The organism is Acidobacteriota bacterium (assembly GCA_020349885.1).
Taxonomy (GTDB): Bacteria; Acidobacteriota.
Genome location: CP070701.1, coordinates 115,120 through 172,790, shown reverse-complemented (window position 1 = coordinate 172,790; position 57,671 = coordinate 115,120). Strand labels below are relative to the sequence as shown.

Genomic DNA, 57,671 nt, shown 5'->3' with positions numbered 1-57,671 from the left:
GTCCGGCTTGATCCCGATGGCTACGACCGCGACGGCGATTAGAATTTCGAAGAGGAACCGCATCCGAATTGAGACGCCCCGCACGTCGTCCAGGAGACCGAGCGCCGAGATGAAAGCCGCTCCCAGAAAAATCGTCCACATCCTCCCCGAAAAGGCCCAGATGCCATGCAAATAGGAGCGGTAGAATTCCGGCACGACCGTCTGCACGAATCCGCTCTGGGCCATCATGGGTTGCACCGCGTAGTGAAACGCCACCACGGCCACGATGGCGCAGAAGATCGCCCCGCCCCCAAAAAGGGGAAGGGGCTCCGTGTGAAGCTTTCGCTCCCCCGGATGGTCCATCACCTGAAATCGTAGGGCGAATCGCCGAAACAGCGGAACGAGGAAGAGAGAAACCCCCGCGCTCACGAGGAAAAAGTAAAGGTAAATGAATCGCCACCGGATCATGGTGTTTCCCTCATGCCGCCGCCTCCAAAAGCGCCGCATAACGCTCGGCCTGTTTCTGGCGGCTATAGTGCTTCAAGACGTAGGCGCGCCCCGCTTCCCCAAGACGGCGCCCCTCGTCCGGGGCCTGCAAAAGAAGGTGGATGGAATCGGCGAGCGCGGCTCCGTTTTCTGGCTCGAACGCGTACCCGCAGGCGGCCTCCTCGACGAGGCGCCGCGCCTCTCCCTGTACACCAAGCAAAACGGGCCTCGCGGCCGCCATGCCCTCGAACAACTTCGAGGGAACGGTAATCTCAAAAAGGGGAAGTTTTCGCAGGGGCACCACCACCGCATCGGACGCGGCCAGAATCGCCTGCGCCCGCTCACGCGGCTGTTCGGGCAGGAAATGGACGTTGGCGAGGCCCCGCGCCCGGGCCTGCTCCTTGAGGGCGTCCTTGCGGGCGCCCTCTCCGACCATAACAAATTGCACATCCGAACGCTCCCGAAGCTTTTCCGCCGCGTCGAGCACCACCTCCAGGCCGTGGCTCATGCCGTGCGTTCCTACGTAGGCCACGAGGAATTTCCCGTCGAGCCCCAGCTCGGAGCGAATCGAAGAAGCTGGACAAGGAGACCGGGAATCCACGCCGTTCGGAATCACGCCCACCTTGTCCGCCGGGATTCCGCGCCCCACGAGGTTGCGCTTCAGCCCTTCCGTGACCACCACCACGCGCACGGCGCGGTGATAAAGGGCAAGCTCGACGCGTTCCAGCCACCGAATGAACCACCCTCTGCGCATGGCGCCGACCTCGACGATGACCCGCGGCCACAGGTCGCGTACTTCGAACACGAACGGACATCGCTTGAGGCGGCTGAGGCCGTAGCCCGCCAAGGCCACGAGAAGCTGCGGGGAAGTGGCCACGAGGACGTCCGGACGCGGTGCAAGCCACATGCCCAAAAGCATCGACGACAGGAAAAACGAAGCGTAGCTAACGGCGCGCCTGAGCCCCCGGTTCGGCGTGGCCAGAACGTAAGTGCGTATCACCCGAACGCCATAATGCCGCTCCCGAGCCCAGAGACGCCAACGATAGTGCGGGGGCTTGACGCCCGTCGGATGATGGGGAAACGCCGTGAGAACGGTAACGTCATGGCCCGCGTTCGCCCAGTGCCTCGAGAGCTCGCAGACCCGGGCCGACGGAGCCCCCATCTCCGGCGGAAAATACTGGCTGAGGTAGAGAATTCGCATAAGAGAGCCTGAAAAAATTAGTCGGCGAGTTCCGCGAGCACCCGCACGATCCTCTGGGCCGCGCGGCCGTCCCATTTTTCGGGGATGCGGCCCCGCTTGCCGCGCCCCTCAAGAATGGCCTCTCCCTCGCGCACAATACGCGCGTGGTTCGCCCCGACCAAGACGTTTGTTCCCTCCTTGACGGTTTCCGGACGCTCGGTGTTCTCGCGAATCGTGAGGCAGGGAATACCGAGCGCGGTCGTTTCCTCCTGGATGCCGCCCGAGTCGGTCATCGCGAAAGAGGCATGCGCCAGCAGGTAGAGAAATTCCAAATACCCGAGCGGATCGGTAAGTGTGAGATTTTCCTGGCGCTCCATCCGCTCCAGCAGGCCGAATTTTTCCGCCATATCCCGCGTGCGGGGGTGGACCGAGAAGATTATGGGAATGCGCTTGCCCAGCTCCTCGAACGCGTCCAGGATTTCCTCGAACACGCGCGGCTGGTCCACGTTGGAGGGGCGGTGCAGCGTTACGACCGCAAATTGGCCCATCGACCGCCCGTCCAAAAACGCCGGGCGGCGCGCCAGCTCCCGGTGCCGCATAAGGGTGTCGATCATCGTGTTCCCCACGAAGAAAATCTTTTCGTCCGGGATTCCTTCCCGCCGTAAATTCTCGCATGCCCCGCGCGAGGTCGCAAACAGGAAATCCGACAGAGCGTCCGTCACGAGGCGGTTGATCTCCTCGGGCATCTCGCGGTCGTGGCTGCGAAGGCCGGCCTCGACATGGGCCGTCCGGATCCCCATTTTCGCCGCCGTCATGGCGCATGCCGCCGTCGAATTCACGTCGCCGACCACCGAAACGACGTCGGGGCGCCATTGCTCGACCACCGGCTCGAACCGCTTCATGATTTCCGCTGTCTGCCGGGCATGGCTCGCCGAGCCCACCTCGAGATTGACGTCGGGCTTAGAAATGCCGAGCTCGTCGAAAAAAAGCTTTGACATGGGTTCGTCGTAGTGCTGGCCGGTGTGCACCAGGAATTGCTCCATGGGCCGCTGCGTGTGCTCCCGGTTGTAGTGCACCACCGCTTCCATCAAGGGCGCAATCTTCATGAAATTGGGACGTGCGCCCGCCACGTGAATCACCCTCATGGAACAGGCTCCTCCATCAAGATTTTCTCCCCGGTGCGGAGCGAATCCAAAACGCGAAACGTCACTTCCGTCGTATGCGCGGCCTCGTCGAACGGCACGGGCGACTCCCCACCCTTCGCGATCGCGTCCACGAAACACCGCAATTCCTCCCTGTGGCCCTTGTCCTGTACCGAAAAGCGCGTGGTGTCCGTTCTATCCTTGTAGCCCAGCGTGACGGCCCGATAATCGTCGAGGTGGGCGTAACGCCTCTCGCCGAAGACCTCAACCCGCTCCTTGGCCACGGTTTCCGGGCCGCATGCGAGATAATGAACGGTGCCCACGGAACCGTCCGAGAGCGAAAGCGTGACCGCGATGCTGTCTTCGTTCACCGCGCCGGGGTCCGCGCTCTTGAGGCTCTCGGCGTAGACGGAACGGGCGTCCGACCCCGTGAGATAGAGAATCCAATTGACGAAATGGCAAACCTCGCCCACGATGCGCCCTCCGCCTTCGACGGGGTCGTGGACCCAGTGCTCCTTGGGGATGAAGCCGGCGTTCACCCGATAGTGGATGAAGAGCGGCTCCGCGCGCCCGGAGAAGTGGTCCCGTATCTTCTGCGTCGCCGGCGCGAACCGGCGGTTGAATCCGACGCTGAGAATCGCGGAGGCGCGGGCGTACGCTTCGACCATGGCCTGTAGTTCCTCGTCGTTGAGCGCAAGCGGCTTTTCCAAGAAAACGTGCTTGCCGCGTCGAAGCGCCTCCTGCGCGAGCGGGACGTGCAGGTTGTGGCGCGTGGCAATGAGAACGGCGTTGGTTTCCTCGTCCTCCCACACGTCGTTCGCGTCGTTTCCGGCGAAAGCGAAACCGTACTGCGAGGCGACGCGCTTCGTCGGAATGCTCTCTGCGGTGACCAGACCGCGGAATTGGACGGTGCCCAGTTCGCGCAGCTTGGGAAGGAGCACCCCCTGCGCGAAATTGCCCGCGCCGAGAACGCTCATTCGCACTGGTGCGGCCGGAGCCACCCTGCGCACGGGGAACGTGACTTTGGTCTCGAGGGGTTTTTTGGCGTCGTAGGTAAGGACGAGGCCCAAGTAAGATTCTTTGGATTCTCCCGTCAGCAAGGCGTAGGCCTTCTGGGCTTCCTCGATGGGAAAGCGATGGGTGGTAATTCTCTGTAGGCGAACCGCTCCTTCCGCCACGAGGCGCAAAAAGTGCTCCATGTTGCGGCGCTCCGTCCACCGCACGTAGCCGTAAGGATAATCATTTCCTTTCTCCTCGTATTCGGGGTCGTAGCGGCCCGGCCCGTAGGAGCGGGAAAGGCGCATATCGAGCTCTTTCATATAATAGGGCTGCCGCGGCACGTTCAATCCCATGGCACCCACGACGACGACGCGCCCCCTCTCGCGCGTAATCTCTCCGGCCAGCTCAATCGGGTCGTTGCTCGTCGTGGAGGCCGTCAAGATGGCGGCGTCCACGCCCCGGCCGCCCGTAAAGCGCTTGATTTTATCCTCAACCTCGTCCGTTCTGGAAAGCGCCAAGTCGGCACCGTGCTCCTGGGCGAGCTTGACCTTTTCCTCGTCGAGGTCCACGCCCACCACGCGCACACCCGAGGCTTTCAAGATCTGCACCGCGAGCTGACCGAGCAGCCCCAGGCCGACGACCGCAACGCTTTCCCCCATCCTCACATCGGCCTGCCGGACCCCCTGCATGGCGATGGCGCCCACCGTGACGTACGCGGCGTCCTCGTACGAGACGCCGTCGGGAATCCGCACACAGAGGTTTTTGGGAATAAACACCACCTCGGCATGGTTCGCGTAGGAGGCACCGGCGCATGCCACGCGCTCCCCGACGGAGAATTCGCCGAGCCCGGGAGAGGCGGCCAGCACCTCGCCCGAGCAACTATAGCCCAGGGGTGTCGAGGCGCCCATGCGCGCCCGCACCTTTTGAAGCGTCGCGCGCCACCCTTGGGTGCGCACCATCTTCAAGACGCGCTGCACCAAATCGGGGCGCTCGCGGGCCGTCGTGATGAGGCTCTTGCTCCCAACGCTTATCGTGGCGCGCTCCGTGCCCGCGCTGATGAGCGACGCATGGTTTCGCACCAACACGCCCTCGCCCCGAATCATCGGCGCGGGAACTTCTTCCACGACCACCCCCGCCTTCGGCTGCTGGACTACTTGTTTCATAAGATGTCGGAGTTATAACAAGAGATTATCTTAACAAAAGGGGAAAAGGGCCTGCAAATGAGTCTTGAATTAACGGCCATCACGCGCGCGGCTCCATGTTGTGAATGCATCCAGCAGCCGCGCAATTTCGGTATCCACGGAAAAATCCTTTATCCGTTCCTGCCTCGCTTGTCGCAACCGCTCTCGCAGCGGTTCGTCGAAAAGCACTCGATGGATGGCCTTCGCCATGCCCTCCGCGTCCCGCGGCTCGACGTACAGGGCGGCGTCCCCAGCGACTTCCTGAAATACGGGAATGTCCGAAAGCACCATCGGGAGGTTCTGCGCCATTGCTTCGAGTATAGGATAGCCGAAGCTTTCCTGCAAAGACGGAAGCACCATCAGACCGGCATTCCGGTACCATTCTCTCACGGAAGACGGCAGACATTTTCCTGCAAAATGCACACGCCCGCTCAGGCCATGGCTACGCACAAGCCGCTGCAAGCGTCGGAAGTACCCTCGGTGAAAGACCTTTCCCACCATGACCAAATCATGGGGAAGCCGAAACCTGCGAATCAGGAACGCATAGGCCTCAAGCAGGGTATACAGATTCTTGTGCACGTAAACGCCGCCCACGTAAAGCACATAGGACGAATCCTTCCAAGACTTGTTCGGGGAATCGCAGGCGAACTGCGGGATCCCATGATGCACCACGGCCCGCTGCTTGGGAATGGGCAGTCCCAAGTCCGCAAGCGCAGCAAGAAAGGCTTTTGTTTCGCAGACCAGCCCTGCGGCTTCCCGTAGCGATCTTTCGCCCAAACGACGCAAAGCAAGAAGGCGCAGCCGCCCCCGAAGGGATATCCCGTGCGGCCTCGCATTGTAAATCGTCTCATCGCGTGCCGCCACCACACATGGCATCTGGCAGCGCAAAGAGACGACGTCCGACATACAGTAGAGCATTTCCGCGCCGCCTAGGCGCGCCTCTTCGCTCAGATAAAAATGCTCATACAGCAGACGACCGGCAAGCGTTCGGCAGACCTTCGGTTGAACAATGCTCACGTGCGGGGCGCGGTACGGCGCGGCATCCCACGTGGGAGGCAGGAAGACGGTAAAGCGGTGGTCGGTCCGCCTCGAAAACCCGTCGAGGAGGCTCGCGGCGTAGGTCGCGCTCCCCCCCTCCATCGCCGCCAGTGCGTTTACGGCCAAATGCATGGCAATTCAGGACGAAGAAGCTTTTTGCTTCTCCTGCGATTTCTCTTTGATTTTGAGCTCAATCAGGTAGAAAAAGAACGCTTTCAGCACGCTGAAGTGGAAGCCGGCGATGCCGTCGAGGAAGCCCCTGCGATAGACGTACAGGTACAGAAAATACAAGAAGCTTCGCGCGGGAAGACAGGGATAAATCTTGTAGCGAATGAAGCGCTTGCGCTCGGCCTGGGAGCCGCGCCAAAAGCGAAGCGGAATGTACCGCCCGACGTTGTGCTTAAAGTACTCTTCCGCTTCTCCCGTCGCGTACACATTGTGCTTCGCCACCCAGTCCGAGATCCCCTTATGGTTTTCATGGATCATCGGCTGGCGAAGGTAGCCTATCTTTCCCTGCACGATCATGTGCGGATTGACGCTGTGTTCCTCCCGGCGGGCCTTGTCCTTTCGTATGAGGCGGACGAACCAGGTCGGATAGCACGATGAGTATTTGATCCACTTCCCCATGAACATGACCTTCCACGTCACCCAGTAAGCGGCCTCCTCGCGCGACGGGTCGGAAACGGCGGCCGCAATCTCGTCGCGGAGCCCCGGCGTAATCTGCTCGTCCGCGTCGAGAACGTAGACCCAGTCGTTCCGAATGGGCATGGTGTCGAGAGCCCAGTTGAGCTGGCGACCGAATCCCTCGAACGGATGTTGAACGATTTTATCTTTATCCGTATGCTGGCGCGCGATTTCAAGGGTGCGGTCGGTGCTGAAGGAATCGACGATAAAAACCTCGTCGGCCCAATCGGCGACGCTCCGCAGCGCATGGGGAAGATTCTTCTCCTCGTTATAGGTCATGATGATAACGGAAACAGGAATCCGCGCCGCCATGGAAAGAAAAAGGCCTTTTCAGAACTTGTCAGCCGGGCGGAAAATCGCCGCCCGCGCCGATCCTACACATTCTTGTATAAATTTTCCCGGTACCACCGAACCGATCTCTCGATGCCTTTGTCAATCATGGTTTCAGGGCTGTATCCCAGTATCCGCCTTGCCTTGGAAATATCCGCAACGAATTTTTCCACCTCGCCGATTCGACTCGGTCCGATGGAAAGTTCGGTTCTTCCCGCCATGGCGCCTTGGATCTTCCGTGCCACCTCAACAAGGGAAAGCCCCTGGCCCGACGCGATATTAAACACGTCGTTTTGCACCTCGTCGAAATTCTCAATGCACTTGAGCACGCCGCAAACCGCGTCGTCGATGTAGGTGAAATCCAGCAGTTTCTCTTCACCGTAAACGACGATATCCGCCCCTTCGGTCGTCTTCTTGATGAAGAGCGGAATAATCCTGTCGGTGTCGTCGTACATACCGTACACGTTGGAGAACCGCACGATGACGAAGTCCAGGTCGTAGCACTGGTGATAGGCATGCACCAAGGCCTCGCCCCCCACCTTCGACGCCGTGTAAGGGCTTTCGCAATTGCGGACGTACGCTTCGTTTTCGAAGTGAACAATTTGGTTCGAATTGCCGTACACCTCCCGGCTGGAAGCGAAGAGAATCCTTTTTATGGCGTTCCTTCTGCAAAACTCCAAGGTATTGAACAGCGTCTCGAAATTATCTCTGGCCAAAACCGGATCCAAGACCAGGTTGTACACCCTGGCGTTTGCCGCCAGGTGAATAACCAAGTCGGCATCCGTAGGCAAAACCTCCATCTGTTCCCGGCTGCGCAAATCGACGTTTGTCGTCAGCGAATTGATGCGCTCGGACCATTTATTGGGCACCCAATCCACGCCCCTCACCGTATAATTTCGCTCCAGCAGCTTCTCGCATAGCCTGGTGCCTATGGTTCCGCTGCTTCCGGTCACGAGGATGTTTCGAATCATAGCCATAAAAACGCCCGACCCGAGCCGCTACGCCCTCTTATCCGCGAGGGGCTTGCAGCCCTGCAAGAGAAGATTAAAGCCAATCTGCTTCGGCACGAACCTCCGAACGAACGAAGAAAAGAAGAGGCGCCGCCCGATCCTCAAATCGTATGGAGTCACAACAGTCTCGACGTGCAATTTTTCAAGGTCCTTAAACATAGCACACACTTCCCGCACCGTGAAAGCCTTCGTGCCGGGGCTTTCCATGTGGACCGCATCGCCCTGTTTACGCTTCACCGTGGTATGCAATTTTTTCCAGGTTTCCAAGAACGATGTCGAGGTGCTCCTCCCATTGAAATTTCTCCGCCTGTGCACGCCCCGCCGCTCCCAGCTGCTTGCGGGCTTTCTCGTCGCGAAGCAGAGCCACAACCTCCCGCGCCATCGTCTCGTCGTCAAAGACCGGCACATAGCGAACGGCTTCCCCACACAGTTCCCGCGTCGTGGGAATGTCCGCTGCCACGATGGGCAGTCCATAACCCATGGCCTCGATAAGGGGAAAGCCGAAAGACTCGCAATAAGAGGAGAAAAGAACGAGGTCCGAGGCCCGGTAGAGGGACGGCACGCATCCGTAAGGCAGTGTGCGGTACCATACGACCCGGTCGCGGGTCGCGGGCGTCAGCATGGGATCCACATCAAAATCGGGGGTGAGCAGAAGCCAGCAATCGGGTTCTTCCCGAAGCACGCGCTCGAACGCCCGAAGCACGGTGGGCAAATCCTTGTGAATGTTTAAAAGCGAAGGATAGTGGAGCACCTTTCCGGAACGGCGCAGATCTTCCAGGCGGCGCAAAACGTCTTCCGGACACGCGCCGTCCGTTGCGAATCCGGGCAATTTCCACCCGTACGGCGCTGCGGCGCTGGGCTGCTTGATCCAGGGCCACTGCTTCAGCACCTCCCGCCGCAGGGCCTCGGTGGGAAAAAGAAGCATGTCCGTCGAGCGAACGGCGGCCCATGTGAGCCAGCGGCGAAACCGCATGCGCATATATTCCCGCCACGCCCGCTGCTTGCGAAGCACGCGAAAATGCAGCGGCGAGAAATAGAGCGCGTTCTGAATCCAGAGCGCCTGGGGGCACGGCGAGGCGTGCAGGGCGAAATTGATCGAAACCAAAACGTCCACGTTTTCCCGCTTCAGGATTCGGCGAAGCGCGCACTGGTCCCAGGCGAATCGACCCAGAAAGAACCAGTGGCTCGCGGGATTGGGCCGAACGTCGAAATTGGGCGGCATGTTCGCGAAACGGCGCACGTGCTCCGGCGGAACATAAATAATATACGTGTGCGGCGTTCCGTGGCGGCTCAAGGACAGCGCGAAATTGAGCACATACGTCAGCAGCCCGCTCATCTTGGCGGGGGTCGCATTGATGAGGACACGAAGGGGGCGAGTCTCAGGAGTCCTTGAGTTTTCCATTGCGTCGATAGAGACGTGGAACGCGGATTCCGATGTGGCACGTGACCTCGTACGGTATCGTGCCGCACCGCCGGGCCGTTTCTTCCACGGAGATTCTTTCCTCACCGTCCGCGCCGATCAAAGTGACGATGTCGCCCACCTGCACCGGATCGTCCGGCTCCAATCCCACGGTGAGCAAATCCATGGAAATGCGCCCCAGGACGGGACGGCGCCTGCCGTGCACGAGAACGGGCGCGCCGGCGCATCCGTTGCGAAAAAGACCGTCGCCGTAGCCCACCGGCACCGTGGCCACGCGGGTCGGCCCAGCCGTGCGGAACGTAGCCCCGTATCCCACGGGGTGTCCCTCGCAAAGCGTCTTCACCGTCTGGATGCGGCTTCGCAGCGAGAACACCTCTTCGATCGCGACGGTGCGCAAGTGAGGGTCGAGAAGATGCATGCCGAAAAGGACGCCCGCCGGCCGCACGGCGCCGTGATGGGCCTCGGGAAAGCGCTGAAGGCCCGCGCTGTTGAGGGCGTGTATCATGGGAATGTCGTGCCCCGCCTCGCGGAGCGCGTCGAGGATTTTGCGAAAACGCTCGATCTGCGTCCGGCTCCAAGAATCGTCCTCCTCTTCCGCGCAGCCAAGGTGGGTGAAACACCCTTCCATATGCACGCCCGGCAAGCCGGCCATCTCGGAGACGGCGGCGGTGGCTTCTTCCCATGGCAGGCCCAGGCGCCCCATGCCCGTATCGACCTTGACGTGAACGGGAATCCGCCGGCCGCGGGAGTCCGCCCAGCGGCTCAGGGAGCGCGCCGCCTCCAAATCACACACGGCCGCAGCAAGGTTCAAGCGAAGAATATCTTCAAATTCGCCGGTAAAGGGAGGTGACAAGACCAGAACGGGCATCGTAATCCCCGCCTTTCTAAGCCGCGCCCCCTCATCGACCGAAGCCACGCCGAATGCGTCGACCCCGAGGGCCTCCATTTCCTGGGCCACGGGAATCACGCCGTGCCCGTAGGCGTTGGCCTTAATCGGAACCAGCAACTTGACCGACGGCGCCAACAGGGTGCGGATCCGCCGGACGTTCTCGCCCAATCGGTCCAAATCGATCTCCGCCCAGGCGCGAAACACGGGCTTCAAAGCCTCCCCTCTTCCACCGCCTGGAAGGCCTTTATGAATCCTTTCGCTTCAAGCTCAATGCTGTGGTTTTGCACCATCCGCCGGGACCGCTCTCCCATCGCATGCGCATCGCCGGAAAGCACCCGCTCCATGGCCTCGGCCAAGACGGCGGCGTCTCCCGCGGGAGTCACATAACCGTTCTCACCGTCCCGCACCAGGTCAACCCAGGCTCCGACCCTATCGCTGACGACGACCGGAAGGCCGGACGCCATCGCCTCGTTCACAACCAGTCCCCACGGCTCCTCTTCCGAGGGCAGCACGAACACATCCGCCGCCGCGTACGCCCGCGGAATTTCCTCCTGCTGCATAAAGCCCGCCAGGACGACGTTCGGAATCCCCTCTTCCGACACCACCCGCTCGACCCACGCGCGCAGACTCCCCTCGCCGGCAAGCACAAGGGCCGCGTCCGAGCGATGCTTGCGGAGGCGGCTGTAGGCGCGCAGGAGACACGAAAGGCCCTTGACTTTTTCCAGGCGGCCCACGAAAAGGATCACCCGCCTGCCGCCAATCCGCCAGCGCGTTTTGACCGCCTCGCGCTCCGGCCTCCAGCGGGCGCTCTCGCGCTCAAAATAGGCGTTGTCCACGCTGTACGGCGCCCAGAACAGCCGGTCGGCGGGAAAGCTCATCTGCTCCGTCCAGTACCGGGCGTTGGAGCGCCCGATCACAAGGGCTCCCATACGCTGGCTGTCCAGGCAATGCGCCAGGCAGCGCCGGCGCCATTTTCGAAACCCGCGAAAGGGCTGGAGTGCGTTGGCGTCGTTCCGCAACAGCACGGGGATCTGACCACAGAACGCCCAGAGCAACGCCCCCATCATAGGCCATCGGTCATAGCCGTAGGAAACCACCACGTCCGGCCCAAAGCGCGACAACTCACGGAAAACGGCGCCGTGCATGTGGCGAACGCGAGTCTTCCGCCGAAGCCAAGCTCTTCGCGCCTCGGGCAGCCACGTTACGGGATAAGGAAACCGCCCGTTGTTCCATAGCACCGGCTCCTGCGCATAGAAAACCTCCAGCCGAAACTGCCCATCCCGGACCAGGCGAGAGAATATATGCTCACGATAAGGAGCGGGGGAAATTGCGACAACAGCAATCCGCACGGTCTTCTTATTAATGACGTTTGTTTAAAGAACGGAAGGGTTGAATTGAGAAGATACGAACTTGTTTGGGCAAAAGTTGATAATTACGCCGGGGGCGGACTTTCTCCCTCAACAGCTTGCGAAGGAACGAGGCCCAGCTCTTTCTCTTCCATGCTCGTCAGAACGTACAGCAGCAAGGCGGCCTGATACCAAAAGAAAATCGACCACATGCTGCCCGCGGCATAGAGCCATCCCTCAAATTGGCAATTAATAAAACCTCCCACACAGCCCGCCAGCAGGACGCACATGCGGTCTTCCTCTTCCGATAGGGTGCTCCTCTCCAAAATAATACGGCGATAGCGTTGCCCCCCATAGTAAATGAGCATAAGGGGAGGCAAGTATCCCAAAACCGCCGCCGGCAGCCCCCCTCCCTCCATAAGCATCATCAAGCTGCTGCCCGACTCTTTCATCGCGGCCCCGGAACTAAGAGAAAAAGTCCAGTATTTCCCACATCCTTCGCTCAACCCAAACCCCACACCGGTCAGGGGATATTTTTTAAAAACGTCCCACTGACGCTCCCAGGTTGACCTCCGAGAGCGGAGCGCATCGCCGGTGACAGAGCCCTTGTAGATATAGGTCTGCAAGAAGCTATGGCGCATGGCAGGGGAAAAGGTTATCTGCATCACGAACGCAAGGAACAGAAGCCCCACGAAATAAGCAAATCCAGCACGATTCCGAGCGAACCAATACAACGAAACACCGACCAAAACTCCAAGGAGACTTGCGCGGGAGTGCGTCCGGAGCAGAAAGAAGAAATTCATCCCCACAAGCACAAGCCACGAGATTCTGACAGGACGGTTCATGGAGTTGTAAAACTGATAGACCACATACGGCAAGGTGAGAGTGAGAAACGCCCCCAAGGAATTGGGATTGCCCAGAACCGTTTTACCTACCGCTCCCGCTGCTCCTATTACATGCAGAAACGACCACACCGTGACCACGACATTGGAATAGGCCAGCATCACCATGAGGGTCCCAAAATCCTTCGGATTAAACTTCAGATGATAATAAAGCATCACCGCCATAGCCAGGAATACCAACAAAACGCTGATGGACTTGGCAAACGTGAGAAGAAAATTCTCCGAATAAAGACTGGAGGTAAAAATGAACACAAGAAACGCTATCCACGCAAGATGATACCGCGTCAAAACCATGCGCCCTCTATATTGTGATACCGCGCGCCAGACAAACGGTAGCAGGCCTACCGCGAGAACAAGCCAGCGCTCCTGCATAAAATGAAAGGTGCTGTGCAGAACATTTACGATGATAATAGCCATTAACGCCACATGCAGACGCTTGACCGCGAAGCCGACCAAAAACAAAACTGCGGTCAGGCTAAAAATGGAATACCATCCCCTCTGGACGGCAATCTGGGCCACAACATACACGCCGAAAACACCCAGAACGAGCGGGAGCAAAATGGTGCGGGCCGCCGTAAGAGGCCGCTCCCATTGCCCCATACGAAACGCAAAGGCTTGCATCACCGAAACCTCATAATTCTTCCTCGACTATAGCACATTAATCGCCGGCAGAGAAACAGGAAGCTTCCTCTACGGCTCTACGAAAGAAGGGTGGCCAAATTGCGGGTAAGTTCCTTTCGGTCGAAAACCTCGAAAAATTCCTTGGCCGGCTGCGTGCGCACGCCGCGGCGCCACATCGCGTGAGCCTCTTGCAGAGCGCCCGCAATGGCTGAAGCGTCCTCGGAATAGCAGGCCCAGCCCAACCCATACCGCTCGATGATGTCCTTGGTCGGACCGCCCTCGACCCCACCGATGACGGGCACCGCGGCACGCCCGCACTCGTAGAGTTTTCCCGGAACGGCAAAATTGGCGCTACCTCTTACACATTGAAAGACGAACAGCGCGCCCGCTCTCCGCATCTCACGTGCCACCTCGGCATGGGGGATGTGCCGCACAAATCGAACCTTGTCTTTTAAAACCTCCCGCCACGGCCTCTGGTCGTAGCCGAAGAGGCCGAAAAACTCCACTTCCAGGTCACGCCAAACCGGTGATCCGCGCAGACTTTCGAACGCTCGAAGCACGGCGTCCGGCCTTCGCCCGCTTCCTATGCTTCCGAACGAGCGCACGCGAAATTTATTTCGATCCTGGCCCACCCCGTCCATCGAGCCAAAGTCAGCCTCGTCAAACCCGTTGGGAAGAACGCAAATTTTCGAGGCGTGCTGCGGATATCGAGAACGAAAATCTTCGGCCGCCGGCTCCGTGACGGCGATCACCCAATCGGCGGCCTCAACGACGCGGCGCTCCATCCGCTGCTCGCGCCACCGTCGATACGGATTCTTGAGGAAGGGATTAAACCCCACGTTTGTCGCCCATTGATCCCGGAAATCGGCAATCCAGGAAAGGCCGTACCGTCGCTTAAGGGCCAATCCGATAAGGTGAACGCTATAGGGCGGCGACGTCGTGTAGAGGGCGTCCGCCTTGCAGGAGGCGAAAATTTTCCCGGCCTCCGCCACCGCCGTACGCTTCCATAGACGCTCACGGTCGGGAACAAAAACATATTTGCGCACCCACAAAAACGCCCTCGACCATATTCGCCGCCGAAGAGACTCCTCGGAAGACGCCGCGGAGGCATGCGAGGCCTCCTCTTCAATCAACCGCGACGCCACGGTGTCGCGTCGACGCACCCATCGAACCAAAAACGCCGGCACATAGGGCGCCGTGGTCACGATCTCCGCCTCCTCGGGCAGCTCACTAAGCAACCCTTCATCGTGCAAAAGGGGAGATAGGTTACGGTGCGTAAGCACCAACGGCTTCCAACCGAAAGATGGCAGATATTTTGCGAATTTAAGAGGACGCAGGACACCGCCCACCATCGTGGGCGGAAAATCGTGGCATACCATCAGAAGATTGCGCACGGCATGCTCGCTTCAATTATCCGCACGAAGCGCAAAAGCTGCCCGCATTTCTCCCGCGGCCGTGACGCGCCATCGCAGAATGAGAGCCGGCGCTTTGCAGCCATAGGATCGGGAAACCCACCCTTCTACGACCTCGGGAGAAGACGCCAGATTGGCCTCAAGCAAGAATTGCCTCTCCCCCGCACGCAGGTGGACGGGCATGGCCGCATCTCTTGGCTCGCCGTCCGCCTTGGGCTCCGCACCAGCCACAAAACAGCCGGGGGCAAGGTGCAGATTCCATTCGTAGCGGTGCGGCCCCGAAGCGGTCAACGTATCCTCCCAGCGGAACAATCGATTCCTCTTGTCAAAAATCATGCGCCTGCGGTGCACCAGGCCTTTCTCGAGCCGCTCGTAGCCGTAATGCTCGCCCTCGAAAATGTCCTCGTCGTTACCCGTCTTCCATTGCCGAGCACGTGGAAAAGCACATTCCTCCATGGAAAACAGGTTGTACCCGTCGAACCGATTCTGCTCCGTCCCGTCCACGCACACCGTATTATGATAACGGGTGGAACGAAGCAGGCAGCGCATCTTGGGATCCGCCGTGTAGAGGTAGCAACCGGGATCGACAATCAAGGCCTGGCCACCGAGCCAAATTTCCATACTCAGCGCGTCACAGTGCGCATGGCCCCCTCCCCCGTTCAAGCCGACGCCGCCGCAGCGGACCAAAACGAAATCCTCGTTGTGGCGCATCACGTAAAAGCCCCCTTGCGGATACGCTCGGCTCTCCAGGCCGTCGGCCGCACCATCACCGGCCGAAGAAGAAGGAAATTCCCCGGAGGGCCACAGCCACCAGGCCGTCTCCCGGCCTTCAGGGGAGGCGGCCCGCAACCACTCATCCCGCTCAAACAGCCGACCGCCGACGACCAAAAGATGACGGAAATCATCCTTTTTCTGCGACCCGTATCCGGCCAGAATGTGAAGCCGCCCGTCGTCATGGTCGCCGATCAAAGGAGATGTGCCGTCGGGACACCTCGTCCGGTATACAAACTCGAACATTTTTTCCAGAAGTTCCGTGAATTCTTCGCCCATCATCCGCCGAATCGCCTGGGCGTCGTTCTGCGGCGTCGGCTGCGTTTCCGGGTCCTGATTCCTTCGCGCCGCCGCGATGCTCCCCATCACAAAAAGCTCCAGCACAAGATGGTGATACGCCGTGGACATCTCGTAACTCGTCCCGTCGGCATGCACCTGAAACGCCATCTCCTTGCGCAACTCCTGCGTCCCGAATTCAAGCCACGCCCTGCCCTCTTCGGTCTCCGTGAACAGCGAGCCCAAATAAACGAGGCCAACAAGGTTGGAAAGATAATGGTTGCCGCGCCTCGCCGGGTCGTACTCCAAGTTGGAGCGGATAAACCGGCCATGCTCGTAAAGGCAAAGAAGAAATTTTTCCCAAAATTCCTCCCGATCCCGCATGACCTCATAGAAAAAGCCGTAGCCGTAAATCCAGTTAACGGCCCGAATGGCCACGTCCATCGGGCATTTCCAATTGGGCCCGTATTCTACGGGATTCTTGTTCATCCAATCCGCAACCTGCAATGCAAATTCCTCGGCGTATCTCATATCCCGACTCAGCCAAAACGCTTTTCCCAGCGTCGGGATGTGCTGGAATCGCGACAACTCCCAGGGGACTTTAATGTCAGAATCGTCGGACGGGTTGTACACCCAGAGGGCTTTGTGGTAGCGAAGCTTCCAGCGATGCCCGGATTTGAAATCCTGCCTCCAGTCGATCGTTCTGCCCAGCGGCACCGGGCCCGAGCCCAGTATGTCAAACTCGTGATCGCAAATTTTATCCGCGCGCCGGAGAATCTCCCTCACATAGGGTTCACCACCGAACACTTTGCGAAAGCTCGAGCGCTGGCGGTCCGCGATCATCAAGCAGGAATTCGAACGCGCCCAGATTTCTTTCGCAAGAGACGCTCGCATCGCGGCGGGAAACACCCGGGCGAACGCCTGAAGCGTAAGCGCATCCGGGAACAAAAAGGCGCTGCACCGCTCCCACTGCCCCGCGCCGTACCCGCGCAAACGCACTAGGAGCTTGCGCGCGAGGATGCGCACGGGGGTTTCTCGAATCCTTCTCAAATAATATGAATAATCCATGCAAAAAAATCTCAACCCCATCTCAACCCGAGAGTTGGACATCCCGTTCAGCGGTCCGTTCAAGAGCGAAGACGCCGCCGAAAGCAGGGGTGAAGGAAAATCCGACGAGCTCGAATGCCGTAAAGGCCGCTCACGAGGCACGCCCTAGTGGCTTGCTTGCATTCCACCATTCTCTCAAGGCAACGCTTGCCAAAAGAACATAGGTGATTTCCATCGGGAGAATATACCGCGGCTCGACATGCATGATAGGGCCTGTAAGAAGAAAATAGGCGAAGGGCAAGCACGCGACCGTCAAGGCGCGCCGACGGTTTTGACGCCACAAAAGCACTCCCCCCGCCGCGGCCACTCCCAACAGCACCCAGTCAAATCCTTGAAGTATCAGATTAAGCAAACGTTCCACAAAAGGGCGCGCATAACTTTGAAAATACAGGACGGCTCCGAGCACCATGCCTTCCCGCTGCATGAACGATTGAACCCCTTCTGGTGTCACCTCCGGCACAAAACCCCAAAAATGCCGCGGGAAAAGCACCTTGGCGAAACGCAGAGCGTAAGTTTTCGCGTAAAACAACGGATGCTCCATGAACGCCTTTGTAAATTCCCTCTTCAAAAATTGATCGGCTTCCACGCTGTGCCAACGGTAACCCTTTTCCGCAAGCCGTGCCTGCATGTACTGGTCATCTACCACGACGCCCCATGGGTTTTGACATTCGCCCAAGGCCGCCCAAAGAGCCCAACCTGCGGAGGTGGAAGTCAATAGGAAATGCCCCGTTCGTTGCCAATTGTAAAATCCCCATGGCAAGAGACAACTCCCAATAACAATCGTTGTCAACACGAAAACAACCGTGGCGCTCTTCCAGCGGTTCTTTTCGGCGGAGGCAAAGGACGCCGCCGCCAGAAATGGCGCGAACAAAAGCACCGTAGGGCGGAAATAGCTCTGAGCGGCCACCACCAGAGCGGAGAGCAGCCACCATCGGTAACCGCCTCCTTTTACCGCCCGCCAGACCGCCCATAACATAAACACCGTCAGCGGAACCATGAAGGCGTCGGCATGCGCTAAAACCGACGAAACGGCAATGGGAGGCCACAGCGCATACAGAACACCGGCCACGCGCGCGACCCCCAGGCCCAGCATTTGCCACGCAAGCGAAAACAGTAAGACGCAGGCCGCCGAATCCACAAGAGCCTGTACAAGGCGAACGGGAAAATATTGCGCCTCAACAAGGGAAAAAACCGCTGCCACACCAAGGACATATCCCGGCATATACCCCAGCACAGGTTCGACATTCGCACTCAAGGGAGGATAAAATAGCGGCTCGATAAGAACCCCGTAAGCGTTTTGTGCCTCCGCAACAACAGGCATTCCTTCCCGATCAACGGCAAATCCCTGTCCCTCAAGAAGATGCTGCGCGGCACGTGAGGAATTGAGCGCGATGCTGGCAAAGTAGCCGTAACCGTCGAGATGCCATGCCCACACCACACGCCACCCTAGGGCCACGACAAACAGTGCGACACACCAAAAGATAATCCTTCTACCTTCCAAAACAGCCACCGTACAAGTCTGCCCGGATATTTTCCGCCTTACTGGACTATGACTTGCATCACATACCGAAGAGGCAAGCCAAGCCATGGGATGGAGCGAATGCGCCGAATGCGGCCTTGCCGTTCCAGCATGCGGCACAACTCGGCCTTGCTTATTTCATGCAGGTGCCATTCTTCACCGGCAAAACCGGCCTTGCGCTCCGTCTTTCCCAGAACCAAGTTGTAGAGGCGTAACTTGCGAAGCCAATCCTTGAGGAAATCAATCAGCCCGTCGTTGGGAACAGAGACAACCATCGTTCCTCCGGGTTTCGTTACCCGGCACATCTCCGCCAAGACAACCTCAGGATTAAGGACGTGCTCCAGCACCTCCGAACAGTACACTTTATCAAAGGAATCCGCTCTGAAAGGCAAGTTCTCGGCCGCCGCCAAGGCCACGCTCGCGCGCCCCTCCATCCGCTCTCGTGTTTTCCTGACGCCGGTCTCGGAAAGGTCGATTCCCACCAGCCGGTCGCTCGACAAACGCTCGAGCAGGTTTCCCGCTCCGCAGCCCACCTCCAGAATTCGCTCCGCGGGAGACAGAGCCAGAAAGCGAACGATCGCGCGGGCGCGCAGCGCCTCCACCCATCGTATAAACAGATTCGGATGGCGGTGGAAATAATCGGGATCGTATTTTTTAAACATTCGCTCGTTCCACTGTCGAAACTCATCAAATCGCCGGTTGCCCTTCTTTTCTCCATGGCGGCGGCCTTTCGTACACACCAACAGGATGGAAACGCCGTAAGGATAGGAAATCCACCTGAGAAAAAATATCTCCGCTCCAAAAATGGCATGAAGAAAATCGTTCAAAAACAGAGTGCCGGCCTTCCGCTCTAGCCAGGGGTCAAGACGAAACAGCCTCGTGATGGTGCGCACGAAGTAAATGGGAAGAAAAAAGAAAAAATTGAAATGTGTTTTCCGCACGGGCACGCAGCCTGCTTCTTCCACCAGACGCGTAAGCGGTCCCATGCGGTAGCGTCGGCGATGCTCCCCCACCTCGTCCTGAAGCCCCCGAAGCAACGAGAAGGCGGGCACGGTAACCACCAAATGGCCCGACGGTTTCAGAATACGCACAAATTCGGCAAGCGCGGCCCGATCGTCAAGGTGCTCCAAAACGTCCATCGCGACGACGAGGTCCGCGCTATCATCGGGAATTCCTTCCAGGTTTTCCGCATTGCGCAACAAAAGATTGGTGTAGCCCTGGTTCTTGCAATATTCCAGTGCTTGCGGGCTTATGTCAATCCCTATTACCCTTCCGTACGAAGCGAGAACCTGGCAATTGTTGCCTACGCCGCAGCCGATGTCGTAGATCGTTTTCGAATGCGCCACATCGCCGACAAGATTCCGCAAAACGTCGTCGAGAAGGCGCCGACGACCGCGAAACCACCAATGGCGCTTCTCCCTGGCCGCCTCCGCGTCGTATTCACTCAATTTCATCGGAGCCACCTCTCGCGCCAAAGCTCAAACATGAAGAGCGCCCAGAGAGGCTTGCGCCAGTCGCGCTTGCCGGAAATATGCTCTTCCACGAGGCGCGATACGTACGGCGGGTGGAAAAAGCCAAGTTTCTGAATCCGCTTCTCCGAGAGCACGTCCCGGAGATATTCGCGGAGATCTTCCTTGAACCACTTTCCAGTAGGAATGCCGAAACCCTTCTTGGAACGATAAAGAATCTTGTCAGGCAGCCGGCGGCGCATGGCTTTCTTAAGAATGTATTTCGTGGTTTTGCCCCGCAGTTTAAGGCGCGCCGGCAGGCGGCTCACATACTCGACGACGCGCACGTCCAGAAAAGGCGCCCGCACCTCCAAGGAATGCATCATGCTTGCCCGGTCCGCTTTGACGAGAATGTCGTCCTGAAGATATCCCTTGTAATAGATGTAGAGAGAGCGCTGCAACGCGTCGCGACTCGGAACTTCATCCCCGTAGGCTCCCAAGGCGCGATACACCCATTCAAGCTGTCCATCGGCCTCGTTCCACAACTCCGCCTGCATCTTGGGATAGAAAGCACTCATCCAGACTTGATGCCGGGTCTCTTCGGAATAAGGAATCCCCGCAAGAAAGCGTTTGGCCTTGAAGTCCAAGCTGAAGTTGGAGAGCGACGGCGGCCACCGCCCCACCCACGCCTCCAACTGTCGGTGCAAAAACGGCGGCACCAATTTCTCATACCAGCGGGCTATCTTCTCCGCCAAAAAAGTAGGATAGCCGGCAAACAATTCGTCTCCCCCGTCGCCTCCCAGCGCGACCGTCACGTAGCGGCGAGTCAACCCGGAAAGAAGGTACGTAGGCACGATGGAAGGATCGGCGAACGGCTCATCCAGACGCTCCACCACATCGGGAAGAATTTCGAGCATGCGCCGCGGATGAAGAACCTCCTCGTGATGATTAGTGCCGAAATGATCGGCTACGGTGCGTGCGTACCGCGACTCGTCGTACGAGCGCTCCTTGAATCCGATGGAGAACGTCTCGATCCGCTCCGGCGGGACAAGCTCGGCCATCATGGCGACCACCGTGCTCGAATCGATGCCGCCGCTCAAAAAGACGCCCAGGGGAACATCGCTGATGAGGCGCTTCGCCACGGCGTCCCGCAGAAGCTCCCGGAGGCGGTCCATCACCTCCCGCTCGTCCACGTGCCGCCCGTCTTCGCCAAACGGGCACGGCCAATAATTTTGAATTCGAAAACCGTCCACGGAAACCTTGAGCGCGCAGCCTCCGGGCAATTTCCGGATGTCTTGAAAAATGGAATGGGGGGCGGGAATGTATTCATGGGCGAGATACCTCGTGAGCGCAACCCGGTCCACGTCACGCGACACGAGCGGATGCTTCAAAAGCGCTTTGAGCTCCGAAGCAAAGAGAAACGTCCCGTTCTTCCGCACGTAGTAGAAGGGTTTCTTGCCCATGCGGTCGCGCGCCACAAACAACTCCCGCTTTCGCGCGTCCCAGAGCGCGAAAGAAAACATGCCGTTCAGGCGGCTGAGCATGCTTTCCCCGTACTCAAGGTAGAGGTAAAGCAGCACTTCGGTATCGGAGCGCGTTCGAAAGCGGTAGCCTTTGCGTTCGAGTTCGGGGCGCAACTCAAGGAAGTTGTAAATCTCTCCGTTGAAGACAATGCCAGCGGCGCCGTCCGCACTCCACATGGGCTGGTGCCCTCCCCCAAGATCAATGATGCTGAGGCGCCGATGTCCCAGCGCTACGTGCTCGTCCAGGTAGAAACCGCTGTCGTCGGGCCCGCGATGGCGGAGCGCGTCGCCCATGGCGCGCAGCGCCCGCTCCGCCTCATGCCGAGAGGAAGAGGGATAGGCGCCGATCCAGCCTGCAATGCCGCACATTTTATATCTTAACTTGTTGTCACTTCATGAATCGCCGTCTTCCCCGTGAGGGCAAATACTCCCCCACCGCAGCGACCCAGGGACGACTCTCACAAATTCAGCCTCCTCCGGTATAAGCGACTTTCACAAAGTATAGCCCATTTGAATGCGTATCTTGCGACACTCCTCTCGAATAGGTGTATCTTCGTAAAACACTAGTTGAAACTTCTGGCAGCATAGCCTGAAAACGTCGTAAGACGTCCTCAGGGACAAGAAGGTAATCGGGCCTCCATGCGAGAAAGGTTTCTCTTTCGCGAAACTTCAGTGAAGCGTCAAAGTCTTCTTTACCGTCCCTGAGTAAATAGGCCACCGTAAGGGGCGGCCTATCATGAAGAGCAAAATAACCATCCCTGTGTAGAGGGTAGATGAAGTCTGATACTGTAAGGATTCGTGTAGGAGGCGGGACTAGACGCTTAAAGTCTGAAACAATAACTTCTATCTTGCTATCCACAGCGTATGGCGCTTTCGAACCCCTGAGCCATAAAATGCCTGTCCAATAACCGATGGGGGTTAGGATCATCATCGACACGAGTATAGCCAGCGATATTCTGCGCACAGAAGGGTTCGTGACCCACATGCGCATTATGCGAACTAGAAACGAGCCTGAAAACAAAGGAACAATTAAAACACTCACTTGAAAAAATCTTGACATGTTCCATTCTAAGACACTATAGCCCACGAACAAAGGTACGGCGAGGGAGATACAAACTGACAAAAGAAGGATTTGTTTAAAAGGGTCTCCTCTTGGCTTCAGATAATAAGGAAAAAGAAGAAACAAAGGCCCGAACTCCAGCAGCACCACACGCCAAAACAGCGGAGAAGATACGCCTACATAACCTTCCGGATAAGTTAGAATCATAGTAGGCCACCTAAGATAAAAATCGCTTGCCCTGACTTTGGAGGGTAACGGCTGCGCGACTTGCTCTCTCTCAAGGCCGACATTTTTATCCGCGGACTGAGAAAAGTCGATCGCCCCTCCTTGTAGACAGGAGAGAAGTAAACTTAATGCAAGCACCCCTACCAGCGCGGCTTTGAGCGCGGTGCCTTCTTTTCCTCTCCAAATATCTTTTAAAGCCACAACGACAATTGCAAGTCCCATTACGGCCAACAGCTCAGGAGAGGTGAGTCCAATCGATGCCATAAGGCATGCAACCAAAACAAACCAAGGTAGCAAGGAACTTCCCAATCGGCGTTTCCAGAATGCCTCAACCAATAACAAAAGCATTGGAAGCACGGCATAAGCCACCGATCTCGCTATCCCGGCAAACTGAATATAGGGGAGAGCGCTAGCTGCCATCAATTTTCCCGGGCGCGCGTGGGTTAAAATAACCGCCACGCCGGTAATGCTGCTCCCAAAAAAGTAGAACAGGATGCTCACAACGGTCGCCGCAGGCTTGGCTAAAAAATAGGCTTTCACGAACCCTGCGACCGCCAGCGCTGCACCAATAAAGACCCATGCCACCACAATTCCTGCGACAAAACCAATATCCCACCCCGTTGCTCGATAGAGAAGAGCAGCCAATAAATGAAAGCCATACGGGTAGGCAAGAGGTTCATCCGGCGCAAAGGGACACATGACAGGAAAGTTTCCGTGGGCAATCGTTCCAATGAAAGCGTGATGCGCTGGGAAATCGACAATGCGAAGGAAAAATCTTGTACACGCCATCAGCGCCACCGTCAAAACTACTGTCCACCATACAGGAGAAAGCAGCAACTTTGGAATTGTCGGCCAGAACTTTCTAAAGTGTGCATAACTCAAACGCATCTCTTCCCGAAAATCTTTTGAACTCCACCAGGAAAAAAGCAACACCAAAACCCCTAAGGTGTGTCCCAACACCACACTCCATGCAAAAGGAATCGCGTAACTTATGAGGTTGATGAAGAAAATAGTGAGCGAACACCCTACTGCGACGGCGCCGTAATACATCGATGCGGGACGAGGATAGCGATTGGAAAACGGTCGGCACGCTAAGCCGATCGCCACTAATCCTAATAACGTTGTCGAAAGGAAAAACAAAAAAAGAAAAAACATCTCATTCCCCAGCCGGGGAAATATTCACTTTCTCCCGAACAGAATACACCGGCCGTTTTCGCGTCTCGTGGTAGATACGGATGAGAATCTCCGCCAGTACCCCCATCATAACGAGCTGCATGCCAACCAGTATGAGAAAGATGGAAAGGAGCACAAAAGGATTGCGGTGGACGTAAATGTCGAGCGCCAGTTTGTGATAGAGCGTAAGGCCCGCAAACCCCGCTCCTGCCACGCACAGAAGCATCCCCAGCCCGCCGAACATATAGATTGGCTTGGTGGCGTAAGAACCCAGGAATTTAATGGTCACCAAGTCGAGAAGCACCTTGACGGTCCGATTGATGCCGTACTTCGACTGGCCGAACTGGCGTGGATGATGCGTCACTTCAATCTCGGTCACCCTAGCGCCTTCCCAAGCGGCATATATGGGTATAAAACGGTGCATCTCGCCGTACAAGCGGACGCCCTTGATGACTTCTTTCCTATAGGTCTTCAACGTGCACCCGTAATCATGAAGGCGCACGCCGCTTATGCGGGAGATGAGCCAGTTCGCCACTTTTGAGGGAATCACCCGCGTCCACGTTTTGTCCTTGCGGTCGCGGCGCCAGCCGCTTACCACGTCGTAGCCCTCGTCCAGTTTTTCGAGCAGGCGCGGAACGTCGGCCGGGTCGTTCTGCAGGTCGGCGTCGAGCGGAATGATCACATCGCCCTCCGCCATCTCGATTCCTGCGCTGATGGCCGCCGTTTGGCCGAAATTCCTCCGAAACCGGAGGCATTTCACGCGTTGATCCTTCTGTGCAAGCGCTCGAATAACCTCAAAACTCTTGTCCGTGCTTCCGTCGTCGATGAACAAGATTTCGTAATCGCGCCCTTGCACCGCTTCCTGCAGGCGGCCGGCCAGAATCGACAGGTTCTCCTCTTCGTTATAAACGGGGACGACAAGGGAAAGGGACGGACGTTTCATATAAGTTCCTCGAAAACCCGTTTGTTGGAAAGGACCAATGTTCGCCTATGAATTGGATTTCGCCCTAAGAGCGGGAACGATCTTCCATTTCCAAACGCTTGATCCTGAACAGAGCATCCTGCATGAGAGTACGGTTGGTGTTGATCATGTCGGCAAGCAAGCCGGCAAGGGTCAAAAACATGCCAATCACAAGCATGGTGCCGGAAAAAACCACCAATTGGATATGACCGGTCGGCCCCGAAACGGTAAAGTAGTAATAAAGGAAAACCAGGAATCCCAGAGCACCTATCGTCAGGAACGTCACTCCGAGCGTCAAAAAAATGAGGAACGCCCGGTACATAGCGGCAATACGGAGGATCGTGCGCCCGGACTGCCAGAGGTAGTGAAGAATGCTTTTCGCCAAGCGAGATTCTCGGGTTTCGGGGTTAGCAGAAACCAGAATTGCCGTCATCGGAATATTGAGGACACCGGCTTGGATGATGGTTTCGAGCGTATAGGAAAAATTCGAAAAGACGTTCACTCTCATCATGGCGAAACGGCTGTAAGCGCGGAACCCAGTGGTCGTGTCCTCCACCCGGGTGCCCGACACCCTGCGCACGACCCAGCTGCCGAGTTTCTGTAAAAACTTCTTTAGAGGGGAAAAATTGCTGATCTCGTCGATCTTACGGCAGCCGATGACGATGTGATATTGTTTTTCCAAAATTGGGCGTATCAGGTTCGGTATTTCCGAGGCCGGGTACTGGTTATCCGCGTCAGTGTTGACCAGAACATCGGCACCCAGCGACAGGGCATGGTCCAGACCAAAAGAAAAAGCGCGCGCCAGGCCCTGATGGGCCCCCAGAGAAACCACGTGATGGGCGCCGGCATTCCGAGCCACTTCGACCGTTCGGTCCGTGCTGCCGTCGTCGACCACCATGATTTCGATTTGATCCACGCCCGGGACAGACACTTTCAGCAACCCCGAAATGGTCTGCCCAAGCACCTCCTCTTCGTTGTAACAGGGAACTTGAATAATCAGCTTTGTCATGGTCATACTCCTTCCGGTCTGGAAGGCGTCCACCTGGAGAGAAGTTTTTCTCTAGCCGCATCATACAGACGGAGTCCCGCAGGTGCTCCCAATAGAATATAGCACGGAATGATCGTAACCAGGTATCGAGGATGAAAATGGATGAAAGCGGACAGGGAAGCGATGTAAACGATAACTCCGAAAACGGGTGCCTTAAATTTATAAAAATAGTGTCCGCCGGGCCAGTTTCCTGAAAAAAGCCCGCCTACGGCCAGCGCCACCAGCGCCAATTCCAAGATATTCCAGCCCCGCCAAAGGACAAGGATCGCTATGCTGCCAGCATGGTGAAAAAGCCAGCCGGGCAGCTCGCGCAACGAACCAGGCATTGGCGGGTCGAACTGCACTCGCCACCCAAATCCGTAGTAACTCCGTGCCGTCACCACTTTCAGGCACCTACGAAAAACCTGGGATGCATAGGCGGCGGGATGCGCCTTGACGTTTTTCCAAAACTCGCTTTTGAGAAAGCGGTCGCTCTCAGGCGAGTGCCACTCGTAGCCGTGGGCCTCGACGAATTCCTGGGCCATCTTATCGCTTGCCTCGATACCCCATGGGTTCGGAAAATCTCCCAAGCCTTCCCAAAAAGCGTAACCTCCTATGGAAGACGTGAACATCCAGCGGTCGGCCAGCCGATGGTTTCGCCACGCCCAGGGCACCAGAACCAGCATGGTGACGCCAAAAACCAGAGCGCCGGCGACGAGCGGGCGCCATGAAAAGCGGGAAAAGACGAACCCCATCCCGCCCATGGCCAAACCCAAGAGTAGGAAAGTGGGGCGTAAGTAGCCGCCCAGGCCGACCCAGAGACCGGAAAGCGCCCAGAACCACCACGCCCGGCGTCCTCGAGCGTTAATACCGCGAATAAAAAAGTCCAAGGCACCGATGGTAAAAAACGGTGTCATAGCATCCGGAGTAGCCGTAGCGCTGGATATGGCCGAAGGCAGCCACATGGCGTATACGAACCCGGCCACCCATGCCGCGCGGAGGCCGAGCATCCGCAGGGCCAGCCCGGTCAACCACAGGCAAGCCAGACTGTCGAGCACCACCTGGAACAAACGTGCAAACACGAAAGTCTTCCATCCCCCGAAAAGCCAGAGGAATATGGCGTATCCGGGGGGGTACTGGAAAACGGGCTGGACACGGCGCTCCGGGTAACGGGAAAGGGGAAAGTGCCTCAAGTCGGTCAAGCCGCCCCGTTCAGTTTGTTCTTCGTAAATTGCGGCGACCCGGCTCCGATCAAAGGCATAACCGTCTCCCTGGGCAAGGTGTCTCGTGGCCTCGGCATTTTGAATACCGACGCCAATGTAATTGGGAGAGCTCCACTCCAGACCGAGGGCCAGAAGACGGACCGAAAAAGCCAAGACAAAGAGAAAGAGCCAATGCCGGGAATTCACCGCTCCGTTTTCTCCATTACGGCCAGATGGTTCAGTCCGGCTTCGAAGCTTGTCAGGCGGAGCATGCGGTACCCCGCCTGACGACACAACCCACGAAGCTGTTTTCGGGAAAAATAACTGTGATGCTCGTCCATCTCACTCATAAAGAATCCGAACATAGATCCGACATCTAGAATAGGTTTGCCGAGGGGGCTCGGGGTGGTAATGACAATCCGTCCCCCGGGAGCCAGATACCGGCCCAGCCCCGCCAGCACTTCAGAGGGATGTTCGAGGTGCTCAAGAACGGCCAGCATCAGGATAGTATCTCGATCTTTGATGTCCAAGGACGTCACGTTGTTTTTGTCTAAATAGAGATTGATAAACCGGTGTTGGGGATACTTCGCCTTGGCCTGGGCGCAGACGTCTTCCCGTCCCTCCACCCCAACGTAATCTTCCACATCCGAAAGCCACTGGAGGAGCTCACCCTGGGAACACCCGACGTCAAGAAGACGTTCACCTCGAACCCATGGCACGGCTTTCCGAAAACGGAGCGACTGGAGCCATGGGGAAAACAGGCCGTTTAACTGGGTCGACGAATCGGATTTAGCGATCATGGATTAGGATAGAAAATTCCAACCCTCGAGCCCCATGGACACGCCGAAGCTTTACAAGGCGCGGAGCCAGCCATTATGGAACATCATTTCGACACTGTCAAGATATGTTGAAATTCGGTTAAGGAAAAAAATCGAGCCAGCCCATTTTTCGAACCCGGTCCAAGATGCGCGCCACATGCCTGTCCCACGTGTAATGCTTGACCACGTGGTCGCGCGCGGAGCTTCCCAAGCGGAGGCGCAGTTCTTTGTCGCGGGCAAGCCGAACGATCGAGCGCGCCAGAGCTTCGGGGTTGCCGGGGGGCACAAGGAGCGCCGTCCTCTCGTGCTCAAGCACCTGCGCGAGCTGCTCGATGCCGCTTGCCACAACCGCCTTGCCCATGGCCATGTATTCAAAAAGCTTGGTGGGCGAGCCGAAGAACGGCGAGCCGTCCGGGTTCTGCACGTGCGGCGATAGCAGAATATCGCACGCCCCAAGGTGCGCCGGCACCTCTGCGGACGGCACGCGCCCGGTGAACGTCACGTGCGCTTCGCAGCCGTCTCGGTTAACTTGCTCCTTTACCGAAGTCCACAACGGCCCGTCGCCGATGAGCAGAAAGCGAACATCGGGAAACGCCGCGACGGCTTGCCGCACGGCCTTGGCCAACACTTCCACGCCATGCCACACGGAGAACGTGCCGATAAAACCCGCCACGATGTTGTTCTGCGAAATGCCATAACGCTCGCGGACAGATCTTCCCTCAATTCCGGGATGGAATGTCTTGGGGTTTGCCCCGTTGGGGTTGACCAAAATGCGCTCGCTTGGAACGCCCCGCGCCAGCAATTCCTCGCGGACGCGCTCCGACACGACGACGAGCAGTTCGGCAGAGCGGATGTTTACTCTCTCCATCCACCGCGCGAGGTGCATAAGAAACGTCCAGCCCCGTCCCCAATGCTCAACCATCCAAATCTCCGAGCAATTGTATTCGAGAACGAGAGACCTCCGCAAAGCACGGGATAAGAGGAGGCCAGAAACGTTAAACAACAGGTGACGCTGGTAGATAAACGCCGGACGCTTCTTTCGAAGAAGTTTCCATGCTTTCAGAAAAACGCGAGCATTATATAAGATAATGGGAACGTTAGGAACGTGCTCTCCCCATCGCCATGGGAGTACCGTTGTAACAGCATCTACGGCGGAAGGAAAATTTTCTCTGCGCTGGCTCGAAATCACCGAAACCTTTACGCCCCTATCCCGCAACCCTTCCAAAGCGCCCCGCATGTGCGCTCCCGCACCGCCCAAGACTTTTTCCGACGCAAAATCGAACGGGAGAAACAAATACAACATTCGTTGGTTTTTTTGGTTTGCAGCACGACGCTCCCGTGGCCTGCAAAACTCCAACCCCAACAGGACACTATGAGACAAAAGAATTAAAAACGGGAGCGTAACAAATTCCAACAACATCCGAATAAACCGCAGGACGAGTCCTCCATACGAGATTCGGAAGCTCCGTCCATGCGAATCGACCAGCCGACGCTCTTGGGCGCGCACCAAAAAAGCGCCGAGCTCCACAAAAAACCGGTACCGCAAAAAGCGAACCGTAGGAACGTAAATTTGCAACTCACGGCATGATGGCGCGCCCCAGAGAGCGCGAAAATACTTTCCTGCAAAGAGCGTGTGTGCGCTATAGGGAAGCCGAATCTCGTGTGCATCCTCAGGAATGACCGGGGCAGAAGAAACACCAAAAAAATTAATTGCTACTATGCGATTCCCAGGCAGCATCTTCTTAAACAGGCGTCCTATACGATTTTCGCTTCAGCGCTGGTCTTTTCGCACGGCAAAGCACCATCCGCTTGCCAAAAAAATCGGAAAAATATTTACCGCACAGACTCCATCTACTTTTGGGCAAGATAGCCTATTCGCGTTCCAAAAAAGCGAAATAGGTATGTTGCGACTTGAAGAATATACGAATTATTAGGCATGCGCCATTCTGAGTAAAAGCGCAAAGGGCGCAGTCCCATCCCGCACAGAAGCCGCCGCAGCTCTAAGGGACTGTAAAAACACTCGAAACCAAAATCCGTTTGGCCTAGACGCTGATCCTTTATTGACCGTCGCCGGTATTTCAGATTCCAGGCGTTTGACGTTGTAATTACTGCATATCCACCATGCCGCAACACGCGTGCAATTTCTTCAAAAGACTTTCTTCGCTTGCCGGGGTCAGGAATATGTTCTAGGGTCGAGAAGGCAACCACAACATCAAAACTCTCGTTTTGAAAGGGTAGCGCGCTGGCATCCGCCGCATAAAGATGAATGGTGTTAAGGAGGCAGGCAGACAATTCTTCTTGAAGAACTTGCCTTGCGCCTCGGAGATTCTTGAGCGAAAAATCAACGGCATGCCATGCCCCCGCACATTTGCCAAATTGAAGCTCATCAATGGGTTCTGCGCAGCCGACATTAAGCACCTGCTTACCACAAAGGTCAATAGGAGCGAGCAAGCTCCAATCACTTAATGCCTTATTCGTTAAATAAACGGTGTTGAAGCGATAGCCTTTCTTAAGGAAACGTTGCGGATACACGTCGTAGGCATCACGAACCGCCTTCTCCGCATCAGAATAACTTGCCCTTGATTTCATCAGGCCTCAACCTGCTTTCCACGCACTAGAGCGATGAATAAATTGCAATGGAGAGTCTCTCCCACACGAAATTTTCTCAAAAGCATTTCAAAATTGCTCTCAGCAAACCTCGCAAACCCTACTGCTTGCTTTTGAGAAGGAGAAACAGAGCCGCGATCCGGCGCAAATCATAAACACCCAACAACAATATTCCACCAAAAAATACTACACTTCCAACAGCAATCAGCACCACAAGGCCCATGAAAGAAGCACTTAACATCGGCACATACCACTTCAAAAACCCCAACACGCCACCCATGACACATCCCCCAAGCGCCATCCGTGCTACAACGCTTCCCAAAGCTTTCCAGGGCATGGTTATGCCGTCCTTGTGTATAAAGTGGGCCATAAACATGCTCTGTCCAAGGTAGCCCAGACCCATACCAATAGGGACCACAAGAACTCCCAGGCCACCTCTTAATCCGAATACCACCGCCATATTCAGCCCCACTCCGATCAAGATAATCTCCGTGACCCGCCAATGTGCTCGCTTCGCCCAGAAATAGTATCCCAGCATGGAATTTAATCCAACGCCGAGGATGCCCGCTGCGTAGAAGACCAGCAAGCGGTACACAGCCTCCGTGGAGTCCGCGCCGAACGCTTCCCGCTCAAGGAGAGTCCGCACCACTTCGCGCCCTAAAATGACAAATCCAATGGTCAAGGGAATGGAAAACAAAAAAACGGTTTTTATTCCAAACGTAATCGTGTTCCTGAGTTCATCCCAATTCCCCTCTGCGATGAGTCTGGAGTACATGGGAAACACTGCGGTAGCAAGGCTTGTCATCATGAGGCTGGAAGGAATGCTCACGAGTTTGAAAGCATATCCCAAGGCAGCCACGCTTCCCTCGGGGAAATGCGTTGCAACGGCCTGCGGGACAATATAGTTCAGCTGATCCAGGATGCGAAACAGCAGCAAGGGGCCGAAAATAACCGCGAGGAACTGGGGAAATACAGGATGCCACATTGTTCCCCTCCACGAAAGGCGCTGATAGCCCCGAAAGATGAACCATAGGAGCACTGCACTGGCAATCGCGGAAACGATTTGAGCATTTAACAGGGCGAAGATGCCCCATTCATTTGCGTAATAAAAGATGAAGGTGATGGCCAAAATCTTATAAAAAAACGGAGCAAACGCCGGTCCTGCAAAATGGTAGTTCGCCTGCAGAATAACCCCTACCACGCCGCCCAACAGCATAAAGAACGCGGCGGGAAGCAAATACAAGAAAAGACGCTCGGTAAGGGCCTGCGTTTCTGCATTAAAGCCGCGGGCGATGATGCCAAACAGCGGACGCGTACAAAACGCCAATGCGCCCAGCCCCACTACGACGAACAGAAAAAGTCCCTTGAACATCGCACTCAACATTTGGGACAATTCCTGCTTTTGTTCATTGGCAAGATATTCGTTGATGACCGGAACCAGTAAAACGGAAGCGTTTGCGACAACGACCGTAGTCAGGGAATTCGGAATTAGCAGGGCAATGTTAAAGGCGTCCATGGCGGCGGAAGTCCCATACGCTCGCGCCATCAACATCTGCACCAGCAGCCCTAGCGGCAGGCCGAGCGCGTTGGCCACGGCAATGGTGCCGGCTGCGCGTAAAAGACGGGCACGCGTCATGGTTTACGTCTGCCCCTCAATCCAGCGGTCGTACCACTTCAGGAAGTTGAACAAAATCCAATACGCGGAACTGTCGCGGCGCGAAGAGGGCCCCTTCATCTCGGCGTCCACGCGGTCGAAGCGCAGAAAGCCCCGCCGCCGAAACCGCGTCGTTTGAAACGTATGGCGCATCTCCCGACCAAGCTCCGTGTCCATCCAGGCGTCCACCGGCGCGGCGAAGCCCTGCTTTCGCCGATAGATGATGTCGTTGGGAATCAGGCCCTCGACGGCCTTCTTGAGGATGTGCTTCGTTTCCCCGTGATGAATCTTGAGCGCCGGCGGAATGTTCATGGTGAACTCGGCCAGCGCGTGGTCGAGGAACGGAACGCGGGCCTCAACCGATGTGGACATGGTAATCTTGTCCACGCGCATGAGCAGAAGCTCCGGCAGGCGGTGCTTGAGCTCCATATAAATCATCTGCTCCAGGAAATCGGCTTCCGGCTTCTCGCGGCGCAGATGGTCGGCGAGGGCTCCGACCACCGTGGCCGACGAGAGGTGCTGATGATTGCCGAGAAAAGAATCTCCCAAGCCCTGAAAATACGGCACCGTGACCCCATTCCCGAACGCGTCCTTGTTCACGTAGCGCTGTTTGGCGGTTTCCAGGAAAGCAATGGCGCCGCCCCAGAATAATTCCTGGTCGTAGGCCGCCCGCATGGCGAGTTCGGCGCCAAACGCGGGCATCCACCGCCTTCCCGTCCAGCGCGAACGCGAAGCAAGCAGCGCCATATGCGCCGCCGGGACGCGCACCGCCCGCGGCAGCCTGCGGAACCACTTCCAGGGGCCTTCATGTATCCGCTGAAAGATGACGTTCCACGGGTAGCCACAGAACTGCTCGTCGCTTCCCTCCCCCACCTGAATCACTATGGTGCCGTTGTCGCGCGCGAGCTTCGACACATAATAGAGCGGCACGCAGACGGGATCGGCGATCGGCTCGTCCTGGTGGTAGATGAGGTCCGGAAGATACTCCAGAAGGTCGCTCTCGCCAATGAGAACCTCGTGATGGTTCGTTTTGAACTCGCGGGCGATGCGGCGCGCGTATTCCAGTTCGTTGTATTGCGGATTGTCCTTAAACGCGACGGTAAAGGTGTCCACGGGGCGGTCCATCAGGCGCGCCATGAGAGCCACGTTGGTGCTCGAGTCGATGCCTCCGCTCAGGAACACGCCGAACGGCACGTCGCTCATCATGCGCTTCTCGATGGATTCGGACAGAAGGCGTCGGATTTCCTTCGTGCAGTACGCCTCGACGCCCGGCTCCCCCGACTCGCGAAATGCCCGCTCGAAGCGCTCGCGGGGCACGATGGGATCCCAGTAGTGGTAAACGCGTGGATCCCGGCCTTCCTCAACCACCATGGCATGCCCGGCGGGCAGCTTGTAGATCCCCTTGAACATGGTGAGCGGCGCCGGCGCGGTGTAGAGCGTCATATAGTGATACAGTGCCGTCGGGTCCACATCGCGCGAAACCTGCGGATGCTCAAGCAGCGCCTTGATCTCGGAGGCAAACAACACCTGGCCGCCCGTGAAGGTGTAGTAAAGGGGCTTGATGCCGATGCGGTCGCGGACAAGCCAGAGACGCCTCCTGCGCGCGTCCCACAAGCCGAAGGCGAACATCCCTTGAAGACGACGCACGCACTCGAGGCCCCATCGGTCGTAGGCGTAGAGTAGGGTTTCGGTATCCGTACGCGACCGATAGCGGTAACCTCCGGCCTCGAGCTCGGTTCGAAGCTCAGCGTGGTTGTACACCTCGCCGTTATAGGCAATCCAAAGCGCGCCGTCGGCGCTGGCCATGGGCTGGGCGCCCGCTTCGGAAAGGTCAACGATGCTCAGCCGCCGGTGCGCCAGCCCGACCCGGCCGTCCGGGGAGCGCCACACGCCGGCGCCGTCGGGGCCGCGATGCACCATGGTGTCTCGCATGCGCTCCAAAAGTGATTCCGTAATCTCGGCATCGCCTTTCCGAAATTTAAAGATTCCCGCGATCCCGCACATCGCTAGATCAGGTGCACCTCCAGGGCATCCACACGCACGGCGGGGCAATGCCCACGGACGGCAACTCCACAAAAGAAAATCTTGACGTACTTTAGCGGCTCCTCGCGGTTGGTAACATGCCGCTCGGTCAAACCCCCTACGACATCCTCCAACTCAACACGTCTCCAGCCGCCTCCTGCGTCTTCGTCAGCCTCAGGCCCGCTTGCAGGAGAGCCTATCCATTTTTCCGGAAACTTGAGACGCACGTAAAGCATCAAAATCGCCGGCAAAGCGCATTCCCCCTCCATACGCACATAAGCGACGAGGCGAACACGGTCTTCCGGAAAGAGTCGAACGTCAACGGACTTCCAATACGCCCGCCATTGAGAATCCTCAACTTGATGTTGAATAAGCACCTCTTCACTTCGGGAACTCCGGTAGCCGGGAGGCGAGATGCGGCGCGCCTTGACTTCCGCGTCACGCCATCCCCCGCGCCAAAAACGCAGCACCGGCTGGGTTTCAAAATCTTCTAAAGTAACATATGGTTTCCCGCCCCAAATTTTTTCCCGATGCGCCGCATACCGGGTATCCAGCCAGCGCAAATAGGGTGCAATCTGCGGGCTGCAGACCCCCGCCAGGTCAAAGCACCGCCTGGCTTGTTCCCATTTCTCAAGCGCCACGGCTTTCCGCGCCTCTTTGAGGAAAAATTCCTTCGCCTTCAGCTGGAGAGCGTCGGATTCCTGCTTTGACGCCTGAGCCACTTCGTCGAGAGCTTTTCGAAAAAGCGTCCAGTCCTCCTCGCCTGCCCTCTCCGCCAGCCAGAGCGCTCCCCGCGCAAGCGTTTGCCAGAACGCGACGCGAATTAGCCGCTCCGATTCCCGCAGAAGTTGCCTGGCCCCGGGGAAATCGCCGTGCTCCGTGAGCACCAGGGAAGCTTCACAGAGCCGGATGGCAAACTCTTTCCGGAGCACGGAGTGGACGGGAAATAAAGCCACGGCGGCGCCGTAGCCCTGATGCCATGGGGCTATGACTTCCGGTGCCGCCCGAAAGGCCATATCGCCAAGGGCCCAGGCCGTCAGATAGTGCCCCGGCGCTTGCCGCCACGCCCGCACGTAGCCGCGCTCCGCCTCTTGCCACCATTCGAATCTCTCGCGAGGACGATTCTCTCCGAAAGCAAAGGCAAGGTCCGACGCCCGCTTTTTTAAAACCCCGTCCCACGGAGCCAGCCGCGAGGCAAGCCGCAGCTTGGCATGGTGCTCCTCCGAAACGTCCTGCTCCCCTGCGACAAAGTGCTTGCGTCCCAGATGGTGTGCCCATGCATCGGCAACGACCGCGTAAGCCGCCGCCGCGACGCCCAGCAAAACCGCCGCGGAAAACAGCGCTTTGCGACTCATTCTTCTTGCACCCTTCCCAGGGACGCGGAAATGGCCGCGGTGACCGAAAACACAAACGACACGGCGGGAATGCGAAGCGGGAAATCGAAGACACTATGGAACAGCACGTTCGCCAGTCCCACCCCCAGACCCGCATGGAGGGGCGAAAGCCGCACCTTGCTGCGCATCGCTACCGCGGCCATAGCCCAGCCCAAGAGCCCGAGTGCCGCGAGGCCGCCTTCCAGGCCGATTTCCAAAATATCGGACTCGGCGTGTTCGGCAATGCTCCGCTCCCCAGGCACCGTTCTGCGGTACGGAAAGATGGTCCGAAAAGTCCCCCATCCCGCGCCCCATAAAGGGAATTCCTGGATCCCCTTCCAGACGTCATGCCACAAATAAAAACGCTTTTCCTCGCCGAAGTGCATGAGGTCAATCTGCCTGGCTTCCTGGACGAGCGCTTCCTCCCAGCCAAGATAGACAATCGCCCCCAGGCTCAGGGCCACCAACAAGCCTACCATCACGACGATGACGGTAACGGAAGGTCCCTGCCCGCGCTGCAGATACATCACGAAAAGCAGTCCAAACAAAACCAGCCCCCATGCCGTAACCAGAAGCCCGCCCCGCGAGCGGGCAAGCCCCACGGCGACGAGCATCCCCACCGTCAAAAAGCAGAAGCAGAAGCTCTTGGCGAAATCGTTCGGAGTGAATTCACGCTTTTTCCGGCGCCGCCGCACCACCGACGCCCCGTCGGGGGTTACGCGAAAATGCTTCTGCTCCGGAGGGATAAAATTGATAAACACAAAACCGAGCGCGACGGGAAAGACCAGTTCCATCAAGGTGCAGAAGTGATTGGGATTGACGAAAGGGCCCATGAAACCGTAGGGAATTTCACGAAAGCCGTAGAGATGCCTCGTGCCGCTCACGTGCTGCAGTATGCCGACAAAAGCCACGGCAAATCCCGAGCCGACGAGGTGGAAAAGCACCCACCTTGCCCGCTCGAACGTCGGAAAAAGCTGCAAACATAGGAAGAATACCATCCCGAGCGACACCACCAGCAGGCCGTCCCGCAGCGTCGCCGCCGGATAGACGCTCAGGGGCAGCCAGTCGGAAAACCGCCATGCCTCCACGGATCCGGCGTCCGGCGGCTCGCTCCCCTCCTCGACCTCCAGTTCTTTCCAGAGCTCATCCGTGTTCTTCGGAAGGCCCAGAGAAAGCCAGCGGCCTTCCGCAATCACGGGCTCCCATACGACGGCGCCCGTTCCGTAGCCCGGAAGCGTCTGCGCATAGAGGCGGTACGTTCCCGGGGAGACGATCTTCATCATCACGGGAGGCATCGGCAGAAGCTGAAAAATCAAAAGGCCGAAGAACAGGAGAAGCGGGAGTTCCGCGCCCGTGCGAAGAAACCGGCGCCCGGCGCAGTAGGTGTAGTTCTGGAGGCGGTAAACGTGCACCGGCTCATCCGGCAGCGTCTTGCGCGAAGGAAACCGCCCTCTCGTGAGGTGCTGGAGAGCGCGCGCCAGCCGCGGATGGCGCGCCCAGAGGCGTTTCCTCCAGCCGAGCGCCCGCAGCTCCCGCCACTCGGCGCGATAGCGCGCCTGCTCACCTTCCCTGACGACCCAGGCTTGCATGAGCAGCCACGCCCCGAACATGCCCACGCTCACCGAGACGAGCACGGCGCGCGCCCAGAGCTCGACCGAGGCGAAGGCGAGCGGCGCGAACCACAGGAGCGCATAGACGCCCCAGCGCAGCCATTTTTCCATATACTTCCGCCTCATGCCCGCATGCCCCGCCGGAGTTTCGGGAACAAAAAAACTTTTATCGGCACGTTAAGAAGCCTTGGTCAATGGTCAAAAGGGACCGTCGACCATTGACCGTCAGCTATTGAACTACTTCGGTCTTCCCGTCATTCCCCTGCTTCGGCCCGTTCGAGGAACTCTACAATCTCAGTGTGGCCGCCTTTTGTCGCCCACATCAGTGCGGTCACGCCGTCATTGTTTTTCGCGTTCATGTTCGCGTCCGCATTAATCAGGGCCTTCACCATCTCGGTGTGGCCTTCCTGTGCTGCGGCCATCAAGGCGGTTTCGCCGTATTTGTCCTTCGCGTTCACGTCCGCGCCCGCTGCAATCAGAGCCTTTACTGCCTCGATGTGGCCCTCGAACGCTGCCCCCATCAGGGCGGTCACGCCGTCTTCGGCCTTCGCGTTAACGTCCGCCCCCGCGGCAATCAGGGCCTCTACAATCCCGGCGTGGCTCTCCTGTGCCGCAGCCATCAGGACGGTCCGGCCGTCTTTGTCTCCCGCATTCACGTCCGCGCCCGCTTCAATCAGGGTCTTCACCGCCTCGATGTGGCCCCCCAATGCCGCCCCCATCAGGGCAGTCCAGCCGTCTTTGGGCTTCACGTTTACGTCGGCACCCGCTCTAAGCAGGGTCTTCGCCGTCTCGGTGCCGCCCATCCATGCCGCAAGCATCAAGGAGGTCACGCCGTCTTCGTTTTCCGCGTTCACGTCCGCTCTTGCCCTTATCAGGGCCTTCACGGCCTCGGTGTGGCCCTTCTCTGCCGCAAACATCAGGGAGGTCTGGCCGTTTTTGTCCTCCGCGTTCACGTCCGCGCCCGCCCTTCTCAAGGCCTTCACAATCCCGGCGTGATTCTCCTGTGCCGCACGCATCAGGGCGGTCACGCCGTCTTTGTCCTCCGCGTTCACGTCCGTGTCCGCCCTTATCAGGGTCCTCACAATCCCGGTGTGGCCCCCCAGCGCCGCAATCATCAGGGCGGTCTTGCCGTCTTTATCCTCCACGTTCACGTCCGCGCCCGCGTCAATTAGAGCCTTTACTGTCTCGGTGTAACCTTCGAATGCCGCCCCCATCAGGGCGGTCGCGCCGTCTTCGGCCTTTGCGTTCACGTCCGCCTCCGCCTCAATCAGGGCCTTTACAATCCCGGTGTGACTCTCCCGTGCTGCAAGCATCAGCGCGGTCACGCCGTCTTCGTTTTCCGCGTTCACGTCCGCGCCGGCATCAATCAGAACCTTCACCGTCCCGGTGTGGCTCTTCCGCGCGGCCCCCATCAGGGCGGTCTGGCCGTCATTGTGTCTTGCGTTCACACCCGCCCCCGCCTCAATCAGGGTTATCACCGTCTCGGCGCCGCCCATCCATGCCGCAAGCATCAAGGGGGTCATGCCGTCTTCGTTTTCCGCGTTCACGTCCGCGCCCGCGTCCATCAGAACCTTCACCGTCGCGGTGTGACTCTCCTGTGCCGCAGCCATCAGGGCGGTCACGCCGTCCTTGTCCTCCGCGTTCACGTCCGCCCCCGCGGCAATCAGGGTCTTCACCATCTCGGTGTGGCCTTCCTGTGCAGCAGCCATCAGGGCGGTCAGGCCGTCTTTGTTCTTCGCGCTCACGTCCGCCCCCGCCTCAAGCAAGGCTTTCGCCATATCTGCGTGGCCCTTCCATGCCGCAAACATCAGGGCGGTCTGGCCGTTTTCATCCTTCGCGTTCACATCCGCGCCCGCATCAATTAGGGCCTTCACCGCAACGGGATAGCCCTTGTATGCCTCCTTCATCAGGGCAACCGCGTGGTCGGTGCGGCTTATTAATAACTCCGATCGCAAAGCGGCCAACGTCGCAAGCATCAGGGCGGTCCGGCCGTCTTTGTCCTTCGCGCTCACATCCGCGCCCGCGTCAATGAGAGCCTCCACCGTTTCCGCATGGCCCCTATCCGCCGCAGCCATCAGGGCGGTCCGGCCGTCTTCGTCCTTCGCGTTCACGTCCATGCCCGCAGCAATCCAGAACTTCACCGCCTTTGTCTGACCAAAATGTGCCGCTGACATCAAGGCGGTCCCGCCCAAGAAATAGGCAACCAAAAAGAAGACCATCAGGAAAACGACCAGAACGAAGCCTGCTGCAATAGCGAGTTTTTTTAATTTCTTCATGGGTTCAGGACCACCTTTCCACGGTTAAGGCTACAACAATCCAACGAGAAGCAACGGGAGCAACAACATAACCATTCTAACGGAAAAATTCATCTTCGTCACCTTTTATACGCCCTATCAAAGGTTCATGCCCCGCCAGCCGTACATCTCTTTAAAATACTTCCGGTAGGCCCCCGACGCGACGTGCTTGATCCAGGAGGAATTTTCCTCGTACCACTCAACGGTCCTCCGCAGCCCCACGGCGAACGACGTCCTAGGCTTCCACCCCAGCTCCCGCTCCGCCTTCCGCACGTCGAGCGCGTAGCGGAAGTCGTGCCCGGGGCGGTCCGCCACGAAGCGCAAGAGCGACTCCGGTTTTCCCATTATGCGCAGCACCCGGCGGGCGACGTCTATGTTGCGGCGCTCGCACCGCCCGCCGATGTTGTAGACGCGCCCCACCCCGCCCTTCCGGAACGCCTTCATGAGCGCCTCGCAGTGGTCCTCCACGTAAAGCCAATCGCGGACGTTCAGCCCACGGCCGTAGACGGGAATTTTTCGATTCTTCGCAAGGCGCGTCACCATCAGGGGAATGAATTTCTCCGGAAACTGGTACGGGCCCTAGTTGTTCGAGGAGCGCGTGATGACGGCCGGAACGCCGTGCGTGTGCACGTAGACCTGGACGAGCAGGTCCGCCGCCGCCTTGCTCGCGGCGTAGGGGCTCCGCGGCGCAAGGGGGCTCTTTTCGGAAAACTTCCCCCGCGGCCCGAGCGAGCCGTAGACCTCGTCGGTCGAGATGTGAAGGAACCGTCGCAGCGCGGGCGCGCGGCGCGCCGCCTCGAGGAGGGCGTGCGTGCCCACCACGTTCGTGCGAAGAAACGGCGCCGCGTCGCGGAGGCTCCGGTCCACGTGGCTTTCCGCCGCGAAGTGGAAGACGGCCCCGACGGGCCGCGGCTTCCAGCGCGCGGCCTTCCATTTTCCCGAAAGCAGGCGCTCCACGAGCGCCCCGTCGCAGACGTCGCCCCGGACGAAGGCGTAGCGCGGCCGCTTCGCCCCAGCCCCCCAGCGCGCCTCGACGTCCTTCAGACTTTCCAGATTGCCCGCGTAGGTGAGCTTATCGAGGTTGACCACGCGATGGGCGCGCGTACGGGCCAGCAAGTGGCGGACGAAATTGGAGCCGATGAAGCCCGCCCCGCCCGTTACGAGAACGTCCATGCGGCGCGCCGCCCCCTCGGCGGCACAAAGCTCCGCCTTAACGAGGCCGGGCCTCGCTCGGATTGGAATGAGGAAGAAATTTCCTTCAGAATGTCAGGCCGCGGCCATCACGGACCGCCGCGGCAATTCGACGTGGCGCAGCGCGCCGAGCAGCCTCAGAAGAATCTGCACGCGCTCCGCGCCCGTCATGTACCTTTCGAACAACCCCTCCAGGCCCTCGAACGGTCCTTCTACAACGCAAACCCGCTCGCCCGCCCGCAGCGGGGGAACGGGAATCTCGATAACGCCCTCGCCGTTTTCGCGCCCGCGAATTTCCTGCACGTCCTCGTCGTCGAGGGCCGCGACCAGCGTCGATTGCGAGAGCGTGTGGCGAACGCCGGGGAACCACCGCATCCGCTCAACGCAGTCGCGGGGCGCAAGCTGAACGAAGACGTAGCCCGGAAAGAGCATCCTGGGCTTTTCGTAGCGCTCCTTCCGCACAAACTTGGGCGCGTAGGACGAGATTTCTTCGGCCTCGAGGCGGGCGGCAACGCGCTCTTCCCACCTCGGCTTCGTCCTAACCACGCACCAGCGGGGCTGTTCGTCACTCAGCGAGACGTACATAAAGTGTCCCTATGCACAAAAAGACATTATAGCCGAAAACGGGGGGCATGCCAAATTACAAGCCCTCACGAATTTCACAGTCCCCCGCCCCCGCGAAGAAGGAAAAAGATTCCGAGAACACATCACTTTAAGTGTCATGTGCTCATCCAAAGTTCAGCGGCGGGAGCGCCCTTCTATCGACGCGAGGAGGAAGGGGCTGCCGGCGGCGGCTCGCCCGGTGCGGCTTGGGGCCTCGCCAGGTACCCCTTCACGAGCCGCGTGACCACGGAGCTCACGACGACGATGAGCAGCGTGACGGCGAGCAGGCACACGGCGGCGACGGCGGCCTTCGGGTCCACGTCGAACCGGATGCCGTCGAACATCCGCTTCGGAAGCGTGATGGCGGACGTTCCGGCGAGGAAGTTGGCGATCACGATCTCGTCCATCGATATCCCGAAGGCCAGGAGATACCCGAGCAGGACGGACGGCCAGAGCTGCGGCAGCACCACGAGGAAGAAGACCGAGGGCGTGGTGGCGCCCAGGCTGCGCGCCGCCCACTCCACCCGTATGTCGATGCCCAGGATTCCCAGGTAGGTCGTCAGGGCGACCGTGGGCAGCGCGAGCACGGCGTGGACCATCGCCATGGCCCACGGCGAGCCGACCCACCCGAGCCGGGAGAACAGGAAATAACACGACGCCGCGAGGGCGATCAAAGGCATGAGCAAAGGAAGCAAGATGCCGATCCCCAGAATTTTCATGGAGCGGAGGTCGCTGCGCACGATGGTCCACGCCGCGGAGACGCCCGCCACCGTGGCCGCGGCCGCGGCCAGGGCCGCCATCCGCAGGCTGAGCGTCAGGGAGCCCAGCCACTCCGGGTCGCTCAGGAATTCCCCGTACCAGCGCAGCGACAGCGCGGGAATCGGAAAGATCCAGAACCGCGAGGAGGAAAGCGACATGGGAACGACCATCAGGGTCGGGACGAGAAGGAAGACGCCGATAAGACAGGCGGCGGCCAGAAGGCACACGTTCGTGGGCGAGCGGCGCAGCGTCATGGCCTGATTCCGCTGAATCTTCTCAGATGGGGATATCCGAGCCAGGCCACCGCCGAGAGCAGGCCGAGCGTGACGACGACCAGAATCACGCTCAGGGCGGCCGCGAGCCCCCAGTTCCCGAACCGCGTGATCTGCTCGTCGATGAGCTGGGAAACCATCAGGTCGGCGGGACCGCCGAGCAGGGCCGGCGTAATGTAGAACCCGAGCGCAAGGAGAAAGACCAGCCCGAACCCGATCACGACGCCCGGCATGGAAAGAGGCAGAATGATTCTCCGAAAGACGGCGGCCGGCCTAGCCCCCAGGCTCTCCGCGGCCCAGAGGATCTGGGGCTCGACCCGGCGAAGGGCGGTCGCAACGCAATATATCGTGAAGGGAAGAAGCACGTGCGTCATGCCGATCACGACCCCCAGCCTGTTGTAGACCAGCGGCAGGGGTTCGCGAACGAAACCGCCCGCTTGCAGAAGCCAATTGACGAGGCCGTTTTTCTGCAAAATCACAATCCACGAAAAGGAGCGGACGAGAATGCTCGTGAGGAAGGGAACGTAGACCATCACGGTGAGCGTGAGCCGCCACGTGCCCTTCGCGCTGCCCAGCACGACGCCCACTGGGTAGCCCAGGAGGGTGCACACCGTCGCGACCAGGAGGCTTATCTTAAGCGAGTTAAGGAAGACACCTTGATAGACGGTGTCCGCGAAAACCTGGCGGTAGTGCTGCAGGCCCGTAGGGTGGCCGGCAAAGCTCCGAACGACGAGCTCCCCTATGGGCAGGAGGAAAAAAAGCAGAAGGAGCAACGCACAGGGAAAGGCGAGAAGAAACAGCCAGGCTTCACCGCCCCTTCTCGCGGCGCCAGCCGCGTCTCCGGTCACTCGATCCGCCAGAGGTCCCAACGGCTCAACACCTCGGCCTCGTTCTCGGCCCACCATGCCGAATCCAGCCAGACCTGTCTTTTCAGATTCTCCTCGGCGGTCGGAAGGTGCACCTTCATCCCGGGCGGAACCATGTCGAGCGCCAGGCGATTCGTGGGGCCGTACGGAATGCGGCGCACCTGGTCCGCCTGGCGCTCCGCCCGAACGGCGAACGCGATGAATTCCATGGCCAACCGGCGGCGTTCCTCGGGCAGGCCCCGCGGAATCACCCACCAGTCGCTGTCCATGATGCCCTGTCCCCACTCCACGGCGATGGGGATGTTTTCCTCATGAACCGCCGACCAGATCCTTCCGTTGTACGCGGAGGTGAGAACCACTTCCTCGTTGGCAAGCAGCTGCGGCGGAACGGCGCCGGCGTCCCACCAGACCGCCACGGAAGGCCTGAGCCTGTCAAGGCTGCGGAACGCGCGCTCGACGTCGAGCGGATAGAGCTCTTCCGGGGCGACGCCGTCGGCCAAAAGCGCGGCTTCCAACGTGAGGTGGGGCCTCTTCTCGAGGCCCCTCCTTCCCGGGAATTTTTCCACGTCCCAGAACTCCGCCCATGTCGCCGGGTGCGGCTTCCCCGGGGGGAATTCTTTCAGGCTGTAGGCGATGATGTTGGAATACACGATGTTCGCGACGCCGTATTCGTGCACCGCCCAAGGCAGGAGCTCATCTTTCGGCACGACCGAATAATCGATGCGCTCCAAGATCCCCTCGTTGGCCCCCCGGTACACGAGGCGGCTCTCCGCGTCCACGACGTCCCACTCCAAATTGCCGGTCTCGACCATGGCCTTGAGCTTGGAGTACTCCCCGGCGTGGGAAACCTCGACGAGGCGCACGTTCCGCTCTTTCTGGAAAGGCTCGAAAAAAGCCGCCCGCTGCGAATCCTGATAGGCCCCGCCGTAGGATGCAATGGTGAGAGTGGGCCCGGCCGCCTCCTCGGTGCCGCAGCCCCCCTGCAAGACCAAACACAAAAGACCCGACAGGACGAGCAGCGACCGCCCGCCGAGTCCCCAACCGTTCTTTCGTATTCGCTTTCTCATGTTCATGTTCATTTATTCGGAATTTTTCGGAATCAGATGCACGGCGGAAGAGGCGAAGCCGGCCCACACGGAAGGCTCCGCCGGCAGGGGCGTCTGGGCCTGGCAGCTTGCAACGATTCGAAGCCCCCCTTCCGTGCGCACGAGCACGCGCTTGTGCCCGCCGTAAAAAGCAATCTCTTCCACGCGGCCGCGCCACCCGGGCTTCCCTCCTTCCGGCGCGTTTTCCGCGGATTGAATGAGAACCTGCTCGGGACGAACGACCGCGAGAAGTCGACGGCCGCCTTCCTTCGGAACGGCGTCGCCGGGCACCACCGCGGACTGTCCGCCGGGGAGCTCAAGCAATGCGGTGTCCCCGCCGCGGTCCGTCACGGTGGCGGGAATGAAGTTCGCCTCCCCGAGCGATTTTGCCACGTACGCGGTATTCGGCCGATAGTACAGATCCGCCGGCGCGCCCACCTGCACGATTTCGCCGGCATGCAGCACGGCAATCCGGTCGGAGAGACGAAGCGCCTCGTCGCGGTTGTGCGTCACGTAGCAGACCGTCAGCCTGTACTCCCGATGAATTTTCTTAATTTCTTTTTGAAGCTCCTCCCTCAGGGGAGGGTCCAGGGAGCCGAGCGGCTCGTCCATCAGGAGCACCTTGGGAGGATGCACGAGAACCCTCGCGAGGGCGACGCGCTGCTGCTCGCCTCCGCTCAGCGTGTGGGGCCTGCGCTCCGAGAAGGCCGAAAGGCCCACGCGGTCCAGCATCGCCTCGGCGCGCTTGCGGGCCTCCGTCCGCGAGACCCCATGCATCCGCAGCGGGAACATGACGTTGCCCGCAACGCTCAGGTGGGGAAATAGGCCCAGATTCTGAAAGACAATCCCCATGGCTCGCCGATGCGGCGGCAGGGGCGCGACGTCTTCGCCGTCGAGAAACAAGCGGCCGCCCGTTGGTTTCACGAAACCCGCGATCATCAGCAGCAAGGTGGTTTTTCCTGACCCGCTCGGCCCGAGCACCGTAAAGAATTCCCCCGGCAGGATTTCGATGGAAAGCCGGCGGATGACCGTCGTTTCGCCGTGAACTTTGCTGAGGTCCTTGGCCTCAAGCCGGCCCGCCGCGGGAGCCCCGGCAGCGCCGCCTTGCCCGGGAAAGCTCGCCCCGCCCCGTATTTCCGGACTTCTTCGCGTGCCCGTATTTTCCATATCTTGCCAAGAAACCTTCGAAAAAGCCGCCCCTTGTGTTCCCGGGACCCGCCCCGGCGCTTCGTCACCCGGCCATTGGCTGAAAACAGCTAAGTAAGAAAGAAAGCGGGCCTAGGATGCAGGCTCGACCTCGCCCATGATCTCGCCCACGGTCCCAACCATGGTCTCGCGCAGAGCGTCAAACTCATCGGAAACCTGACTTCGCATGGCGGAAGCCGGATACTCGTTCAGGAAGATGGTGTATTGCTCCTCGGCCTCGCTCAGGCGGCCTGCTTCCCTGAATACGCGCGCCCGCGCAACGATAAGCAAATCGGTCGTAAAAAAGCCCTGCTCGGTTTCCATAAGCCGGGTTAGGATCTCATCGGCTTCGTCGTAACGCTCGCTGGAGGCGTACAGGAGCGCCAATTTGTACGACGCGAGCTGCCCCAAATCATCGGGGCGGTCCGCCATTTCCTCCAACGTAGGAAGCGCGCCCTCTTCGTCCCACGCTTCCAGCCGATGGTGCATCATGTACCAGCGCGCCACCTGGGCCGCGTCCGAGCGCGGATAGCGGTTGAGCACCGTCTGCCAGCGCTCCAGAATCGCTTCGGGCGGTTCGTCGTTTTCTTGGGCGCGAAACGCCTCGTACACCAGGAAGGACGCCTTGTTTTCGCGGCTCTGCCAGTACACGTAGACGCCGTACACGGCAAGGGCAACGAGCAAGACCGCCGCGAGGGGGTAGAACCAGCGCTCGGCGTTTTCCGAAAGGTAGACATAGGCGCGGTCCACCGCCGTGTAGAATTCGTCTTCGCGGACGTCTTTTTTGTGCAGCCGGGCCATAGAAGGAGACTATCCTATAAGGCCGCGAGAGGCAAGTCAAGAGAAACGGAGAGGCCGCGCCCGGCGGATCGGGCGCGGAGCGCAATGCCCGATCGGCCGGCCCGCTACTGGGCCTTGTCCTCAATCAAGTGGTGTAATCGTCCCCATAAAGCGGCCAGAAACCACTATCAACGCCGTGGCGGGGCACTGCAAGTAAGTGCCTTTTAAGAAGTTTTCCTAACTTGAATTCAAGGAGATGCTTGATTATTATAGTAAAAATAGCTCCTGGGAAAAAACTGAGCCAATGCTCAAGAAACCAACTGCCCTCTTACTTTTTCTGGCTGCCCTGGCGTCGTGGGGTGTGGCAAAGGAGAAGTGAAGCGAGGATACGCTTTTAACTCACTCAGGAGAAAAGACTCATGAAAAATTTATTTTCACTGTTTCTAATCGCAACGCTCTGTTTTCCCGTGCTTTCTGCACAGCAGACGGAAGAAACCGAGCTGCAGCCTAAGGACGCGGACGACGCGCCAATAGTGATTCCGGAAGCTGCCGAGCCTTCCCCTCAAGAGGAAGCTGCAGAGCCAACAACAATAAAAATTACTCTTCCAGTGGACATGACGTTTGATGTTGAGCTGATGGAGCACCTCAACGCAAAATACAACGCTCCGGACCAGAGAATCCAATTTCGCGTTGCCAAAGACGTGCTTGTAGGAGATCACGTTGCCATCTCTAAGGGAACATACGTAACCGGCCGCTTTATATCTGCTAAAACAAACAAGCGTGGGGGAAAAGGAGGAAGCATAGACTTTCAAGTAGAGGAAACTCGAGCCGTGGACGGCACCGTGGTGCCGCTGGAAGGCCTGATCAGGGAATTAGGAAAACAGAAATCGGGAACAGCCGCGGGAATCATGTTCGGAGTTGGTGGGTCTGGTTTCAAAAAGGGAGGCCAAGGCTTTGCCCAAAAAGGGGCTCCTTACCAGGCCACAGTCCACAACGATACCGTGATAACTTTGGAAGATAAAGCGCAGGAAGCGGAAAGCGACGAAGAAGGCGAAGAAATTGCTGAAGCGGATTTCGAGTGCGCGGAAAAAGAAATTTATCTCAACCTAGGTAAAGAGACCCCCCTTTCCCCGATGATTGTGACTCTTAAGCCCGGAGATCGGAACCCAGAAACCATCAAAAGGACAGTGCTTTATCAAGTCAACGACTACATCCTTGATCCTTCTAGACCAGTTCTTGCAAAGGGTCAAGAAGAACAGGAGGATGGCTCTTTGGCACTCCAGTTTGACGGCTGGGACGTATTGCGATTCCTTCCAAATGGTCCGTCCACGCTGGTGTTTCGCTCCGAAGCAACTGGCGGAGAAATTTTTCAGGGAAGCGACTCGGTGACGCTGGACCTCAAAGCGAAGAAATAATGCGCCTAGAAAACGCAATACGGAAAACACAGCCACTACAATTTGGAGGTAAATTTGATGATGAACAAGCAGAGTAAAGTAACCCCTATCAAATGTTTCGTCCTAGGTTTCTTTGTATCCTTGGTTGCACCTCTTTTTGTCTCCGTCTTCGGAGCAGTGAAGCACGATGAGATGGTGTACGGTGAACCAAAGGACGATATGGCGCTTGTATATTTCATCCGCTCCGGCCATTTCACGGGGAGCGCACGCACCCTGTTTCTCTATGCCGATGACACGTTCCTGGGAACGCTCGACAACAAGTCGTACAGTTTTGCCTATGTCGAGCCCGGCAATCATCTTTTCTGGACGAACTGGACCCGTATCTCGAAGGAAATGGAGCTGGTGGCCGGAGTGACCTACTATCTCGATGTCTGGATGAAGATTTCCATTGTGGACAAAGTGCAGGGGAAGGCGCTGATCTCCCAGCAGGGTCGCTACGTGACGCCGACGGATAGAGAGATGGCAACCTCGGCAAGGCATATTGAGAAGCGCTACGGAAGAGCCCAGAAACGAGATGCAAAGAAAGAGAAGGCGGAGATCGAGACCGTTGCTACGGTGAAAAAACCGGATGATACGGAAGGGATGGTGAAGATTCCCGGAGCCACGAAGATCCGGCTCGAGCTCCTGGAGAACGTTTCGTCCTACTACAACGAAACCGGGGGTACGGTATGGTTCAAGGTGGCGAAGGACCATGCGGTCGGAGGCCGGCCCTACCTGCGCAAAGGGTTGAGATTCTCGGGCACGATACGCCAGGCGCAGCGCGCCAAGGCTTACGGAGCGGGGGGCGAGGTCGACGTGGTCATTCCGGCGATCTATACGCCTGAGGGTGGTGTGCTTCCTCTCGTTGCCCAGATCGCGACCGCCGGGGATGACGAAACCGATACCGCGACGGCCGTGGTGGCGGCCGGGGGGGCCATTGCGGGAGCGTTCGTCAAGGGGAAGGAGTCTTACCACCTTGTAGGCGAGATCCTGGAGGTGCGGGTGCGTGAGGATGCCTGGGTGCCGGAGGCGGCCACATCCGAAGAGAGTGACGACGAAAGCTCCGACGGCACTGCGCCGGAGACACTGGAGGCAAGTGTCCAGTCGCCGGTGACCTTTAAACCCCAAGGTCGTCGTACACTCAAGGACATCCAAATCGAAATCACTGCCGCCGACGGACTCGGCGAGGTCGAGGTGTACGCCGTCGGGGATCTAGAATTGCCCGAGCCGGTGAAGCCGATCGAGCTCGACCGCTCCAACGGAACCACCTCGTGCGTCTTCAATGGGTGGAGTCTCATTCGATACATGCGGACGGACGCTGAAAACGCGGAGGTTCTCGTCAAGGTTCGCGGAAACCTCAAGAATGGTGTGCATTTTGTTAGCGAGGCGGCTGTCACGTTCTCCGTGGATCACGGAAAGTAAGCTGTCGGGTTCCAATCCTGCGGCGGAAGCATCTCTAAAATAGCTCAGCCGATTGAGGTTCTGGAATTGTGACCGAAAAAAACAAGCTCGCTTTGAGAAAATTTTTCTAACTTTCCAACCCCAGCCGGGCGAGCACCTCTTGCGCCAGCGAATCCCGATTCTCAACGGTAACGCGAAGCACTTCCACGTCCTTCCTTCTCTTGATGTCCTCGAGGAACGGCTCCTTCCTCTGCTGCATCGTGGCGACCACCCGTTTGGAAGAATCCAGGGCCTCCTTCACGGCCCCGCGGAATTTTTCGGAAAAGAGCTCCATCTTGGCGACCTCATCGATCACCGCGGTCGGGCAGCTCTCAAGCGCCTTTCGGACGGCGGCCACGGCAATGCCGTCGAGGTCCTTCACGTTGACCCTGTATTTTCCGACCCGATGGGGGCTTTTTGCGTCGATATGGGCAAGCACCCCGCTCTCGCCGAACGTCGTCGTGATGTCGAAGCCCACCCGCCTGCCGTCCCGCCGGATTTCGCCCGTGTAGAAACCGCCGGCCCGGCTCCCGAGGCGGGCGAGAAGCTTCTTCACGAGCGTGGTCTTGCCGACACCTGGCTTGCCGACGAGGATAATATTCTTGGCCATTTCGAAAGATTGTTTTCGAGGTTCTCCTATCGCTTCCTGAACGCAACATCCTACGTGCTTGCAGTGTTCGCATCAAGGCGAAGCCGGCCGGCCGAAGCAGAGACCGAGGGCCGAAAGCCTCAAAACCTCTATTTGCAATAGATGACGAGTGTCAGCGCACTTGTGGTGCCGAAGGGGGCCCGCCCTCCGAAGGCATCGAAAATGCCGAAGGGGGGACTCGAACCCCCACGGGTTACCCCACACGCCCCTCAAACGTGCGCGTCTACCAAATTCCGCCACTTCGGCGAGCTTGCAAAAAAAGTATAACGGCCGTCGCGGAAGGTGTCAACGTACGACGCGCGCCTCGCGCCCCCCCCTGCCCTGCCCTCACCCGGCCCGGCGTTGGCAAGTTTCCGTAAGTTATGGGATAATATAGAGTTTCTAGGACGGAGCACTGACTCAGCGAGGAGAGGCATGCCGCGCTCGCCTTTCCCGCCGATTCAGCGTGTGGCTGAAATGTAATAACCGTTGCATGGTTCCCGGCCGGGGCGCCTGGAACACGTATAGAACGAAAACACGATGTACGATGAACCGTAGGAAGAGAAACGTCGCGTTGGCCCTCATGGGGCTGGGGGGAGTGTTCATCATAATCATGGTGTTCATGTGGCAGAAGGGGCGGCCGATCTCCGCCCTTAGTCGAGTTTCCATAGACGCCGTGTTTTCCATGCTGGGGCGCGACGCCGCGGCCGAGGGCACGGAATTCTCCCATACGCGGACCCAGGGGGGCCGGAAGGTATTCCGCATCGAGTCCCGCCGCGTCGCCGATTTTCTGAACGGCGTGCGCAGCCTCGAAGAGGTTTCCGCCACGCTGTACGACGATGAGGGAGAACTCTACGTCACGAGCGAAAGAGCCGATTACGACGCGCGCAGCGGCGACCTGACCCTTCTGGGGGACGTGACGCTCCGGGACGACCGGGGGCTTGAGGTGCAAACCGAAGAGCTCCGCTACGACGACAAGGAGCAAGCGGCCTCCACCCCCAGCCCCGTGCGTTTTCGCAGAAGCACGCTTCAAGGCACGGGGCGGCACCTGCACTACAGCGTGGCGGACGGCATGCTGATCCTCGAGGGGCGGGTGGGGGCGGACGCCCTACAAGAGGACGAGCCTCCCGACCAGGCCACCCGCATTCTCCTGCAGGCGGAGCGCCTGGAGTACGACCGCGCCAGGAACCGCGTCGTGCTGCGCGGCGGCGCCGCTCCGGACGACAACGGCGAGGACGAGGAGGCGTGGAAGCGCGCCTGCGTCTTTCTCGAAAGCCTTCCCTCGGAGGCCGACGCCACGCACTACCGGGTATGGGCGCCCGTGATGACGGCGTACTTCGCGGGCGAGGCGCTCGACCGCATCGCGGCGCGCGGCGACGTGCAGGTGGAGACGCAGACCGGCCTTCCCGACGACCCTCTCTCTACGCTGCGAAGCGAGCGCCTCCTGGCCCGCTACGACGCCCCTTCGGCGCGGTTCTCCAGCCTCGAGTTCTCCGGCCACACCGCGTTCCGGCGCGAGAACGCCGTGGCCTACGCGGACAAGATACGGTACGAGGTGGCGGAAGATGCGCTCGAGCTTTCGGGCAACGCCGAGGTCCAGTCGCCGTCCTACATCCTCCGAAGCGAGCACATGGTATTCCACCAAAGCGAGGGGCGCCTGGAAGGCCGGGGAACCGTGCAGGCCGTCTCGCGAAGCCCGGAGCCCGGCCGGGAAGATCCCCTGCCGGCCCTGCGCTTTCCCTTCCAGAGCGAAGAGCCGGTCTACGTCTATGCCGACGAGGTCACCATGTGGCAGGAGGAAGAACACGCGGAGTTTCGCCGCTCGGCCGTGATGCGCCACGGCGAGGACACGATTACCGCGTCCGTCCTCCACTTCTATCTCAAGGAAAGCGTGCTCCAGGCCGACGACCACGTCATGACGCGGCTTCTCACGGTGGACGACGAGCGCGCGCCGACGATGGTGACCTCCCAGTCGCTCCGATACGAGGACGCGGAGCGCGTGGCCGTCTACCGGGGTGGAGCGCAGCTCATGCGGCGGGACGTGTCGCTTCGTTCCGAGGACCTTTACGCGTACTTCAGCGAGAGCGGGCAGACGGACGAGACACGCATCGAGCGCCTCATGGCGCGCGGGAACGTAATTCTCGAAAGCCCCGGCCGGCGTGGGAGCGGCGACTGGGCCGAATACCTGATGGGCCGCGAGGAGGCCACTCTTGGGGGGGAGCGTGAAATCGAGATTCGCGAGCTCGAGACGGGGCGCGTCGCCAGGGGCCGCGTGCTCACCTACAGCCTCAAGGGGGACACGCTCGGGGTTTATACCGACGCGCATGGCCGCACCGTCTCGACCTCGAAGGCCGCCGAGCCGCCGCCTGAGACCGAGCCGACGACCGCCTCGGCGGCGGCCGACATCGACATGGAGTCTTCCCGTGAAGCTGCGTACTGAGAGCATCTTCAAGTCATACAACCACCGCTCCGTGGTACAGGACGTCTCGCTCGAGATTGCTCCGGCGGAGGTGGTGGGGCTTCTCGGTCCCAACGGCGCGGGGAAAACCACCCTCTTCTCCATAGTCGTGGGCCTGGTCTATCCCGAGGGCGGAAAAGTTTTCCTGGGCGAGGAGGACATTACGCACGAGCCGATGTACATCCGCGCGCGCAAGGGCATCGGCTACCTCCCGCAGGAACCTTCGGTGTTCCGGAGGATGACGGTGCGCGAGAACCTTCTCGCCATCTTGGAAACGCTGCCGCTCGAGGAGGAGGAGCGCGACGAGCGGACCGAGACGCTCCTGGAAGAGTTTTCCCTCACGGAGCGCGCTGACCAGAAGGCTTACACGCTGAGCGGGGGCGAGCGCCGCCGCCTCGAGATCGCGCGGGGCCTGCTGCTCTCGCCGAAATTCCTGTTGCTCGACGAGCCGTTCTCCGGCATCGACCCCATTGCCGTGCTGGAGATTCAGAAAATCATCGCCCGCCTCAAGGAGCGCGGGATCGGCGTCCTCCTCACCGACCACAACGTGCGCGAGACCCTGCGCATCACCGACCGCGCCTACATCCTGAGCCAGGGCGAGATCTTCCAGGCGGACACGCCGGAGCGCCTGGTGGCCGACCCCGAGGTGCGGCGCATCTACCTCGGCGACGACTTCAAGCTCCACTGAGCAGAGCGCTTTCAAGGGTAACGCCCGAGGGGGGCGGCGGGCCAAAGCACGGCGTGTTGTAGCCAGGAACCAGGGAATAGGGATTAGTAAGAATTCCTTTCGCTAACCCCTAACGGCTAATCCCTAATCCCTTCCCTAACTCCGAGTCACCTTCCGCATGAACCACTCCAGGGGGCCTTTTTCATACCGTTGTCTCCACGCGTACGCGAACAGGACCGCGCACGCGCAGAAGACGGCCGCGCTCGCCAGGGCGAAAGGCAGGGACTGTTTTCCCAGGAGCCCGAGGGCGTTCAAGGTGCTTACGCCGATGAAGACGTGGCCTATGTACAGCGTGAGGGCCAGCTGCCCGGTCGCGACCATGGGGGAAAGCAGCTTCGACGAGGGATGACTCCGGGCGAACGCCACGCAGAGCGTGATGACGGTCACGGCCGTTCCTCCGCCCGCGAGCATGTAGAGCGGCAACGGGGGCATGGACCAGGTGCCGACCATGACCTCGATGTAGATTTTTTCCATTTCGGTCGCGCCGGCCGTTAAGCGGTGCACGAGGAAGGACGAGACCGCTTCGGTGGCCAGGGCGACGGACGCCGCCCGCACCAGGATCCGTTTGCGCACGACGGGGTCGAACAGGTCCTGCCTCCCGAGCCACATGCCGACCAGCAGGAAGGCCAGCCAGGGGATCACGGGGGTGAACCCGTTGTAGAACAGGTTCATGAGAAGACCCTTCGGCGTCCAGAAGCCGTGATAGAACATCGACTCCCACTCCCAGCCGGACTCGTAATTGAAGAGGCCCATGAGCGGGAGGTACACGGCCACGAGCACGGCCGCGATGCGCCACAGCGCGCGGCCCGAGGCCGCGAGCAGGAACGCCCCCACGGCCATGTAGACCCCGTAGCAGTGCAGGATGTCGGCCTGCCAGACGGTGGCGTAGGCGTACCCGACGACGAAGAGAAACAGCGCGCGCCGGAGCAGCCTGTTCCGCGTCTGGAGCATGGCTTGGACGTCGCCGGCCTCCCGCGCGCGGCGCGACATCAGCGAAATTCCCACGCCGGCGAGAACGACGAACGTCGCGGCCGCCCGGCCGTCGATACGGTCCGCCAGCCACGCAAGCCAGGCCGGGCCGACCCCGTAGGCGTCCATGACCCACCTGAAATGCGCCACCACCATCCCCATGATCGCGAGCGCCCGGGCGAGGTCGTAGCCGGCTATGCGTGATGCGGGAGTTTTCATCGGGTGACGCCGCTTGTTGTGTCGGGGAAAAGCATATTCGTTTCCAAAGAGTCTATCCCGTCACCTTCCGCATGAACCATTCCAGGGGGCCCCTTTCGTACCGTTGTCTCCACGCGTAGGCGAACAGGACCGCGAGGGCGCAGAAGACGAGCGCGCACCCGAGGGCGAACGGCAGGGGCTGTTTTTTCAGGAGCCCGACGGCGTTCAGGGCGCCCAGGCCCACGACGACGTGGCCGACGTACAGCGTGAGGGCCAGCTGCCCGGCCGCGACCATGGGGGCGAGCAGCTTCGACGAGGGGTGACTCCGGGCGAACGCCACGCAGAGCGTGATGACGGCGATGGCCGTTCCTCCGCCCGCGAGCATGTAGAGCGGCAACGGGGGCATGGACCAGGTGCCGAACACGGCGATGACCTCATAGTCCTCCGGGCCGGTCGCGAAGCTGTGCACGAGGAGGGACGAGACCGCCTCGGCGGCGAGGGCGACGGACGCGGCACGCACCAGGATCCGCCTGCGCACCGCCGGATTGAATAAGTCCTGCCTCCCGAGCCACATGCCGACCAGCAGGAAGGCCAGCCAGGGGATCACGGGGCTTACCCCGTTGAAGAACAGGTGCATGACGAGCCCCTTCGGCGTCCAGAAGCCGTGATAGTACAGCGTCTCCCAGTCCCAGCCGTAGTCGTAATCGAGAACGAAAACGAGCGGGACGTACCCGACCGTGAGCGCGCCCGCGATGCGCCAGAGCACCCGGCCCGGGGCCGCGAGCAGGAACGCCCCGGCCGCCAGGAAGACCCCGTAGAAGTGCAGGATGTCGCCCTGCCAGATGGGGGCGTAGGCGTACCCGACGACGAAGAGGAACAGCGCGCGCCGGAGCAGCCTGTTTCTTGTGCGGAGCAGGGCCTGCGCGTCGCCTTCCTCCCTCGCGCGCCGCGACATCAGGGAAATTCCCACGCCCGCAAGAACGACGAACGTCGCGGCCGCCCGGCCGTCGATGAGGTTCGCCAGCCACGCGAGCCAGTCCGGGCCGACCTCGTAGGCGTCCATCTTCAACCGGAAATGCACCGCCACCATGCCCATGATGGCGAGCGCCCGGGCGAGGTCGTAGCCCGCTATGCGTGATGCGGGCGTTTTCATCGGGCGACGCCGCTTGTTGTGTCGGGGAAAAGCATACTCGTATCCGTGCGACAGTCTACCACCGCCCCCCCGGGGGAAGGCAAGGTTTTTCCCTTCCCGGGCGCCTTGCCTATCCCCCTGGCCCCTGCTATATTGAGGCGCAATGGCAAGCGCGCCCTCTCCTGAAAAATCTCTCCCCGCTCTTCCCCGCGACGAGAGGGCCAAGGTTCTGGAAGTGTTCGATCTGGGGGCGGACGATTTCATACTATCTCTCGAAAGCCCCTACATCGCGCGGAACGCCCGCCCGGGGCAGTTCGCCATGCTGCGCGCCGGCGACGGGGTCTCCCCCCTGGTGCGCCGCCCAATAAGCTTCTGGAACGCGCAGGAGGAGGACGGGCGCGTCGAGTTCCTGATAAGCGCCATCGGCCCCGCGACGAGGCTGTTCCAGCGGGCGAAACCGGGCCAGACGCTCGACGTGCTGGGACCGCTCGGGAGGGGTTTCGACCTCGATTTTCCAGAGAGTGTCCGGCGCGTCGTGATAGTGGGGGGCAGCAGCGGCGTCGCGCCCTTCTACTTCGCGGCCCGCGTCATAAAGGAAAGCTCCGCCCTCTCCGTCCACCTCTTCTACGGCTGCAGCACGCGGAGCCACATTCACCTCGAAGAATTCGCCCGCCTGGGCCTCGACCTTCACCCGGTCACGGAGGACGGCACGCTGGGCGAGCGGGGGCTCGTCACGGAGCCCTTCGAAAAGTTCGTCGACCGCTACGGCGAGGAGTGCGCCGTTCTCTCGTGCGGCTCGACGCCCATGATGCAGGCCGTGGACGACCTGTGCCGCAAGAGGCGGATTCCCGTGCAGTACATGCTCGGCGACTACATGGGCTGCGGCATCGGCGTCTGCCTTTCCTGCGTCATGAAGGCGCCCGACGGCCGCTACATCCTGGCCTGCCGGGACGGGGCGGTGCTCCGGGGAGGGGAGTTCCTGTGGGAGTAGACCTCTCCGTCGAGATCGCGGGCGTCCGCTTCAAGAACCCCGTCCTTCTCGCGAGCGGCACGTGCGGGTACGGCGTCGAGCTGGAAAATTTCCTCGACCTTGGCGCCGTGGGCGGCGTGTGTGTGAAAGGCCTTTCACTCGAGCCGTGCGAAGGCGCGCCCCCTCCGCGCATGGTCGAGACGCCCGCGGGCATGCTGAACGCCATCGGCCTGCAGAACGTCGGCGTCGAGGTTTTTCTCGAAGAGAAGCTGCCGCGCCTTAAAGAACACGACACCGTCGTAGTGGCGAACGTCTGGGGCACGACGGTCGAGGAGTACGCCGCCGTGGCGCGGGCGCTCGACGGCGCCGAGGGCGTCGCCATGCTGGAGCTGAACGTCTCGTGTCCCAACATCAAGCGCGGCGGCATGGCGTTCGGCGTCGACCCGGTGCTCCTCAAGGAGGTCACGGCAGCCGCGGTGGAGGCGACAAGCAAACCCGTCGCCGTGAAGCTCACGCCGAACGTCACGGACGTCACCGTCCCTGCCGGGGCCGCCGTCGAGGGCGGCGCGGCCGCCCTTTCGCTCATCAACACGCTCCTCGGCATGGCGGTGGACGTCGAGCTGAAGGAGCCCGCCCTCGCCTACGGCACGGGAGGGCTTTCCGGCCCCGCCATACGGCCCGTCGCCGTGCGGATGGTCTATCAGACGGCGCGGGCGCTCCCCGACGTGCCCATAATGGGCGTGGGGGGGATCGCCTCGGTGCGGGACGTCGTGGAATTCCTCCTCGTCGGCGCCACGGCCGTCCAGGTGGGGACCATGACGTTCGTGGAGCCCGGGATCGCCGGGCGGCTCGTCAGGGAGCTTCGAGAGTACTGCGAGGAGGAGGAAATCTCCTCAGTGCGCGAGCTCACGGGCGGGCTTGAGCGTGGGGAAGAGCCCTAAGGAGATTCTTGCCCCGGCAATGTCGGGGTAACCCCCTTCAAACCACTACGTGAAAGATTAACCAGCCCCGAACGGGTTGGCCCCTTGCTTACGGGCAGGGCCCCGGCGCGGGCCACACACCTACAGTATTGCGCTCAATGCCCGCGCTGTCGGTGCCGCAGCTTGATTCGCCGGAGGCGTTCGCCGCCGAAACCACCACCCACCGGTCGCCCAGCCCGAGGGAATAGTTAAGCCGCACCGTCGCGCCCAAGTCCACGACGTCCGCCGCCCCCCACAGGCACCCCTGCGAAGGCGTCCCGTACCACGTGCCGATGGCCTCTTCGTAGACGACGTAGCCCGTCTCGTTTTCCACGTCCTCGACGATGATCTGGTCGGCGTCGGTGGTTGGGATGATCAAAGGGTCAAGCGCGCCGGGCGGGGAGGGTTCGGAGGGCGCGCCGCCGCACGTCGCCGGGCTGCATCCGCCTATCCCGTCCACCACCACGTTGTCCACGGCCCAGTACCAGTCCCAATTGCCCTCGTAACGCCAGCCAAACTGGCAGTCCGCCGCCCCCGCGCACTCCGCCGTCGCGTCCAGCGTTATGGTCTCAACGCCCGTATCGTCGTTTTCATCCCATTGAATGAGGTCGCTCCACACACCTCCCGTCAGCGCGCTCCTCACCCTCACCGTCCCAAAATCGTCGTTCACACCGTCGGTTGCATAGCCTTTGAAATAGTGGTCGAACCGGAGTGTCACGGTGCTCGC

At 59.5% G+C, this 57,671-nt stretch carries 44 protein-coding genes, 1 tRNA gene and 1 pseudogene (1 of these 46 running past the window's edge); 6 read left to right on the top strand and 40 right to left on the bottom strand.

Features of this window, described 5'->3' with window-relative positions:
• The 35 genes and pseudogenes from JSV08_00810 to JSV08_00640 all read right to left on the bottom strand — a co-directional run.
• A protein-coding gene (locus JSV08_00810) for an undecaprenyl/decaprenyl-phosphate alpha-N-acetylglucosaminyl 1-phosphate transferase (GenBank protein ID UCF80996.1) crosses the window boundary here: on the bottom strand, positions 1-447 show its 5' end (the start). The gene continues 687 nt to the left of window position 1, outside the view; 447 of the gene's 1,134 nt are visible here — the first part of the coding sequence; it begins with the start codon at positions 445-447; its stop codon lies beyond the left edge, outside the window.
• Between the two features lie 10 nt (positions 448-457).
• The gene (locus JSV08_00805; GenBank protein UCF80995.1) at positions 458-1,666 is read right to left on the bottom strand and encodes a glycosyltransferase family 4 protein; all 1,209 of its coding nucleotides are present in this window, start codon (positions 1,664-1,666) and stop codon (positions 458-460) included.
• Between the two features lie 17 nt (positions 1,667-1,683).
• Positions 1,684-2,790 (bottom strand): UDP-N-acetylglucosamine 2-epimerase (non-hydrolyzing), encoded by a 1,107-nt coding sequence (gene wecB, locus JSV08_00800; protein UCF80994.1) that lies wholly within the window; start codon positions 2,788-2,790, stop codon positions 1,684-1,686.
• On the bottom strand, positions 2,787-4,949 hold the full coding sequence (locus JSV08_00795; GenBank protein UCF80993.1) for a bi-domain-containing oxidoreductase: 2,163 nt from the start codon (positions 4,947-4,949) through the stop codon (positions 2,787-2,789). The genes wecB and JSV08_00795 overlap by 4 nt, the downstream gene beginning before the upstream one ends.
• A gap of 69 nt (positions 4,950-5,018) precedes the next feature.
• Positions 5,019-5,984 (bottom strand): glycosyltransferase family 4 protein, encoded by a 966-nt coding sequence (locus JSV08_00790; protein UCF80992.1) that lies wholly within the window; start codon positions 5,982-5,984, stop codon positions 5,019-5,021.
• A 159-nt stretch (positions 5,985-6,143) separates the two neighbouring features.
• A complete protein-coding gene (locus tag JSV08_00785; GenBank protein UCF80991.1) occupies positions 6,144-7,001 on the bottom strand; it encodes a glycosyltransferase family 2 protein in 858 nt (285 codons plus the stop codon).
• Between the two features lie 62 nt (positions 7,002-7,063).
• A complete protein-coding gene (locus JSV08_00780; protein ID UCF80990.1) occupies positions 7,064-7,996 on the bottom strand; it encodes an NAD-dependent epimerase/dehydratase family protein in 933 nt (310 codons plus the stop codon).
• 259 nt (positions 7,997-8,255) lie between these two features.
• Positions 8,256-9,365 carry a glycosyltransferase gene (locus tag JSV08_00775; GenBank protein ID UCF80989.1) on the bottom strand — a complete coding sequence of 370 codons (1,110 nt, stop codon included), beginning with the start codon at positions 9,363-9,365 and terminating at the stop codon, positions 8,256-8,258.
• Positions 9,366-9,408: 43 nt separating this feature from the next.
• Complete coding sequence (gene alr, locus JSV08_00770) at positions 9,409-10,542, bottom strand: alanine racemase (protein ID UCF80988.1); 1,134 nt, start codon at positions 10,540-10,542, stop codon at positions 9,409-9,411.
• Between the two features lie 5 nt (positions 10,543-10,547).
• A complete protein-coding gene (locus JSV08_00765; GenBank protein ID UCF80987.1) occupies positions 10,548-11,267 on the bottom strand; it encodes a glycosyltransferase family 4 protein in 720 nt (239 codons plus the stop codon).
• Between the two features lie 503 nt (positions 11,268-11,770).
• The gene (locus JSV08_00760; protein UCF80986.1) at positions 11,771-13,207 is read right to left on the bottom strand and encodes an O-antigen ligase family protein; all 1,437 of its coding nucleotides are present in this window, start codon (positions 13,205-13,207) and stop codon (positions 11,771-11,773) included.
• 77 nt (positions 13,208-13,284) lie between these two features.
• Positions 13,285-14,445 carry a glycosyltransferase gene (locus JSV08_00755; GenBank protein ID UCF80985.1) on the bottom strand — a complete coding sequence of 387 codons (1,161 nt, stop codon included), beginning with the start codon at positions 14,443-14,445 and terminating at the stop codon, positions 13,285-13,287.
• A 168-nt stretch (positions 14,446-14,613) separates the two neighbouring features.
• Positions 14,614-16,734 carry an alginate lyase family protein gene (locus JSV08_00750; protein UCF80984.1) on the bottom strand — a complete coding sequence of 707 codons (2,121 nt, stop codon included), beginning with the start codon at positions 16,732-16,734 and terminating at the stop codon, positions 14,614-14,616.
• Positions 16,735-16,864: 130 nt separating this feature from the next.
• Positions 16,865-18,211 (bottom strand): glycosyltransferase family 39 protein, encoded by a 1,347-nt coding sequence (locus JSV08_00745; GenBank protein UCF80983.1) that lies wholly within the window; start codon positions 18,209-18,211, stop codon positions 16,865-16,867.
• Positions 18,212-18,312: 101 nt separating this feature from the next.
• Entirely contained in the window at positions 18,313-19,746 is a 1,434-nt protein-coding gene (locus JSV08_00740) for a methyltransferase domain-containing protein (GenBank protein UCF80982.1), read from the bottom strand.
• Positions 19,743-21,632 carry an asparagine synthase (glutamine-hydrolyzing) gene (gene asnB, locus JSV08_00735; protein ID UCF80981.1) on the bottom strand — a complete coding sequence of 630 codons (1,890 nt, stop codon included), beginning with the start codon at positions 21,630-21,632 and terminating at the stop codon, positions 19,743-19,745. The genes JSV08_00740 and asnB (JSV08_00735) overlap by 4 nt, the downstream gene beginning before the upstream one ends.
• Positions 21,633-21,729: 97 nt before the next feature.
• Entirely contained in the window at positions 21,730-23,703 is a 1,974-nt protein-coding gene (locus JSV08_00730; protein ID UCF80980.1) for a hypothetical protein, read from the bottom strand.
• A gap of 1 nt (position 23,704) precedes the next feature.
• Entirely contained in the window at positions 23,705-24,664 is a 960-nt protein-coding gene (locus JSV08_00725; protein ID UCF80979.1) for a glycosyltransferase family 2 protein, read from the bottom strand.
• Positions 24,665-24,728: 64 nt separating this feature from the next.
• Positions 24,729-25,691 (bottom strand): glycosyltransferase family 2 protein, encoded by a 963-nt coding sequence (locus JSV08_00720; protein ID UCF80978.1) that lies wholly within the window; start codon positions 25,689-25,691, stop codon positions 24,729-24,731.
• 2 nt (positions 25,692-25,693) lie between these two features.
• Positions 25,694-27,118: a glycosyltransferase family 39 protein gene (locus tag JSV08_00715; protein UCF80977.1), complete on the bottom strand. Its 1,425-nt coding sequence runs from the start codon at positions 27,116-27,118 to the stop codon at positions 25,694-25,696.
• Positions 27,115-27,711: a class I SAM-dependent methyltransferase gene (locus JSV08_00710; protein UCF80976.1), complete on the bottom strand. Its 597-nt coding sequence runs from the start codon at positions 27,709-27,711 to the stop codon at positions 27,115-27,117. The genes JSV08_00715 and JSV08_00710 overlap by 4 nt, the downstream gene beginning before the upstream one ends.
• Before the next feature lie 118 nt (positions 27,712-27,829).
• Positions 27,830-29,032 carry a glycosyltransferase family 4 protein gene (locus tag JSV08_00705; protein ID UCF80975.1) on the bottom strand — a complete coding sequence of 401 codons (1,203 nt, stop codon included), beginning with the start codon at positions 29,030-29,032 and terminating at the stop codon, positions 27,830-27,832.
• Between the two features lie 548 nt (positions 29,033-29,580).
• Positions 29,581-30,318 (bottom strand): class I SAM-dependent methyltransferase, encoded by a 738-nt coding sequence (locus tag JSV08_00700; GenBank protein ID UCF80974.1) that lies wholly within the window; start codon positions 30,316-30,318, stop codon positions 29,581-29,583.
• A gap of 118 nt (positions 30,319-30,436) precedes the next feature.
• A complete protein-coding gene (locus tag JSV08_00695; protein UCF80973.1) occupies positions 30,437-31,972 on the bottom strand; it encodes a hypothetical protein in 1,536 nt (511 codons plus the stop codon).
• 3 nt (positions 31,973-31,975) lie between these two features.
• The gene (gene asnB, locus JSV08_00690; protein UCF80972.1) at positions 31,976-33,994 is read right to left on the bottom strand and encodes an asparagine synthase (glutamine-hydrolyzing); all 2,019 of its coding nucleotides are present in this window, start codon (positions 33,992-33,994) and stop codon (positions 31,976-31,978) included.
• 2 nt (positions 33,995-33,996) lie between these two features.
• Positions 33,997-35,367: a hypothetical protein gene (locus JSV08_00685; GenBank protein ID UCF80971.1), complete on the bottom strand. Its 1,371-nt coding sequence runs from the start codon at positions 35,365-35,367 to the stop codon at positions 33,997-33,999.
• Positions 35,364-37,106 (bottom strand): O-antigen ligase family protein, encoded by a 1,743-nt coding sequence (locus JSV08_00680; protein ID UCF80970.1) that lies wholly within the window; start codon positions 37,104-37,106, stop codon positions 35,364-35,366. Before JSV08_00680 ends, JSV08_00685 begins: the two co-directional genes overlap by 4 nt.
• A gap of 143 nt (positions 37,107-37,249) precedes the next feature.
• Positions 37,250-39,271 (bottom strand): ankyrin repeat domain-containing protein, encoded by a 2,022-nt coding sequence (locus tag JSV08_00675; GenBank protein UCF80969.1) that lies wholly within the window; start codon positions 39,269-39,271, stop codon positions 37,250-37,252.
• A 117-nt stretch (positions 39,272-39,388) separates the two neighbouring features.
• Positions 39,389-40,462: pseudogene (gene rfbB / locus JSV08_00670) on the bottom strand (dTDP-glucose 4,6-dehydratase).
• Between the two features lie 93 nt (positions 40,463-40,555).
• On the bottom strand, positions 40,556-41,065 hold the full coding sequence (locus JSV08_00665; GenBank protein ID UCF80968.1) for a hypothetical protein: 510 nt from the start codon (positions 41,063-41,065) through the stop codon (positions 40,556-40,558).
• Positions 41,066-41,238: 173 nt separating this feature from the next.
• Positions 41,239-42,096 (bottom strand): ABC transporter permease subunit, encoded by an 858-nt coding sequence (locus JSV08_00660; protein ID UCF80967.1) that lies wholly within the window; start codon positions 42,094-42,096, stop codon positions 41,239-41,241.
• Entirely contained in the window at positions 42,093-42,983 is an 891-nt protein-coding gene (locus JSV08_00655; protein UCF80966.1) for an ABC transporter permease, read from the bottom strand. Before JSV08_00655 ends, JSV08_00660 begins: the two co-directional genes overlap by 4 nt.
• Positions 42,959-44,047: an ABC transporter substrate-binding protein gene (locus JSV08_00650; protein UCF80965.1), complete on the bottom strand. Its 1,089-nt coding sequence runs from the start codon at positions 44,045-44,047 to the stop codon at positions 42,959-42,961. The genes JSV08_00655 and JSV08_00650 overlap by 25 nt, the downstream gene beginning before the upstream one ends.
• Positions 44,048-44,059: 12 nt before the next feature.
• Positions 44,060-45,232: an ABC transporter ATP-binding protein gene (locus tag JSV08_00645; GenBank protein UCF80964.1), complete on the bottom strand. Its 1,173-nt coding sequence runs from the start codon at positions 45,230-45,232 to the stop codon at positions 44,060-44,062.
• 111 nt (positions 45,233-45,343) lie between these two features.
• Positions 45,344-46,051, bottom strand: a complete 708-nt coding sequence (locus tag JSV08_00640) for a tetratricopeptide repeat protein (GenBank protein ID UCF80963.1) — start codon at positions 46,049-46,051, stop codon at positions 45,344-45,346.
• Positions 46,052-46,449: 398 nt separating this feature from the next.
• Here JSV08_00640 and JSV08_00635 point away from each other — a divergent pair, with 398 nt between their 5' ends.
• Together JSV08_00635 and JSV08_00630 are read left to right on the top strand one after the other, a co-directional pair.
• On the top strand, positions 46,450-47,445 hold the full coding sequence (locus JSV08_00635; GenBank protein UCF80962.1) for a hypothetical protein: 996 nt from the start codon (positions 46,450-46,452) through the stop codon (positions 47,443-47,445).
• Positions 47,446-47,502: 57 nt separating this feature from the next.
• On the top strand, positions 47,503-48,885 hold the full coding sequence (locus JSV08_00630; protein UCF80961.1) for a hypothetical protein: 1,383 nt from the start codon (positions 47,503-47,505) through the stop codon (positions 48,883-48,885).
• 106 nt (positions 48,886-48,991) lie between these two features.
• Here the strand turns inward: JSV08_00630 and JSV08_00625 are convergent, their stop codons facing one another.
• Together JSV08_00625 and JSV08_00620 are read right to left on the bottom strand one after the other, a co-directional pair.
• A complete protein-coding gene (locus tag JSV08_00625; protein UCF80960.1) occupies positions 48,992-49,513 on the bottom strand; it encodes an NTPase in 522 nt (173 codons plus the stop codon).
• Positions 49,514-49,715: 202 nt separating this feature from the next.
• A tRNA-Leu gene (locus JSV08_00620) sits at positions 49,716-49,798 on the bottom strand.
• A 280-nt stretch (positions 49,799-50,078) separates the two neighbouring features.
• Between JSV08_00620 and lptC the strand changes: the two genes are divergently transcribed.
• Positions 50,079-51,971, top strand: coding sequence for an LPS export ABC transporter periplasmic protein LptC (gene lptC, locus JSV08_00615; protein ID UCF80959.1), 1,893 nt, complete (start codon positions 50,079-50,081; stop codon positions 51,969-51,971).
• Positions 51,856-52,677 (top strand): LPS export ABC transporter ATP-binding protein, encoded by an 822-nt coding sequence (lptB, locus tag JSV08_00610; GenBank protein UCF80958.1) that lies wholly within the window; start codon positions 51,856-51,858, stop codon positions 52,675-52,677. Before lptC ends, lptB begins: the two co-directional genes overlap by 116 nt.
• A 135-nt stretch (positions 52,678-52,812) precedes the next feature.
• Here the strand turns inward: lptB and JSV08_00605 are convergent, their stop codons facing one another.
• Together JSV08_00605 and JSV08_00600 are read right to left on the bottom strand one after the other, a co-directional pair.
• On the bottom strand, positions 52,813-53,904 hold the full coding sequence (locus tag JSV08_00605; GenBank protein ID UCF80957.1) for a DUF418 domain-containing protein: 1,092 nt from the start codon (positions 53,902-53,904) through the stop codon (positions 52,813-52,815).
• A gap of 52 nt (positions 53,905-53,956) precedes the next feature.
• Complete coding sequence (locus JSV08_00600; protein UCF80956.1) at positions 53,957-55,036, bottom strand: DUF418 domain-containing protein; 1,080 nt, start codon at positions 55,034-55,036, stop codon at positions 53,957-53,959.
• A gap of 142 nt (positions 55,037-55,178) precedes the next feature.
• On the opposite strand from JSV08_00600, the gene JSV08_00595 reads away from it, so the two are divergent.
• Positions 55,179-56,006 (top strand): dihydroorotate dehydrogenase electron transfer subunit, encoded by an 828-nt coding sequence (locus JSV08_00595; GenBank protein UCF80955.1) that lies wholly within the window; start codon positions 55,179-55,181, stop codon positions 56,004-56,006.
• Positions 55,997-56,926, top strand: a complete 930-nt coding sequence (locus tag JSV08_00590) for a dihydroorotate dehydrogenase (protein UCF80954.1) — start codon at positions 55,997-55,999, stop codon at positions 56,924-56,926. Before JSV08_00595 ends, JSV08_00590 begins: the two co-directional genes overlap by 10 nt.
• Positions 56,927-57,014: 88 nt before the next feature.
• On the opposite strand, the gene JSV08_00585 is transcribed toward JSV08_00590, so the two are convergent.
• Positions 57,015-57,671, bottom strand: a 657-nt coding sequence (locus JSV08_00585) for a hypothetical protein (GenBank protein ID UCF80953.1), incomplete at its 5' end; no start/stop codon positions are given.

What these genes read in the sequence shown, in the direction of transcription:
- lptB (UCF80958.1), top strand. Translation starts at nt 51,856, where the DNA reads ATGGCCGCACCGTCTCGACCTCGAAGGCCGCCGAGCCGCCGCCTGAGA.
- lptC (UCF80959.1), top strand. Translation starts at nt 50,079, where the DNA reads ATGAACCGTAGGAAGAGAAACGTCGCGTTGGCCCTCATGGGGCTGGGG.
- JSV08_00660 (UCF80967.1), bottom strand. Translation starts at nt 42,096, where the DNA reads ATGACGCTGCGCCGCTCGCCCACGAACGTGTGCCTTCTGGCCGCCGCC.
- JSV08_00730 (UCF80980.1), bottom strand. Translation starts at nt 23,703, where the DNA reads ATGTTTTTTCTTTTTTTGTTTTTCCTTTCGACAACGTTATTAGGATTA.
- JSV08_00685 (UCF80971.1), bottom strand. Translation starts at nt 35,367, where the DNA reads ATGAGTCGCAAAGCGCTGTTTTCCGCGGCGGTTTTGCTGGGCGTCGCG.
- JSV08_00710 (UCF80976.1), bottom strand. Translation starts at nt 27,711, where the DNA reads ATGATCGCTAAATCCGATTCGTCGACCCAGTTAAACGGCCTGTTTTCC.
- JSV08_00765 (UCF80987.1), bottom strand. Translation starts at nt 11,267, where the DNA reads ATGGGAGCCCTTGTGATCGGGCGCTCCAACGCCCGGTACTGGACGGAG.
- JSV08_00635 (UCF80962.1), top strand. Translation starts at nt 46,450, where the DNA reads ATGAAAAATTTATTTTCACTGTTTCTAATCGCAACGCTCTGTTTTCCC.
- JSV08_00650 (UCF80965.1), bottom strand. Translation starts at nt 44,047, where the DNA reads ATGAGAAAGCGAATACGAAAGAACGGTTGGGGACTCGGCGGGCGGTCG.
- JSV08_00750 (UCF80984.1), bottom strand. Translation starts at nt 16,734, where the DNA reads ATGGATTATTCATATTATTTGAGAAGGATTCGAGAAACCCCCGTGCGC.
- JSV08_00625 (UCF80960.1), bottom strand. Translation starts at nt 49,513, where the DNA reads ATGGCCAAGAATATTATCCTCGTCGGCAAGCCAGGTGTCGGCAAGACC.
- JSV08_00775 (UCF80989.1), bottom strand. Translation starts at nt 9,365, where the DNA reads ATGAGCGGGCTGCTGACGTATGTGCTCAATTTCGCGCTGTCCTTGAGC.
- JSV08_00725 (UCF80979.1), bottom strand. Translation starts at nt 24,664, where the DNA reads ATGAAACGTCCGTCCCTTTCCCTTGTCGTCCCCGTTTATAACGAAGAG.
- asnB (UCF80981.1), bottom strand. Translation starts at nt 21,632, where the DNA reads ATGTGCGGCATTGCAGGCTGGATCGGCGCCTATCCCTCTTCCTCTCGG.
- JSV08_00600 (UCF80956.1), bottom strand. Translation starts at nt 55,036, where the DNA reads ATGAAAACGCCCGCATCACGCATAGCGGGCTACGACCTCGCCCGGGCG.
- JSV08_00780 (UCF80990.1), bottom strand. Translation starts at nt 7,996, where the DNA reads ATGGCTATGATTCGAAACATCCTCGTGACCGGAAGCAGCGGAACCATA.
- asnB (UCF80972.1), bottom strand. Translation starts at nt 33,994, where the DNA reads ATGTGCGGGATCGCGGGAATCTTTAAATTTCGGAAAGGCGATGCCGAG.
- JSV08_00695 (UCF80973.1), bottom strand. Translation starts at nt 31,972, where the DNA reads ATGACGCGTGCCCGTCTTTTACGCGCAGCCGGCACCATTGCCGTGGCC.
- JSV08_00675 (UCF80969.1), bottom strand. Translation starts at nt 39,271, where the DNA reads ATGAAGAAATTAAAAAAACTCGCTATTGCAGCAGGCTTCGTTCTGGTC.
- JSV08_00795 (UCF80993.1), bottom strand. Translation starts at nt 4,949, where the DNA reads ATGAAACAAGTAGTCCAGCAGCCGAAGGCGGGGGTGGTCGTGGAAGAA.
- JSV08_00645 (UCF80964.1), bottom strand. Translation starts at nt 45,232, where the DNA reads ATGGAAAATACGGGCACGCGAAGAAGTCCGGAAATACGGGGCGGGGCG.
- JSV08_00740 (UCF80982.1), bottom strand. Translation starts at nt 19,746, where the DNA reads ATGAAATTGAGTGAATACGACGCGGAGGCGGCCAGGGAGAAGCGCCAT.
- JSV08_00640 (UCF80963.1), bottom strand. Translation starts at nt 46,051, where the DNA reads ATGGCCCGGCTGCACAAAAAAGACGTCCGCGAAGACGAATTCTACACG.
- JSV08_00605 (UCF80957.1), bottom strand. Translation starts at nt 53,904, where the DNA reads ATGAAAACTCCCGCATCACGCATAGCCGGCTACGACCTCGCCCGGGCG.
- JSV08_00705 (UCF80975.1), bottom strand. Translation starts at nt 29,032, where the DNA reads ATGTTGTATTTGTTTCTCCCGTTCGATTTTGCGTCGGAAAAAGTCTTG.
- JSV08_00805 (UCF80995.1), bottom strand. Translation starts at nt 1,666, where the DNA reads ATGCGAATTCTCTACCTCAGCCAGTATTTTCCGCCGGAGATGGGGGCT.
- JSV08_00700 (UCF80974.1), bottom strand. Translation starts at nt 30,318, where the DNA reads ATGAAATCAAGGGCAAGTTATTCTGATGCGGAGAAGGCGGTTCGTGAT.
- JSV08_00595 (UCF80955.1), top strand. Translation starts at nt 55,179, where the DNA reads ATGGCAAGCGCGCCCTCTCCTGAAAAATCTCTCCCCGCTCTTCCCCGC.
- JSV08_00760 (UCF80986.1), bottom strand. Translation starts at nt 13,207, where the DNA reads ATGCAAGCCTTTGCGTTTCGTATGGGGCAATGGGAGCGGCCTCTTACG.
- JSV08_00720 (UCF80978.1), bottom strand. Translation starts at nt 25,691, where the DNA reads ATGACAAAGCTGATTATTCAAGTTCCCTGTTACAACGAAGAGGAGGTG.
- JSV08_00680 (UCF80970.1), bottom strand. Translation starts at nt 37,106, where the DNA reads ATGGAAAAATGGCTGCGCTGGGGCGTCTATGCGCTCCTGTGGTTCGCG.
- JSV08_00785 (UCF80991.1), bottom strand. Translation starts at nt 7,001, where the DNA reads ATGGCGGCGCGGATTCCTGTTTCCGTTATCATCATGACCTATAACGAG.
- JSV08_00630 (UCF80961.1), top strand. Translation starts at nt 47,503, where the DNA reads ATGATGAACAAGCAGAGTAAAGTAACCCCTATCAAATGTTTCGTCCTA.
- JSV08_00665 (UCF80968.1), bottom strand. Translation starts at nt 41,065, where the DNA reads ATGTACGTCTCGCTGAGTGACGAACAGCCCCGCTGGTGCGTGGTTAGG.
- wecB (UCF80994.1), bottom strand. Translation starts at nt 2,790, where the DNA reads ATGAGGGTGATTCACGTGGCGGGCGCACGTCCCAATTTCATGAAGATT.